Consider the following 57,671-nt stretch of genomic DNA (forward strand, 5'->3'; position numbering starts at 1 on the left):
GATCACTTGGTTCACCAGCCCGGTCGACGGCGAAAGCACGTCGATCAAGATGCCGCTGAGCAGAACCCACGACAGGAAATGCGGCAAGTAGACGAGCGTCTGGAACGCCCGCTTGATCCATTGCCGGGTCAGCTCGTTCAGCAATATCGCGATCGCGATCGGCACGAACAGCCCCGCCGCGATTTTCATGACGGCGATATAGATCGTGTTGAAGAATATCCGCCCGATATCGGGATAGTCGAACAAAAACCGGAAGTTTTTCCATCCGACGAACGGAGAGCCGAACAGCCCTTTGGTCGGAATATATTTCTGAAACGCCATCAGGATGCCCGCCATCGGGATATAGCTGAATACGATGACGAAGACGAGTCCCGGAACGAGCATCGCATGGAGCGGCCATTCCCGCTTCCAGATGCGCAAGATCGAATGCATCGTGCACCACCGCCTTTTGAGCCGTAAAAGAAGAGGGATCGTCCGAGATCGATCCCTCCCTCATGCCCAGATCTATTTGTTCTTCGCGTACCAGTCGTTCACTTCTTTGGTCATTTGATCGCCGCCCAGCTTCTTCCAATCGGCGACGAACTTGTCGAACTCGTCGACCGGCACCTGGTTCATGATGATTTTGAAAAACACCTCGTCCCGCTTCTTCTCGAGAATCGCGTTCTTCTCCACCATCGTCGGCGTCGGCGCCCCGAAAAATTTCGTTTGCTGGAACTGGTTGTTTTTCTTCATGTCGGGATAGTGCGACACCGCTCCCTTCGGACCGGAAATCAAATATTCCCACCACATGCCGGTGTCGCCGTTTACGTATTTCATCGCCCGGGCATACCGGGTTTTCTGATCCTTCGTTTTCGGCAGGCTGTCGTCCTTGTTCGCGATCGCCTTCGGAAGCACTTCGCCGTTCGTGCTCGTCTGGTTGTACACCGTCAGCGGGTTGAGCAGCCAGTAGTTGTTCCCTTTCTCCACGCGGTCCTTGCCGAATTCGTACACCTTGTTTTCTTCCGTCTGGTTGTTGTCGACGACGATCCAATGATTGAGCAGACGGATGACCGCTTCCGGATGCTTGGCTTTCTTGGACACGACGTAATATTGGTCCGCGCCCAGGCCGATTTGCATCTTCGCCGGCTTGTCGTCGATCGAGAGAATCGGGAAGACGCCCCATTCCTGCACGACCTTGCCGTCCTTCACCGCGCCTTTCGCCAGATGGGCCGGCGCCCACTCGGCTCCGTAGACGATGCCGATGCTGTCGTTATACAGCAGCTCCGACGCCTTTTGCGTATCTTTGACGCCGAATTCCGGGTCGATCAGCCCTTTTTTGAACATGTCCTGCAGCGCTCTCAGCGCGTTTTTCATCTCCGGCTGCACGTAGCCGAGGACGAGCTTGCCGGTGCCGTCGTCGATCCACGTATCCGTATAGGCGTGGAAGCCGTTGAAGAAGCCGATCAATCCGGTAACGCCGTCCTTGAAATCTTTGTTCAGCGCGATGCCGTACGGCTTGCCGGTGCCGCCGGGGTCGTTTTTCTTGAACGCCTCCGCGATCGCGATCAAATCCTGCATCGACTTCGGCTCGGCCAAGTTCAGCTTTTTGAGCCAATCGGTGCGCACGTAGACGAATTGCGCGTTGAACGGATTCGACGTCCGCGGAATGCCCATCAGCTTGCCGTCGATCGTCGCGGACTTCATCTGGAGGCCGCCGTCCATCTTCATGAACTTCTTCGTCTCTTCGGTCGCGAACTTGTTGTACACATCCGTCAAATCCATGATCATGTCCGCTTCGATCAGCTGCTGGAGCTGGGTCGCGTCGACCGGGAAAAAGTCGGGAATGTCGTTCGAGGCGATGGCCATCTTCAGCTTTTCCTTGAATTGGGCCGAATCGGCAGCCACCCACTTGTTCGTAATTTTGACGCCGGCGTCTTTCTCGTAAGCGTCGTACACCGCGTTTTTGTCGAAGCTTTCGCCCGGATCGAACTTCAAGTACGGATCGCTTTCCCGTACGGTCGACACCTCGAGAACGGCTTTCGAATCGGACGTCGTCGCGCCTGCGGACGGTGTCGTCGTAGACGTCTGCGGATTCGGCTCCGTTTTGCTGCACGCCGCGACGGCGACACTCGCGATCAGCGCGGCGGCGATGACGCCGTGCCGCTTCCATATCTTTTTCATAGGACCCCTCCCAAATGCTCTGGATGTTCATCGGAATACCGCGCGCGTTTCAGCTTCCTTTGATAATTCTAGTATAAAAACCGGATCGCCCGTCAGCCATATACTAGTCTTTACATGGATATACACCTATTGAGGCGAGCCGGCCGACCCGATGAACTAAACAATAGCCGAGCTCTATCAAGGAGACAAGCCATTTAGTCGAAATCGATTGATCAAGCGGCGCTGACGCCCGCCAAAACCAAGTCGGGTCGTGTATAAAATGCTGTTGACATGACACCGAATGGTGTCCTATAATCAATTAGACACCAAATGGTGTCCGAATGACGAGTTTCGTTTGAAACCCGATGAGGAGGAAATTGAGGATGATAATTGGTACGGAAACAAAGGTGAAAGCGGGAACCCAACCCCGCGGAAAGACGATCGCTTATTGGACGGTCACATTATTGCTCGCGGCGGCCATAACGTTAAGCGGTATCGGGCAATTGATGCAGCTTGGGGGAAACGTCGAGTTGGTGGCGAATCTCGGTTATCCCTTGTACGTCATGACCATTCTCGGGGTGTGGAAAGTGCTAGGGGCCGTAGCTCTCGTCGTGCCGCGTTTTCCCCGGCTTAAAGAATGGACTCACGCCGGTATCTTCTTTTTGATGACAGGTGCGGCTTTCTCTCATGCGTTTGCCGGCGATGATGGCGATTACGGGTTTTCCGTTATTTTACCGCTTGGGTATGCCGCACTGAATATCGCCTCGTGGGCGCTGCGTCCGAGCAGCCGCACACTTTAAGGAGGAGAATCGTTCAATCGCCGCCGCTTGCGGAATATACTGGATGCGGAAGGAAATACTGAAGGTCACGGGGGGATTCCAATGGAACAAGCCAAACCGACGATCAAAATTAACGACAACGGCTCGATCCGGGTTACCGGGGACGTCGAGCTTGTCGACGGCGAGGGCAACAAGTTCGAGACGGGCGCCTCCTTCTCGCTCTGCCGTTGCGGCGCGTCGGAGAAAAAACCGTTTTGCGACGGAACGCACAAAAAAATCGGCTTCCAGAGCGCGCCGCGCGCCCAGCAGCCTTGACGGACCAAAGCGGCGAATCGGGCCGAACGCGCAAAGCGCCACTTTTCGAAGAGTGGCGCTTTGCGCGTTTTTTGGGATCGGACGAAACTGCACTTCCCCGATACGTCGAGCGGCATGCCGGTGCCGAAGTCGAACCGGTGCGAATGCCAAGGCGTTTTTCCAGACGGAGCCGCACCGGCAGATGAACCATCGCGGCTTGGTCGCCTCGTTCTACGAGCGGCTGCTCGACAGCGGGCTGCATCGGGATTTGCTGCCGGAAGGAGCCGCTTTGGACGGATACAAGCTGCTGTTCACCCCTTTCGTCCCTTATGTAGATGCGGGCTTCCTCGAAAGGGCGCTGCGATTTGTCGGCGACGGAGGCGTCTGGGTCGTCGGTCCTCTCACCGGCGGACGTACGGAAGAGCACACCGTCCCGACGGACGCCGCGCTCGGCGAGCTGGAGCGGTACGCCGGCGTGGAGACGCTGTACACGTACCCGATGGCAGGAACCGGCACGATCGGCCGCGCGTTCGGCGTCGAAGCCCCGCTGTCGCTCTGGAGCGCCGTCTTCGAGCCGAAAGAGGCTGCGGCGATCGGCACGCTGTTGAACGGCATTACCCCGGGGGCCGCCATTGTCACGGAAAACCGCTGCGGCCGCGACAAAATCGTCATGCTCGGATCGTTGCCAGACGGCGCCGAAGGGGAACGGCCTGCTCGACCGGCTGATCGATCATTACGCCGGAGAAGCGGACGTCCGGCTGCGCACCGACGCGACGAAAGGAACGATCGTCGCCCCGAGGCGCGGCGACGGCGGCGACGTCTGGGTCGTCGTCAACATGGACGGAGCCGGCGGCAGCGTCACGGTCCCGCGGGACGGGTACGACGCGCTGACGAACGTGCGCATCCCCGCCGGCCGGCTCGACGTCGGACGCTACGAGTACCGGATCGTCCGGTTCTACGGGTAAGAAAAAGCGTCTCGCGATTTGCGAGACGCCTTTTTCTTCGTATTGCCGATTCCGGCCCGCATTCAGCAGCCGTTGCCGAACGGATTGTTCCGCGATCGCAGCACCTGAGCCAGAAACGCGAGCGCCAGCCCCTGTCCCCACCCTTGAATGCGCTTGTCGGGCACGCTCTTGTAGCCCGCCGCGTCGTTCATGACCGCTGTTCCGGCGGAGACGCCGGTGACGGTGCCGTCCGCGGCGATGCGCGCCAGAATGCCGTCGATCGATCGCTGCGCGTACTTGTTGTACAGCCTCCCTCTCGACAGGAGCGCCGCGGCGATGCCGGCCGAGCCGGACGTTTCGAGCGGCGACGAAGGGTCGTCCACGATCGTATGCCACAGGCCGGACTCGTGCTGCAGACGGACGAGCGCGCTCAGCTGATCGCGGAGCGACCCGTCGATCAGCATGAAGGACGGATGCGTCACCGGCACGAGCTCGAGCGCCCGCGCCATCGTCAGCGCCGCCCAGCTGTTGCCGCGCGCCCAATGAATGGCCGACATATGGTTGCGGGCGATGTTGTCCCAGCCGTGGTAATACAAATTCGTCACCGGGTCCTGCAGCAGGTTTTCGTGACCGTGGTACTGCCTCAAGCCGTCCTCGAAGTAATCGTCCCTCTCCAGCAGCTTGCCGATTCGCAGCAAGTAGTAGCCGGCCATGAACATCGTGTCGACCCACGCCTGCTCCGGAAAGCTGTAGCTCTCCGAGTTGACCGTATGCTGGAAGATGCCGTCCCCGAACCGTTCCGCCTCGTGCTTCAAGTAGTCGGCCATCTCCCGGGCCGTCGCGATGTACTTCTCGTCCTTCGTCGCCTCGTACAGCGTCAAGAGCGAGTGGCCGATCGATACGGCGTTCACGGACAGCTTCGGCAGCCCGTCCTCCATATTCTCGTCGACCCACGCCCGAACGCCGGTCAAGTACGCTTCATTGCCGGTAGCGGCGTACGCTTCGCATACGCCGTAAAAGGCGACGCCTCCCGGCCAATCCCAAGCGAAATCCATCCGGAACGTCCGGTTTACGACCCGTTCGATGGCGTCGCGGATTACGGTATCGTCGAATTGCAGCATCGGCATCGATGTTCGTTCCCCTTCCCGTCCCTATTATCCTTTCAATCCGCTCGTGCTGATCCCTTCCACGATATACCGTTGGAAGAACAGGAACACGACGACGATCGGCACGAGCGACAGCGTCGCCATCGCGAACATGCCGCCCCAGTTGTTCAGCGACTCGCCGTCCAAAAACAGCTTGAGCGCAAGCGACACCGGGTACAGCTCCGGCTTGTTCAAGTAGAGCAGCGGGTTGATGAAATCGTCCCATCTCCAGTAAAAGGAGAAGATCGTCGCCGTAATGAGAGCCGGCGTAATGAGCGGGACGATGATGCGGAAGAAGATGCCGTATTTGCTGCAGCCGTCGATTTTCGCCGCCTCATCCAGCTCGCCCGGTATCGTCCGGATAAACTGCATGATCAGGAAGACGAAAAACGGAACCGCGAAAAACTGCGGAACGATGACCGGCTTGAACGACGACAGCCATCCGAGCTTGGCGAACATGACGTATTGCGGGATGATCGTCACGTCGTGCGGCAGCATCATCGTCATCATGAGGCAGCCGAACCAGAGGCTCTTCCCCCAGAACGGAATGCGGGCGAACGCATACGCGACGAGCGCCGAGCTCGCGACCGCCCCGATCGTCGACACCGTGACGATGAACAGCGAGTTGCGGAAAAACGTCGCGAACGTGTTGCCGGCGAAGCCCGCCCAGCCGGTCGCATAGTTCTCCCAGGCGATCCGGCTCGGCAGCAGGCTGTAAGCGCTCGCGAAAATTTCCCCGTTCGGCTTCAGCGAGCTGGAGACGAGCCACAAGATCGGATACAGCATGACGAGAGCCAGTCCTCCGACAAGCAGATGGTAAGCGATCGTCTTCCAGCGGCTGCCTCCGGAACGGATGCGCTCCGTCTTTTCGGCGTGTCCGGCTGCGGCCGGGCCCGTTGCGATTTTGCTGACGGCCATGGCGTCATTCCCCTTTCGCTTCGTAATGAACCCAATATTTGGACGTCTGGAACAGGACCAGCGCGATCAGTCCGACCAGCAGCAGCATGACCCACGCCATCGCCGACGCATAGCCCATTTCGTAAAACTGGAACGCCCGCCGGTACAAGTAAAGCGAGTACAGCAGCGTATTGTCGAGCGGCCCTCCCTCGCCCCGCGAAATGATGTAGGCCGGCGTGAACGTCATGAACGCCGAAATCGTCTGCATGATCAGGTTGAACAGGATGATCGGGCTGAGCAGCGGCAGCGTGATGCGGAAAAACCGGCGAACGGCGCCGGCGCCGTCCACGTTGGCCGCCTCGTAATACGAGACCGGTATGTTTTTCAGCCCGGCGAGGAAAATAAGCATCGACGAGCCGAACTGCCAGACGGAGAGCGCGATCAGCGTCCAGAGCGCGGTGGAAGGATTGCCGATCCACGACGTGTCGCTATGGATGCCGGCCAGGCCGAGCGCCGAATTGAGCAGCCCCTTGTCGCCGAACACTTGCGTCCACATGATGGCGACCGCGACGCTGCCGCCGATGAGCGAAGGCAAGTAATAGGCCGACCGGTACAGCCCGATGCCCGCGATCGCCTTGTTGAGCAGCAGGGCGACGGCCAGCGCGAAGGCGAGCCGGAACGGGACGCTGGCGCATACGTACGTCAGCGTCACCTGGACCGACTTCCAATACTTGTCGTCGGCGAGAAACATTTTCTCGAAATTGTCGAGACCGATCCACCGCGGCGCTTCGAACAAATTGTAGTCGGTGAACGAGTAGTAAAACGATGACAAGATCGGGTACAGCGTGAAAATAAGAAACCCGAGCACGAACGGCGAAGCGAACGCGTACCCGACCAGATGGTTGTTGTCCAACAGCTTAAGCTTCATCATCGATCATCCCCTGTGTTTGGATGTCTTTATTATAAGAAACGAGGCGAGGCGGCCTGAAGGCAAAAAACCGTCCTTTTTGTTTAATTAGCCGACGTTCCGTTCAACCTGCTACGCCGGCCGGAACGTTTCCCCAGCCTCTTCCCATCCGCAAAAAAACAGGCCCGCCGATGGCGGGCCCGGAATGCGTATGGATATGGCGAAGGATCGGGAAAACGCTTGCGCAAAGAGCCGGTCGCACGGTCCCGAACGTTTCCCGGAACGCTACTTTTTGTTTTTCGCCAAAATCGCGTTCGCCTCTTTGCGGAACTTGGCCGCGCCTTCCTGAACGGTCAGCTTTTTGTACAAAATTTGCTCGACCGTATCTTTGAGCAGCTTGTCGACCTCGACGGCGCCCACCGGATTCGGCGGATCCATCTGGCTGCTGTTCTGCTCGGCCCAGGAGACGTAATCGAACACCTTGGCCTGCTCCGGCGTCAATTCCGGCTTCAGCGCCTCCTTCACCTTCGAGGAGACCGGCACGCCGCGCTCGCCTTTGATGATTTTGTTCGCTTCGATGTCGTTGATGAAGAAGTCGATGAACTTGGCCGCCTCCTCCTTCACCTTCGACGACTTGGCGATCGAGAAGTACATGCTCGGCTTCAAGAACAGCGCCTTGTTCTGGCTCCAGTTCGGGTACGGATGAATGTCGAGCGGACGTTTCGCCGCGTTCGCCATCAAAATGTATTGGTTCGACCAGCCGTTCGACGAGGCGGCGTTGCCCAGCACCATTTCGTCGTCCTCCGGCGTCCCTTTCTTCTGCGCCAGCTTGTCGAGCGGCAGCAGGTAGCCGGCGTCGTACCATTTCTGGTACATCGTGTAGTAGTCGATGAACGGCTTGTCGTCGGCGTACCCGAGCGAGGCGCCGTCGGCGGCGTACATGTGCAGCCCTTGACCGCGCAGGTAGAACGGGAAGACGACGTCGTGACGCAGGTCGGCCGCGATCATTTTGCCTTTCGCCTTCAGCTTGGCGGCGATTTCCTCGAAATCGGCGAACGTCCAATCTTGCTTGAGCGTCACGCCGGCGTCCTTCAGCATTTGCGGATCGATCGTCGAGCCGAGCACGTTCGAGCCGAGGTTCATCGCGACGAGCTTGCCGTCCACCTTGCCGCCGGACAAGCTGTTTTCGCTCACGTCCTTCACGTTGATCGTTCCGTTTTTCGTGTACGGCTCCAAATCCTCCAGCTGACCTCTGCCGCCGTATTGCGTCAAGTAGGAGATGTCCATCTGGAACACGTCGGGCAGTCCGTTCGCCGCCGCCTGCGGAGCGAGCTTCTTCCAGTAATCGTCGAACGAGGCGTACTCGGTTTCGATTTTGACGTGCGGGTTTTTCTTCGTGTACAGCTCGATCACCTTCAACGTATAGTCGTGGCGGGATTGGCCTCCCCACCAAGCGACGCGAAGCGTGACCGGATCTTTCTTCGCGTCCGCCGCAGGCGTCGTGCCCGTCCCGGTCGAGCTTGTTCCGGAACCGGTAGACGCGTTGTTCGACGCCCCTCCGCCGCCGCAGGCGGTCAGCAGCAGGGCCGTTGCCAAAAACGAGGTAACCGCTTTTCTCATCCCGTAGTCCTCCCCCATCGTTTGCATCATCGCGTTTGATAGTGCTTACATTCCCTATTATCCGGCTTGAGGGGGGAAACGTTAATCCAAAAACCCGATCTGTTTGTTCAAAAAGCAGAGTTGTCGAAAGACTTCATATATTCCGACGGCGTGCAGCCGGCGACCTTCTTGAACACTTGGCTGAAATATTGCGGGTTGTCGCCGAAGCCGAGCCGTTCGGCCAGCTCGAATATTTTCAGGTCGCCGCCGGCGATCAGCTCCATCGCCTTCCGGATCCGCGCTTTCATGACGTAATTGGAAAATTTCTCGCCCGTTTCCTTCTTGAACAATTTGCCCAAATAATCGGCGTTCATGTAGAGCATGTCGTGGGCCACCCAGTTGAGCGACAGCTCCGGATTGCCGAGCTGCTCCTCGATGACGGCGATCGCCTTGCGCACGATAGCGCCGTGCTTGACCGTGTTTTGCCGATAATGCCGCTCGGTCATTTCGTCGACGACGCTTTCGAGAAACGACTGGATCGATTGCAGCGTCGTCATTTCGACGATCAGCGGTATTTTTTTGTAATAGTCCTCCATCGTTCCGGGCTCGCAAAGCCGGATCAGCGACACGAACTGCTGGATGACGTACGACTTCGTCACGTCGATATCGAGCTGCGCCTCTTTCAGCCCGGCGATGAATTCGGCCAGCGCCGCCGACGCTTCCTCGCGATGTCCGGACCGGACCGGCATGTTCAGCCGTTCCTCGTCGAAGGCGAAGTCGGTGATGCGCCCCGGCTGCCCGGCGGCCGTGTCCTTGCGCGTAATCAGGCTGCCCTCGCCCAGATAGAACCGGTAATTCAAGCATTGCAGCGTTTCCCGGTAAAGGCTTCGCGCGTTCACGATATGGTCGGGCTCGCTCAGCGCGATCGTCGCGTCTTTTTTGTAATAATGCTGGAACGTGTCGCGAATCCGGTATATCCGTTCGAACAGGTTTTCCGGCCCGTCTCCCGGATCCTCCATGACGATCAGGACGTGATCGCCGATCGTCGTGCTGAGAAGCGGCTTGTCCAAGAGCTCCTCGGCGATGTTTTTGACGGCGAACAAATGCTCGAACTCGAACTCCCCTTCGAGCTGAAACAAGAGCAGCCGCACCCGGTAGTCGGCGTCGAGCCGGAACAAGCTTCGGTAATAGTTCCAATCGCGGCTGCCGTATGTCTTGTTCGTGACGAACTCCTTCAGAAACTGCTCCTTCACGTGCGGCATGACGCGGTCCAGCTCCTGCTTCACCGTCCGGACGAACGTGTCCCGGCTTTCCTCCCGCCGCAGCTCCGCGACGACTTTTCGCAGCGCGTCGCCGATCTTGTCTTCGTTCGTCGGCTTCAGCAAGTAGTGCTGGACGCCGTACTGCATCGCCCGGGCGGCGTAATCGAAATCGCCGAAGCCGGACAGCAGCACGAAGCGGATGCGCGAATCGTAGACGCGCGCGGCCTCGACCAGCTCGAGACCGTCCATCCCGGGCATCCGGATGTCGCTGATGACGATGTCGGGCTTCGTCTCCCGGATCCGTTCGAACGCCTCGACGCCGTTGCGCGCCGTGCCGACCAGCTCCGTCTCGAGCGACGTCCAGTCGACCATCCGGGAAATGCCGTCCAATATTATACGCTCGTCATCCACGAGCAGCACCTTGTACATATGTTATCCCCCCGTTTCGCGCGGAAGCGCGATCGTGATGCGGGTCCCTCGACCCGGTCCGCCGCCGATCCGGATGCCGTATTCGTCGCCGAATGCGATCTTGATCCGCTCGTCGATATTGAGCAGGCCGATTCCTTTGCCCTTCGTCCGCAATTCGCCGCTGCGCAGCCGCTCCAGCGTATCCGGCGGCATCCCCGGACCGTCGTCCTCGACCGTCAGGAAGAAGCCGTCTCCCTCCTCGAATCCCCGGACCGCAATCCGGCAAGGCTCGATCGTCGGCTCCAGCGCGTAATGTATCGCGTTTTCGAGCAGCGGCTGCAGCGTCAGCTTCGGAAGCGGCCGATCGAGCAGCGGGGCGGGCACGTCCAATTCGAACCGGAGCCGCTCCTCGAACCGGTACTGCTGAATCGTCACGTAGCTGCGGACGATGTCGAGCTCTTCGCCGACGGTGATCATCGGCTTTTTCATGTCGACGGAATTGCGGAGCAGGTAGCCGAGCGCCTCCGTCATCTCGGATATTTCGGGCTGCCGGTTGATTTTGGCCATCCAGTTGATCGATTCGAGCGTATTGTACAAAAAATGCGGATTGATCTGCGCCTGCAGCGCCTTGAATTCCGTCTCCTTGATCAGCAGCCGGTTCGCATAATTTTCTTTGATGAGCAGATTGATCCGCTCGATCATGAAACGGAACGTCCGGTGCAGCAGCCCGATCTCGTCCATGCCGAGCCGCACGTCCGACGGAGCGAGCACGTTCGCTTCCTCGAAGTTGCCTTTTTGCGCCAGCTTCATCCGGACGATCAAATCGTCGATCGGTCGGGTGATGCTTCGCGAGAAGCGAATGCCGAGCACGATGACGAGTGCGAAAATGCCGACGAAGACGATGACGACGAGCCGCTTGATGAACAGAATCGATTCGAATATTCGGTCGAACGGCGTAACGCTCCAGTACGTCCACCCGGTGTCGCGAGAGCGGATATGCGAGACGAAATACGGCTCCCCGCCGATGTCGCGGATCGAATATCCTTTGTCCGGCCCGACCGAACTGGTCAAGCTCGCCGCATCGACCGCCGGACGCTGCGGAAAGATGACGTCCTCGCCGGACGTAAGCACGATATCGCCTTCCTCCGAGGCAAGGTCTTTGACGATGCGGTCGATGTTGATGCGAACGACGAGTGTACCGAGGTGGGCCAAGTCGAAGTTCGTATTCGAATACGAGCGGATTTCCCGAACGGCGATCATCGCGGAATCGTCCGCATCCGGATATATCCACCGGTTGTCGCCCATCGCGGACGCTGCGGTGTCGAGGATGCGGCGCATTTTGCCGGGATCGATCCGGACGATGTTCCCGCCGTCATGCTCGGTCCCTCTCGCATCGATCAGCTGGATCGAGTGCAAATAAGGCTCCGAGCCCGAATAGCTGAACAGCCGGTCGACCAGATGCTGGCGCACGATCAGCCGATCGTAATCGGAAGCGCTTTCTTTAAGCGACGTCAGCCACCCTTGGATCGTGACGTCGGTAGCGATGCTGTATGACAGCTGCTCCAGCCGGTCGAGCTCCTTTTCGATGGCGGCGGACGACATGTTGAGCGCGCGGGCCGATTTGTCGTAAATTTGCCCGTCGTAGATCGAGAACGCATACTGCTGCACGATAATCGTAAACGCCATCGAGAGCGCGATAATGAACGCGATCAGCAGCGACAGCTTGTTGCGGATCCGCATATGCCGATACGCGTCGAGAACGGAACGCCAACGCATCGATTCCCGTCACCCCCCTGTCTGGTCTTCCGGCGTTAGCGGTCGGCGGAAGTCTCCCTGCTAGTGTACCATACGCCCGACGGGAATTCGATTGGATCGTCCGAGCCGTCTTTTCCCAACGTTTCGATTCAACGAAAAAAAGACCTCCGCCCTAACCGGCAGAAGCCTTCGGTCGACCGTTCCCCGCCGACGTTCAATCTTCGCTTTTCCGCAGCGGAAAAAGGCTGCGTACGCGCTCGTCCCTCAGCCACAGGCCGCCCCAGGCCAAGACGGCCAGGTAGACCGGAAAAAGCGTGTGCGTGAACAGCGGTGCGTCCATTCGTACGTGCGTGGCCACGACGCCTCCGAAAAACCCGGTCATCAGCACGACGCCCAGAAGCGACGTGCGGGGAATCGCGTACAGAATCGTGGACAGCAGCCCCAGCACGCCGATCAATACGATATGGTGCTCGGCATAGCCGAGCGAAACCGTCCCTTCGACGACGACGTCGGGCTTCATGAACTTGCCGACGCTGTCGAACAGCATGAACAGGATGGTCAAGCCGCTCATGATCCACGCCGTCCACAGCCGGCCTCTCGAATACGTTCTGCGCATCGAATCACCTTTCTTTCGTATCGTTAATTCGATTGTAGCACGAAAGAGCGGCCGATATTTCTTATGGATTGCTCGATTCGCGCTCCTCCGTTCGTTGAGGCGTCCCGTTTGCAGCAGTTTGAGTAGACATAATAATTATTATGTTAATTTTTTTGCTTCGATGACTTGCCCGCGCCAATCAAGCGCCTTACGAACGATCGAATACCGAGCGGTAAAGGAACATCCCGAACCAAAGCAAAACGGCGATCCAAACGAAAATAATGAGGCTTCCGGCAATCCAATTTTTCGGTTTGCCCGGTTGTAACCGTTCCTCCGCTTTTCTCGTGCAATCCCGGATCACGGCTTCGGGCAGCATGTTCAGCGCAAGCGCAACGCCAAGCGGAATCAGGATCACGTCATCCAAATAGCCCAATACGGGGATGAAATCCGGAATCAAATCGATCGGGCTGAACGCGTAAGCGACGACGCACACGGCGACCGCTTTCGCATACCAAGGCGTTCGATCGTCTTTGTAGGCAAAGTACAGGACGAACACTTGCCGCTTCAGCTTGTTAGCCCATTTCCTTATGCTTTCAATCAGGGCCGGCTCCCCCCTACTTACCGATTATCGTATCGCGATCCTTCCATATCGGGAACGATTGTCTCTCTTGACCGCTCCACTTTTACTATAAAGGATCTGCGACCGTTTGTAACGATCGCGGCTCAAATCGCGGGCCCCACGCCTCACTCGGCCTCTTTAGCCGTCGGCCGGCTCCCGGCAGCTTCGGTCGAAATTCGTCCATCAACGCCTTCTATCGCGTCCATAACAATCCTTTATCGAACTTGCCGGCCGCCAGATGGTATCATGGAGGTAACTATCCGACGATCGGGGACATGCTAACATGGCGTCATTTTCTTGGAAACGCAATTTGGTCGTATTGTGGATCGGCACGTTTTTGGTCAGCATGGCGTACTCGGTCTCCATCCCGTTCATGTCGATCTTTTTGGAAACCGACATCGGGATCAAAAGCCATCTGGAGGCTTGGACGGGCGTCGTATTCGCCGTTACGTTTTTGTCCGGGGCGCTGATCGCGCCGTTCTGGGGCTCGCTGGCCGACAAATACGGGCGCAAGCCGATGATGCTGCGGGCCGGCATTTGTTTGGCGTTTTGCTATTTTCTTTATTTCATCGTCGACAGCCCGTACGAGCTGATCGGCGCCCGCATACTGGAAGGGCTGCTGGCCGGCTACATCCCGTCCGCCGTCGCCTTGGTCGCCACGAACACCCCGGAGAAGCATATGGGGTACGCGCTGGGCGTCATCTCGACGTCGAGTGCGGCCGCATCGATCATCGGTCCGCTGGTGGGCGGCGTCGTCAGCCATATGATCGGGCCGCGGGACACCTTCGCGCTGGCGAGCGGCATGGTGTTCGTCGCCTTCCTCATTTGTTTGTTCTGGGTCAAGGAGCCGTCGTTCAACCGGTCGACGGCGAAACGATCGTCCATCTCGCAAGATTTGAAGGTCGCCGCCTCCAACCGCAGCTTGATGATCGCCTTCGCGGTCGTCTTCGTCGTGACGACGTCCGTCATGGTGCTGGAGCCGCTTCTTACGATTTACGTGCAAAAGCTGGGTTCGGACCCGTCGTCCGCATCGCTGTACGCCGGCATCATTTTCTCGTCGGTCGGCGTGGCGACGCTGATCGCCGCTCCTTGGTGGGGCAAGCACGGCACGAGGATCGGCTATGAGAAGGTGCTGTTCATCGGCCTGTTGGGCGGAGGAATCGGAAATGTGCTGCAGGTGTTCTTCCACAGCTTGGTCGGCTTCGGGGCGCTGCGCTTCGGCTACGGGCTGTTCTTCGCCGCGGTGTATCCGGCGCTCAACGCCTTTATCGCGGAACGGACCGACCCGGCTTTCCGCAGCCGCGCGTTCAGCTTGAATCAGTCGTCCAACCAAATGGGGCTCCTGTTCGGCCCTCTGATCGGCGGCTTCGCCGCGACACAAATCCCGATCCCGATCGTATTCGCGCTGACGGGCTTCGTGCTGCTGCTCGTCGCCCTTCTGCTTAAAGTCCCGAAATTTTCGATCTCCCGCGACACTGCCTCCGAGAAGCAGGCCGCGGGGTAATCGGCTTTACAGCATCTTGCGCAGGCTGATCGAATTCGGATACGTGAACTCGAAGCCGTACGTTTTGTACATCTCGATGGACGGAACGTCCGCCATCAAGATCGCCTCGGACCCTTTCGGCGCGCTGCCGGTCAAGTAATCCGCCAGCTCGGCCATCATCTTTCGTTCGAGCCCCGTGTCCCGGTATTCGGGGGCGACCGTCAAATCGACGATTTGAAAATAATAAGCGCCGTCTCCGATCACCCGGGCCATTCCGATCAGCTTCGAGCCGTCGTCTCTTACGGTAAGCGAAGCGATCGAGCGGCCCAAGGCGCGTTCGGCCCTCGCTTCGTCCTTCGAATCGTGACCGGCCGCTTGGCGCAATTCGATGTATTCCTTCGGGCTCGGCCTTTCGAAATGAATGTTCATGCTCCCCAGCTCCTTTTCTTTGATTTCCACCTACATCCTTCACTATACAACATGAATGCAAGTGATAAGGTCGAGGTCCTCCTGTGCGAATATTAGGGCGCAAGAATAGAAAAAGCTTAAAAAGCAGCTTGAAAGTTTTTTTGCAAAGTCGAAAGGGGCGAAGCCGAAGCTTCGCCCCTTTTCGCTACGCCGATCCGGGCCTGTTCTCCCGGTGAAGGCGCTTTTCGTTAAACCAAAGTTAAACTGGACCTCCTCGCACGGCGAACTATAATAGGAACCGACAGTCCAACCGCCAAGGAGGAAACGCTCATGTCCAATCAAGCCATTCGTACGATTACCGTCCCGTCTCAGCAGCTTCCGGTCCGCCATACGCCCGGCGTCGTCGTCGTCGGGGGCGGCGCCTCCGGCGTCGCGGCCGCGATCGCCGCCGCCCGCAACGGAGCCGAAACGCTCCTGATCGAACAGCGAGGCTACCTCGGGGGCATGGGAACGGCGGCGCTCGTCCCCGCCTTTTGCCCGTATACGGACGGCGAGAAGCCGGTCATCCGCGGCATCGGGCTCGAGCTGCTGGAGAAGATGAAGCTGGCCGCCGGCGACCGCTTTCTGAACCGGTACAAAGACCGGCTCGACTGGGTACCGATCGACGTCGAGACGCTGAAGCGCGTCTACGACGAAGCCGTCCTGGACAGCGGAGCGAAGCTGCTGTTCCATACCGTCGCGGATCAAGTGCTGCTCGACGGCGACCGCATCGACGGACTCGTCATCAGCAACAAATCCGGCCGTTCCGTCGTGCAAGCGAAGCTGTATATCGATGCGACGGGAGATGCGGACTTGGCCGCTCTCGCCGGCGTCCCTTTCCAGCTCGGCGGCGAGCAAGGAGAGCTACAGCCCGGAACGATGTGCTTCGTCGTCACGGGGGCCGACAAGGACCGCTTCGACCGGTTTATCCGGGAAACCGGCCAGCACCCGCAGCTGGAGGAGCTGGTTACCGCCGCCCAGCGGGACGGCGAGCTGCCCGAGGGGAGGAAGCGCATTTCCGGTATCGCGTGGATTACCGATTCCGTCGCGGGCTTCAACTTCGGCCATATTTTCGACATCGACGGGACGAAGGCCGAGGATTTGACTCGCGCCGCGGTCGAAGGCCGCAGGCTGATCGACACGCAAATCCGGTTTTTGCGGCGTCGCGTGCCGGGCTTCGAAAACATTCATCTCGTCCATTCCGGCGACCAGATCGGCATCCGCGAGACGCGCCGCATTCAGGGCGATTATACGCTTGTCGTCGAAGATTTTTTGTCGATGCGCACGTTCGAGGACGATATCGCGCGGAACTCGTACTTCATCGACATCCATTTGGCCAATGCGGGCAGCACGATGACGATCAAGCATTTGCCGAAGGGCCAGTCCCACGGCGTCCCTTACCGCTGCATGCTGCCGAAAGGCAAATCGAACCTGATCGTAGCCGGGCGTTCGGTCTCCTCCGACCGGCCGGTTCAAGGATCGCTGCGGGTGATGCCGAACTGCTTCGCCATGGGCCAAGCGGCCGGGGTGGCCGCTTCGATGGCCGGGGCCGCCGGCGTCGGCTTCCGCGAAGTGCCGGTGCGGGAGCTGCAGCGCAAGCTGATCGAGCAAGGGGCGTGGCTGGGTGAGCGGCCGGGGCAGGCCGGTATCGTCAGGCCCGTAGCGGCGGGAGCGGTGGCGTACGAAGAGGAGGCATGATCGCCGATGCGGCGGACGACCGCTTAAAGCGGTGCCGTTCCCGACAGCGCGGATTCCGCAATGATCGCGGCGAATGACAGCGTCAACGCGTACAAGGAAAAACGGAACGTGCCTTTCGCCCATCGGGCTTCGTCCTTCGCGGTTAAGCCTCGCACGCACATCACGAACCAGACGAGGAGAAGACCGGTGGCGAAAGCCGTAAAGAACGGTCCCCCGTAACCGAAACGATACAGGAGGCCGGGAATCGGCAGCAGTGCCGCGGCATACGGCAGCATTTGGAGCTTCGTGCGGCGAACGCCCTTCACGACGGGAAGCAGCGGATAGCCGGCCGCCCGGTACTCCTCCCGCTTCAAAATGCCGAGCGCCCAAAAATGCGGCGGCTGCCAAGCGAACATCAACAAGAACAGCAGCCAAGCGCCGGCGTCCAATTCGCCCGATACGCTGCAATAGCCGATCATCGGAGGCATCGCCCCGGCGACGCCTCCGACCGACGTGCTCCACGTCGATCTCGGCTTCAGCCAAAGCGTATAGACGACATCGTAGACGAACAGACCGACGATGCCGAGCAGCATGCACAGCGGATTGACGAGGACGTACAGCAGAAGGAGGCCGCTTCCGGCCGCCGCCGCCGCGGCGCCTGCAACGATTCGGGGCGATAGCCGCCCGGACGGCAGCGCGCGGCTGCGGGTTCGGGCCATGCGCGTATCCCGGTGCCGGTCGAGCACGTTGTTCGTCATCGACGCGGCCGCGACGATCAGCGCCGTCCCGACGAGCATATAGACGAAAGCGGGAAATCCGAACGGTCGGCCGGTCGCGAGAAAGCCGCCCGCGACGGCGGCGAACAGGTTGGACATCAGAATGCCCGGCTTGACGACGGTTTTCCAATCGCTCCATCTCGAAGGGACGGAGGCCGACCGGGAAGCCGTGTTTTCGTCATCGTTCGCGGATTCGTACTTGTTCACGTTCTTATTCGCGTTCTTGTTCACGTTCCATGCATTCTTCTCGTTCCGCACGCGCGTTCGCCCCCTCCTCCTGCCGAGTTACCCGGAATCGTTCCCTTTCCGGGCCAGCAGCGTCATTTGCTCTTCGATGATCCGCAGCAAAAATTCGCAATCTTCGATTTCCGTCCGGTTATGGTCCTTTTTGTGCCAGTTCAAGCAAAACCGGACATGCTCCCTCCACTGCTCCAGCTCGTCGTACGTGCAGGCCCGTACCCGTTCATGTTCATGCTCGCGATGCATGTGGATTACCTCCCCGCCCAGATCGACCCGAGCCGAAGCCAGGTGGCGCCTTCTTCGACGGCGACCTCGAAGTCGCCCGACATGCCCATGGACAAATGCTCGACCGGATACGGAAACGGATTTTGCGCGTTCAATCGGTCTCTAAGCTTCCTCAACCCTTCGAAAACCGGTCTGGCCGCTTCGGGGCGGTCCGCGAGCGGGGCCATCGTCATCAAACCGACGACCCGGATATGGGGCAGACGGGCGACTTGATCGGCGAAATCGAACAGCTCCTCGGGCTTCAACCCGTATTTGCTTGTCTCTCCTGAGACGTTAACCTGGACAAAGCATCGCACGGCTCGGTCCAAGACAGCCGCCCGCCTTTCGATTTCGTGCGCGAGCGGCAGCCGGTCGAGCGAATGAACGTAGTCGAAGCGCGAAATGACGTCTTTGACTTTGTTCGTCTGCAGATGACCGATATAGTGCCACGTTCCCCGCGAATGAAGCGCCTCCCACTTGTCCCGGGCGTCCGGCCAACGGCTTTCGCCGATATGGGAAGCGCCGCCGAGCTCCATCAGCCGTTCGGCTTCATGCAGCGTAAGGTGTTTGGTGACGGCGACGACGCTCACTTCATCCCGGCTGCGGCCGCTGCGCCGGCACGCCTCCCGGATTCGCCGTTCGACGGCTTCCATCCGCTCCTTCGCCTCCATCGTATCCGCCTCCTTCCGACCGGCTGTTACCAGCCGCGGTCCTGCATCCGTTCCGCCGCCTGCAGCCGGGATATTTCGATTCCTTTCATCGGCGCGCCCAAGTTTTTGGACACGTTCGCGATCAGCTCGTAGTCCGTAAAGTGCGTCGCCGCCTGCACGATGGCGCGGGCGAATTTCTCCGGCTGGTCCGATTTGAATATGCCCGAACCGACGAACACGCCGTCGGCGCCGAGCGTCATCATCAGCGCCGCATCGGCGGGAGTGGCGACGCCGCCCGCGGCGAAATTGACGACGGGCAGCTTCCCGGTCTCGTGGACGTGAAGCAGCAGCTCGTAAGGGGCGCCGAGCTGTTTCGCTTCCGCCATCAGCTCGTCCTTGCTCATCGCCTGCACCTTGCGGATTTGCCCCGTCATCATGCGCATATGCCGCACCGCTTCCACGATGTTGCCCGTCCCCGGCTCTCCCTTCGTGCGGATCATGGACGCTCCTTCGCCGATCCGGCGAAGCGCCTCGCCCAAATCGCGCGCTCCGCAGACGAACGGCACCGTAAAATCGCGCTTGTCGATATGATAGCATTCGTCGGCCGGCGTGAGCACTTCGCTTTCGTCGATATAGTCCGCGCCGAGCGCCTCCAGCACTTTCGCTTCGACGAAATGCCCGATGCGCGCCTTCGCCATGACCGGGATCGAGACGGCCTGCATCACCTGTTCGACGACGACCGGGTCGGCCATCCGGGCGACGCCGCCCGCCGCGCGGATGTCCGCCGGCACCCGCTCCAGCGCCATAACCGCGGACGCTCCGGCCGCCTCGGCGATTTTCGCCTGCTCGGCGTTCATAACGTCCATGATGACGCCGCCTTTTTGCATGTCGGCCATGCCTCGTTTCACTCGAATCGTTCCTGTTTCCATGATCGATCGTCCTCCCATTCGCTATCGATGTAAGATGAACCCGGCGATTCAGTCGCCGACCACCCGGTACGGCTCGCCGCCTGCCCGGTCGCGGTTGGCGCGTTCGGACTCGCGCGTTCGCATTCGGGATCGGCAGCCCGCTTCCCAACCGTCCAGCAGCTTCCATAGGACGGCTTTCGACGCGGACAGCCATTCGGACCGGTCCGTCATATCCTCGGCGCGTTGCACGAATTCCCCGCCACCCAGCTCGAAGCGGCCGTGCTCGATCATGCGGCGGATGCCGGATTCGCTGCATTCCAGGTGAAACTGCAAGCCGATCGCGCCGTCCCCGTATTCGAACGCCTGATTCGCGCACCCCAAGCTGAACGCGATTCGTGTAGCGCCGTCCGGCAAAGAAAACGTATCGCCGTGCCAATGGAACGGCAGAAATTGCTCCGGAAGCTGGCCGAACGTCTCGGACCGCTTCGCCTCCTCGGTCAGCCGGACCGGGAACCAGCCGATCTCCTTGACCGGATTGCGCGTCACGCTCCCGCCGGCCGCTTCGGCCAAAAGCTGGGCGCCCAAGCAAATGCCGAGCACCGGCTTGCCCAGCTGAACCGTTTCCCGGATCAGCCGCTTTTCCGGGACGAGCCACGGATAGTCGGCTTCGTCGTGTACCCCCATCGGGCCGCCCAGCACGACCAGCATGTCGAACGCCGAAGGGTCCGGCAGCCGGGACGATTCATACAGCGCCGTCCCCGACAGCCGGTGTCCTTTTTCCTTCGCCCATACCGCGATAAGGTCGGGGGCTTCGAACGGGACGTGCTGCAAGTAGTGAATACGCATGAAGTTCGCCTCCCCGGTACGAAATGGCAAGCACCTTGAGTATAAAATCGACCGAACGATATAACAATCCAATTCTTTTACTCCATACGATAGTCTATACCTATCGTTCTCCGGCCCCACTCACCACTCGCTTACCCGTACCTTTGCAGAAAACTCCGCATAAACGCCGTCAGCGCGAGGCAATCTTCCAACCCGACCGCGTTGTAGATCGAAGCGCGCAAATGACCCGCGTCCCGGTGTCCTTTCAGCCCGACGAAGCCGTGCCGTTCCGATTCCTTCACGAAAAGCTCGTCCCGTTCCGCGTCCGGCGTCCGAAACGTCACGTTCATCATCGACCGGCTGTCCCGGCCGGCCAACCCTTCGTAGAAGCCGCCGCTCTCGTCGACGGTGCGGTAGAGCAGCTCCGCCTTCCTCCTATTGTTTCGCTCGATGCCGACGACACCGCCGTTGCGGCGAATCCATTTCAGCACAAGGTTGACGATGTAGATAGAAAACACCGGCGGCGTATGGAACAGCGAGCCGTGCTCGGCGTGAACCCGATAATTCAAAATGTCGGGGACGGTTCTCGGGATGCCGCGAAGCAAGTCGTTGCGTACGATCACGATCGTAACGCCGGAAGGCCCCGCGTTTTTTTGCGCTCCGGCGTACACGAGATCGAAGCGGGACATGTCGACCGTCCGCGACAGCAGGTCGCTGGACATGTCGGCTACGAGCGGAACGCCGCCCGGATCGGGAAACTCGCGAAACTGGGTGCCCGCGATCGTCTCGTTGGTCGTCATATGCACGTAAGCCGCATCCGGGCGGACGGACAGCCCGCGCACGTCCGGAACGTTCCTGAACTTGTCCGCTTCCGAGCTTGCGGCGACGACGACGTCGCCCACCTTGTCCGCTTCCATCCGGGCTTTGACCGACCATGTGCCGCTGAGCACGTACGCGGCCGTCCGCCCTTCGACGAGCAAATTCAACGGGACCATGGCGAATTGCGTGCTCGCCCCTCCTTGCAGGAACAACACCTCGCAATCGGAGGGGATGTCGAGCAGCTCCCGCAGCAATTGCCGGGTTTCGCCGTGGATCGTTTCGTACACCTTGCTTCTGTGAGAAATTTCAAGGACGGACAGGCCGGTGCCGTTCAGATCGAGAAGCTCCTCCCGCACCTGCTCCAGCACTTCGGCCGGAAGCCGGGCCGGCCCCGCGTTGAAATTGTAGGACTGCGCCATCCGGATTCCCCCTTTTCTTTTGATACATTTTCCGTTATGATAATCCAAATATCATTGTTACTACCTATCGTTCTGCATCGAATTGGAGGCATCCCCATGGAACTGAAACAGCTGGAATATTTTATGGCCGTCTGCCGGGAGCTTCACTTCACCCGCGCCGCCGAGAAGCTCGGCATCGCCCAGCCGTCGCTCAGCCAGCAAATCCGTCTGCTCGAGCACGAAATCGGCACGCCGCTGTTCGACCGCGTCGGCAAAAAAACGATCATGACCGAAGCGGGCCGGACGCTGCTGCACCACAGCTACAACGTGTTTCACGAGCTGTCCCAGGCGCGGGCCGCCATCAGCGAGCTGCAAGGCTTGAAGCGCGGGACGCTCAAGATCGGCGCGCTGCTGACGGTCGTCAACTACTTGCTGCCGCCGACCGTCATCGGGTTCCATCGCAGCTACCCGAACGTCGAGCTGTCCGTTCTCGGCCTGCGCACCGGGGATATATACGACGGGCTGCTGCAAAACGAGCTCGATCTCGGCATCGCGCTTCTGCCGATGGAGCACGACGACTTGGAATCGATTCCGCTGTACAAAGAAAATCTCGCTCTCGCCGCCCCCGCCGATCATCCGGTCGCCGAGCTGCCGTTCGTCTCGCTCGACGTCCTGAAGGAGACGCCGTCCGTCCTGCTGCCCGGCACGTATTCGATGCGCCGGCTGATCGACGAGCATTGCCGCGCGTTCGATTTCGCGCCGCGACCGGTCATGGAGATGACGACGATGGAGTCGATCGTCAACATGGTCGTCAAGGGCGTCGGCGTCACCGTCCTGCCGAAGGCGTATCTCGATTACATCGCCAATCCGAATATCCGCACCGTTCCGATTCAAAACCCGACGATCACGACGCAGATCGGGCTCGTGTACCGCAAAAACAAATATTTGTGTGCGGCGAGCCGGGTTTTCATGGAACAGCTGATCGCGACGATCAAATCGGGCAGCTACAAATAGAACCGGCCGTGCGCGTCCCGAGCCGCCGCGCCGCATGTCCGGCGGCGACCGCCGTCATCCGTCCGAGAGCGCCCCGGCGACAAGGCCGACCGCCCGGTCGATCTCCTCCTCGGTCACGTACAGGCTCGGCATAAAGCGGATGACGTCCTGGCCGGCCGGTACGACGAGCAGCCCGCGATCGTGCAGCTTCCCGATGACGGGGGCCGCCGGACCGGCGCATTCGATGCCGATCAGCAGCCCCAATCCGCGCACGTCGCGTACGGCGGGGCAAGCCGCCAGCCGTTTCCTCAGCTCGCGCAGCGCATACGCCCCCATCCGCTCCGCCCGCTCGGGCAGCCGTTCCCCGAGCAGCGTCTCCACGGTCGCCAGTCCGGCGGCCGCGGCCAGCGGAGCACCGCCGAACGTCGAAGCGTGACTGCCCGCGGAGAACGCGTCGCGAAGCTTGCTCTTCCCCATCATGGCGCCGATCGGGAAGCCGCCGGCCAATCCTTTGGCCAGCGTGACGATATCCGGCTCGATGCCGTAATGCTCGTAGGCGAACAGCTTGCCCGTCCGTCCCATCCCCGTCTGCACCTCGTCGACGATGAGCAGTACGCCCCGACGCTCGCACAGCTCCGCCAGACGGACCGCGAACTCGCGATCCGCAGGGCGTACGCCGCTCTCTCCCTGCACCAGCTCCAGCATGACGGCCGCCGTGCGATCGGTCATTTTCTCCTCCACATCGTCCAAATCGTTGTACTTCGCATACGCGAACCCTTCCGGCAGCGGGTAAAAGCCGTCCTTCACCTTGTCCTGCCCCGTCGCGGTCAACGTCGCGATCGTCCGGCCGTGGAACGACTTCTCGAACGTCACGATCTCGAACCTGCCGTTGCCGAGCACCCGCTGATGGTACCGGCGGGCGCACTTGATCGCCGCCTCGTTCGCCTCCGCCCCGCTGTTGCAAAAGAACACGAGATCCGTGCAGCTGTGGTCGGTCAATAGCTTGGCCAGCTTCTCCTGATCCGGTATCCGAAACAAATTCGAGACGTGCCACAGCCGCCCGAGCTGCTCGGCGACACGCGCCGCCACGTTTCCGGGCGCATGGCCGAGATTGCATACCGCGAGACCCGACATGAAGTCGAGATACTCCTTGCCGTCCTCGTCCCATAACCGGCTCCCTTCGCCCCGCACCAGCGCGATCGGATATTTCGCGTAGGTCGGGAACAGCGAAGAGCCGTATTCCTCCTCAAGCTTCATCGTCGTCACTCCCCGAATACTCGTTTGGTATGAAGAAGCGCCTCGACCAATCGGTCGACGTCTTCCTCCGTGTTGTACAGGCCGAAGCTGGCGCGGGCCGTGGCGCTCGTGCCGAAATGGTCCATGAGCGGGCTGCAGCAATGATGGCCGGCCCGGATCGCCACGCCGTATACGTCCAGCACGGACGAAACGTCGTGCGGATGGATTCGCGCCAAATTGAACGTCACGAGCCCCCACCGGTCTACCTCCGGACCGTATATCGTCAGCCCATCGATCTCTTTCAATCGCTCCGTCGCGTAACGGGTCAGCTTCCGATCGTGCTCGGCGACGGCGTCCCGTCCGATCCGCTCGAGAAAATCGATCGCCGCCCCGAGTCCGACCGCTCCCGCCACGTTTGGCGTTCCGGCCTCGAACGTCCACGGCGCCTCCCGCCACGTCGAGTCGCGCAGGCCGACCCGGTCGATCATTTGTCCGCCGTATTCGACGGGCTCGATCCGCTCGAGCTGCTCCCGCCTTCCGTACAGCACGCCGATTCCGGTCGGCCCGTACATTTTGTGACCCGAAAACGCGTAAAAATCGCAATCCAGCTCCCGGACGTCGACCGGCATATGAGATACGGCCTGCGCGCCGTCGACGAATACGACCGCGCCGACCCTCCGGGCGATCGCCGCAAGCTCCCTTACCGGGTTGGCGACGCCGAGCACGTTCGAGACGTGGGATACCGCGACCAGCTTCGTCCGGCTCGTAATCGTCTCCTCCGCGTCCTCGAGCGTAAACGTTCCGTCCGGCTGCAGCGGAATGTACGACAGCGTCGCGCCGGTCGCCTTCGCGGCCTGCTGCCACGGCAGCAAATTGCCGTGGTGCTCCATCGCCGAGACGACGATGTCGTCCCCGGCACCGAGCTTCGCCCGCGCGTAGCCGGTCGCGACGAGATTGATCGCCGACGTCACGCCGCGGGTGAAGACGATGTCGCGCTCCGAGCCGGCGCCGACGAACCGGGCGACTTGGGCTCTGACGGTTTCGTACGCGTCCGTCGCCCGTTGGCCGAGCGTATGTCCCGAGCGGTGGACGTTCGCGTTATCCCATTCGTAATACCGTCTGACCGCCTCGACGACCGGCGTCGGCTTCTGGGCCGTCGCGGCGTGGTCCAAATAGACGAGCGGACGGCCGTTCACCCGCTGGTCGAGAATCGGAAACAAACGGCGTATGTCGGAAATCCGGTCGCTCATCCCCGTGTCCCCCCTTGGATCGTCTGCAAAGCGTCCGCCTGCGCCCGAATCGTCGCCTCGATCTCGTCTTCGGCATGGGCGGCGGAGACGAACATCGCCTCGAACGGCGTCGGCGGCGTCAAAACGCCGAGCTCCAGCAGCTTCGCATAATACGGCCGGAACGCCTGCATATCGGACGATTGAACCGTTTCGAAATCGACGACCTCGCGTTCCGTGAAATACGCGCACAGCATCGAGCCTACGCGGTTTACCCGCAGCGGGACGCCCGCTCTCTCCGCGTTGCGCGCAAACCCTTCCTCGAGCCGGGCCGCCCGGCGCTCCAGCATGTCGTACACGCCGGGCTCCGCCAGCAGCTGCAGCGTCATGAAGCCGGCCGCCATGGCAAGCGGGTTGCCGGACAGCGTTCCGGCCTGATAGATCGGGCCGGACGGGGCGACCAGCTCCATGATGTCGCGCCTGCCGCCGTAAGCGCCGACCGGCAGACCGCCGCCGATGATTTTGCCGAAGCAGGTCAAGTCCGGCGTTACTCCGTACAAGCCTTGAGCGCCGCGGAAGCCGACCCGGAAGCCGGTCATCACCTCGTCGAAGACGAGTAGGCTGCCGTACCGGCTCGTCAAGCTTCTGAGCCCTTCGAGAAAGCCCGGCTGCGGCGGGACGACGCCCATATTGCCGGCGACCGGCTCGACAATGACGGCGGCGATCCTCTCGCCGAACCGCTCGAACGCGTGACGCGCCTCGTCCAGCCGGTTGTACGGTACCGTCACGGTTTGGGCCGCCACGCTCTCCGGCACGCCGATACTGTCCGGCAAGCCCAAGGTGGCGATGCCGGAGCCGGAACGGCTGAGCAAATCGTCGGCGTGACCGTGGTAGCCGCCTTCGAACTTGAGGACGAGAGGCCGGCCCGTATACCCTCTCGCGAGACGGAGGGCGCTCATGACCGCCTCGGTGCCGGAGTTGACCATCCGCACCATCTCGACGGACGGCACCCTTTCGCAGATGAGGCGGGCCAGCCCGGTCTCCGTCAGCGTCGTCAAGCCGAAGCTCGTGCCCGTGCCCGCCGCCTTTCGCACCGCTTCGACGACCGAGGGGTGGGCGTGTCCCAAGATGAGCGGCCCCCACGAGCCGATGTAGTCGATGTACTCGTTGCCGTCGATGTCCCACAGCCGCGCTCCTTTCGCGCATGCGGCCATAACCGGCGTCAATCCGACGGAGCCGAACGCGCGGACCGGGCTGTTGACGCCGCCGGGAATGAACCGCTTCGCTTCGTCGAACGCCATTCGCGTAACCTTTTCTCTTCTGCCCGCGTTCCTGATCATGGCCGTCTCCTCCTTCGCTTGTTCGATCCTTCATGAGATGGCTTTCGCTTCGACGACGACTTTGACGTGGCGCAGCGACAAATCCTCGGGCCCCTTCACGGGAAGACCGACCGCCAGATGATCGAGAATATACCGGATATGCTGCGGCCCGATCACTTCCCCGGGAAGCAGAACCGGGATGCCCGGCGGGTACACGTAGACGGATTCCGCCATGATGCGTCCGGCGGACCGGTCGAACGGGACGAGCTCGGTGTCGCTGTAAAAGGCGTCCCGGGGCGACAGCGTCAGCTGCGGAATGTCCGGCAGCGCCGCCTCCGTCGGTTCGGCGGCCCCTTGTCCGCGATGCGCTTCCGCAAGTTCCGCCAGCGCCTCCAGCAGGCAATCCACCGTTTCTTGCGAGTCGCCGGGCGTGACAAGGCACAAAATGTTGTACAAGTCGCTCAGCTCCACCTCGATATTGCGCCGGATTCTCAGCCATACCTCCGCGTCGTAGCCGGTAATGCCGAGTCCGCGCACGTGCACCGTCACCTTCGTCGGGTCGAAATCGTAGGCGGCCTCGGTCCACAGCAGCTCCCGGCCGAACGAGGAAAGACCCGGCAGCTCGTTGATGCGCCGCCTGGCGTATTCGGCGAGCCGGATCGCCTTTTCCGCCATCTCGCTCCCTCGGAGCGCCAGCTGCTTGCGGGCCGTGTCCAAGGACGCGAGCAAAATGTAGGAGGTCGACGTCGTCGTCAGCATGCTGAACATCGTCTGCACCGCTTTCGGCTCGACGAGGCCTTTCCGGACAAGAAGAATCGAGCTTTGCGTCAATGAGCCGCCGAGCTTGTGCATGCTTGTCGCCGCCATATCCGCCCCCGCCTGCATCGACGACATCGGCAGCTTGTCGTGGAAGTGAAGCAGCGCCCCGTGGGCTTCGTCGACGAGGACGGGGATGCCGTAGCCGTGCGCCAAATCGACGATCGCCTTCAAATTCGTGCAGACGCCGAAATACGTCGGGTTGATGACCAGCACCGCTTTCGCGTCCGGATGACGCTCGAGCGCCTTCTTCACGGCCCGTACGGATACCCCGTGATCGATGCCGAGCGTCCGGTCTCGCTCCGGCGTAACGAAGACGGGCTTCGCGCCGGAAAAAATAAGCGCCGACAATATCGATTTATGCAAATTGCGCGGCACGACGATCTTGTCCCCGGGCCGGCAGACGGACATGATCATCGTCATGATCGCCCCGCTCGTCCCCTGTACCGAGAATACGGCGCCGTCCGCGCCGAAGGCGTGCGCCGCCAGACGCTGGGCTTCCCCGATGACGCCGGTAGGCTGGTGCAAGTCGTCGAGCGGCGCGATGTTGATCAGATCGATGGACAAGGCGTTGCCGCCGAGGAACGATTTGAACGTTTCCTCCATCCCTTCCCCTTTTTTGTGGCCGGGGATATGGAACGGAATCGGACTTTTGTCCGCATGCTCGAGCAATGCCGAGAACAATGGCGTACGATGATGATCCATAGAGGTCGGTCCATTCCCTTCGAACGAAGTTTCCGTATTCCGGTTCAGTATAGAACGGGACCGACGATCGTTCAATACGATTGTTTGACTCGTTTCGATAGGAACAACCTATTGATACTGGAGAGAAAAAGCGCAGGGATGGAAGCCGCCTGCGAACCCGTCGACGCCGCCATGGCGCCCGGCTATCGCTCAAGCTTGCTTGGAGGGGGTATGGTCGGGGCATTCTTTCAAGGAAGCTTCATGGGTCAAATACGTATGGACGAGCTCGCAGTAATGGGGAGCGGCCGCGTCCCCGGCGTTCGGACGGAAATGGACGCAGCCGTAGCAGGGCTCCGCCGCGAACAGGTAGCCGCTTCGCTGCAAGGCGGCGACGATGGCGCCAAGCCCCAGCTCGAAATGCGCCAGCGCGTCGTCCGAGATCGGCCGCAGCGCGTCCTCCAGCGCACGCCCCCACCGTTCGACATTCGAAGCCGTCCGTCGGCCCTCCTCGGTCAAGCCGAGCAGCGTGACCCGGCGGTCGTCCGCCTTGGGCGTTTTGACGATGAGCCCCTTCCGGACGAGCCCGTTCGCCGTTTTTACGGCGGTGACGTGCGTCGTTCCGAGCGCGTGGGCCAAGTTGCCCACCGTCGCCGCATCCCCGCGCGTATGGAAGGCGAACAGAAGCGTCTGAATTTGGACGGGAGACAAGCCGAGCGCGTCGCTTTCCGCTTGCGTCATTTTTTTGATTGCTTGCGAAAGCCGGAACAGCGACATGCCGACACGGGCGGATCGATCGTCCTTCCGCGACCGGGCATCGAATATCATGCGGGACCGCACCTTCCATTCGTTTTTTTCCCATTGTACATGGAAACCGGGACGGAAAAAAGCGAACGACGCGGCCTACGCCAAAAAAGCTCCCGAAGGAGCTTGACCGGCGGCGATAGCGCCCGCGTCCGAGGAGGGAGCCGATCGGAAGCGACTCCCTCGCGCGAATCCGCTTCGATTATCCGTTCTTGACGTCATCCAGGCTCGCGCCGAAGTTGATATGGTAGACGCTTCCGTTGATTACGAGAGCGGGAACCGACTTGACGCCGGCTTTCTCGGCTTCCTCGATCCGGTTGCGGGCGGTGCCGAGATGGACGACCTCGGTTTGGACTTTGGAAGCGTCCAAGTAGGACAGCACCGTTTGTTCGGCGTCGACGCATACGGGGCATCCCGCGTGATAAAATACCGCTTTAGACATGAGAACCAGCTCCTTCGACTATTTATGTAGCATTGCTACAATTCGAGTATAGCCGCTGATTCCTTATCCGATCAATTGCGAATCCGTTATCGTAACGATAGGCGAAACCGATCGTTTCGCGTCGCGGATCGATCGCGAGACGGCTCCTGTACGTCTCGCGTCCTCGTCTGCGCCCCGCGCATTCCCTACCGTCACCCGCAAGCCCACGTGCCGCCTCGCCTCGGGTCCGCCGCGCCGCTTACTTTTCCCGTCTCGTACGACAGCGAAAGCCCGTGCACCCCGCCGTAAAACATCGGGTCCGGATTGTGCTCCACCCGGTAGCCCAGACGGACCAGCTCCTCCTCCGTTCGCTCGGGCAGCGGATGCTCGGCCGTGACGACTCCTTCGTCGATGAAAAAGCGCGAATTCGCCACGGCCTCCTCGATTCCGTAGTCCCGCTGCGTCATGTTGGACAAAATGGTCGCCAGCGTCAGCGGAATCCGCTTGCCTCCGGCGGAGCCGATGACGATCGCCCGCCCGGCGTTCCGCAAAATCGTCGGACAGACGTAGCTTTGCGGCCGTTTGCCCGGCTGCGGGCGGTTCGGCGATTGCGGGTCGGAGGTGAAGTTGCGCAGCTGGTTGTTCAGGAAAAAACCGCCCGCCGCGAGTCCCGGCCCGAAAAAGCCGCCGATCGTATTCGTCGCCGAGACGAGGTTGCCTTCCCCGTCGACGACGGCGAAATGGGTCGTGTTGGCCACGTCCGCCGGAGCGGCCTCGCCGGTAATCCGCGCATCCGGCCGGATCCGCTCCGCCAGCCGGTCCGCCAGCTCCCGGCTGACGAGAGCATCCGCGGACGGGGCGCCGAACGCGGGATCGCCCATCGTCGTCTTGCGCATCGAATAGCAAAAGCCGATCGCTTCTCCCCACAGATGGAGATACGCCGACGATCGTTCCGGGTACCGGCTCAAGCCGAGCGCCTCGCTCAGCCGGAGCGCTTGGAGCAGCGTCGCGCCGCCGAACGGGGGCGGCGAGGTGAGGACGTCGTAGCCGCCGAACTCGCTATGAATCGGCTCCCTCCATTTCACCTCGTAGCTCCGGAAATCGTCCGCGTCCATGCCTTCGATCATGCCGGCTATCGCCGACGCGAGCTCGCCTTCGTACAGCCAGGCGGAGCCACGGTCCTGCAAGGCGCGAAGCGTGGCGGCCAGCTCGGGCTGGACGAGAACGTCGCCGACGCGAAGCGCCTCACCGTCGCGATAAAAATTAGGAAACCGGTCGCGCTCCAGGTGCCGGGCTTGCATCAGCTGCCGGTGCAGCGCTTCGCCGACCTTGATTCCGGCTTCGGCCGCTTCCGCGGCCGGCTCGATCAACCGCCGCAGCTCCCGCGTGCCGAACGCCGCATGCAGCTTCTCCATCCCTTTCACGAAGCCGGGCACGCCCGTTTCGTGCGCCGAAACGACGCCGGAGCGCGGCGCAACCTCGCGGTAATCGACGACGACGGGGGCGCGGCCGTCCGCCGGCGCGACCAGCATGACGCCTCCCCCGCCGATCCCCGATGCGTACGGCTCCGCGACGCCCAGCATGTAGGAGACGGCGATCGCCGCGTCGACCGCGCTGCCGCCCGTCTCGAGCACGTCCATGCCGGCTCGCACCGCCAGCGGATGCGCCGCGCTTACGCCGTAGCCGATCCGTTTAGCCAATCGTCGCCACCCCTTTCGACGCTTCTTCCAGCGGATAATGGCAGGCGACCTGCCGGTCGGGCCCTCCCGCGACGGTCTTCAAAACCGGCGTCTCGCTCCGGCACCGATGCTGCGCATACGGACAGCGCGTATGGAACGGGCAGCCGGCGGGCGGGTCGAGCGGGTTCGGCGTCTCGCCGGTCAGCGCGTTGCGGCCTTCCCCTCTCCGTTCCGGGCTCGACACCGGAATCGAAGCGATCAGCCCTTCCGTGTACGGATGCAGCGGATGCCGCAGCAGCCGCTCCTTGTCCGCGATTTCGACGACCCGGCCCATGTACATGACGGCGATCCGGTCGCTCATATACGCGACGGCCGGCAAGCCGTGCGCGATGAAGACGTACGTCAGCCCGTACCGCTTTTGCAGGACGGACAGCAAATTCAAGATTTGCGCTTGAATGGAGACGTCGAGCGCCGACACCGGCTCGTCGCAGACGATGAGCTTCGGCTTCACCGCCAGCGCCCGCCCGATCCCGATCCGCTGCCGTTGGCCGCCGCTGAATTGGTGCGGGTACCGGTCCGCATACTCCGGCGGCAAGCCGACCGCTTCCAATATCGCGTGCACCTGATCGGCCAAGCTTTTGCCGTTTTCGTCCGGATGCGTTCGCAGCGGCTCGGCGATCAGATCGAATACTTTCATGCGGGGATTGAGCGACGAGAACGGGTCCTGAAAAATCATTTGGATATGTTTGCGCTTGCGGCGCAGCTGTTCCTTCGACAGCGTGCTGAGATCGACGCCGTCGAATTCGATCCGGCCTTCCGTCGGCTCCGTCAAATGCATGATCATATGGCCGAGCGTCGACTTCCCGCAGCCGGATTCGCCGACGATGCCGAGCGTCTCTCCCTCGTAGACGGTCAAATCGACCCCGTCCACGGCGCGGAGCACCTTCCTCCGGCTTTTCCGCCAGCCTCCGCCGATTGCGTAATGCTTGCTCAGCCGCTCGATTTTCAACATGACGTTTCGATTGTCGTACGATTGCAATTCGTCGCACCCTCCCCTCTCTACGAACCGGCCGCCGCGGCTTCCCGTTCGGCCAGCAGGCATCGGGCCAAATGACCGGGACCGATCTCATTCAATTCCGGCCGCTTCGTCCGGCAGTCGTCGGTCGCATAAGCGCAGCGCGGATGGAACCGGCATCCCGGCGGCAGGAAGAGCGGATTCGGCACCGAGCCATCGATCGATTCCAGAGTGTCCGGCTGGCCGAACAATTGCGGGGTGCTTTTGAGCAGCCCCTGCGTGTACGGATGCTTCGGGGAGCGGAACAGCGTGAAGACGTCGCATTGCTCGACGATTTGACCGGCGTACATGACGGCGACCCGGTCGGCGAGCTCCGCGACGACGCCGAGATCGTGGGTGATGAGCAGAATCGAGCCTCCCTCGGAGCGGATCAAGTCCTTCATCAGCCGGATGACCTGGGCTTGAATCGAGACGTCCAGCGCGGTCGTAGGCTCGTCCGCGATCAGTACGCTCGGCTTGCAGGCGATCGCCATCGCGATCATCGCCCGCTGCCGCATCCCGCCGCTGAGCTCGTGCGGATACGCCTCGTAGACGCTCTCCGGACGCGGAATCATCACCTTTTTCAGCAAGGACAGCGTCTCCCGCTTCGCCTCCTCCTTGCTCATCGCGGTATGCGTCAGCAGCATTTCTTCAATTTGGCGGCCGATGCGAAAGACCGGATTCAACGCGGTCAGCGGCTCCTGGAAAATCATCGCGATATCGCGGCCCCGGATTCGGCGCATCCGCTCGGCGTCAAGCTGCAGCAAGTTTTCGCCCCGAAACCGGATCTCCCCCTGCACGATGCGGCCCGGAGGCTCGATCAAGCCCATGATCGACAGCGTCGTGACGCTTTTCCCCGAACCGGACTCGCCGACGATGCCGAGCGTCTCCCCCTCCCGCAAGTCGAACGATACGCCGTCCACGGAAGGAACGACGCCGTTATCGGTAAAAAAACTCGTGCTCAGCCCGCTCACTTCCAACACCGGTCGTGCCATACAACGTCACCTCCAGCAGCATCTCTACAACTCTTTCGTGCGCGGATCGAGCAGATCCCGCAGCCAGTCCCCGACGAAGATGACGCCGAGCGTCGTTATCGTGATCGCCAAGCCGGGGAACGTCGCCATCCACCAGCTGTCGGACAAATATTCCCGGCCGGCGCTCAGCATTCCGCCCCAGGAAACGGTCGGCGGCTGAATGCCCAAGCCGAGAAAGCTTAACGAGCTTTCCGCGATGATCGTGGTCGCCATGCTGAGCGTGGAGACGACGATGAACGAGGACGTCACGTTCGGCAGCAAATGCCGCACCATGATCGTCGCGTCCCGGACGCCGATCGATTTCGCCGCCCGGACGAACTCGCGCTCTTTCAGGCTGAGCACCTCGGCCCGGATAATCCGGGCGTATACGACCCAGTTCGTGACGCCGAGTACGACGATCAGCGTCGTCATGCCCGGTCCGGTCACTTTCAAAATGACAAGCGTGAACAAAATGTTCGGAATGGCGAGAAACGAATCGACCAGCCGCATGAAGGCGTTGTCGATCCATCCCCCGTAAAAGCTGGAGACGAGTCCGATCGCAAGTCCGATCGTTCCCGCCAGTACGACCGACAGCAGTCCGACCACGAGCGATACTTGCGACCCGTATAGGATGCGGCTCAGCATATCCCGCCCCAAATTGTCCGTACCGAGCAGGTACTTCGATGTTCCTCCCTCGGCCCAGGCGGGCGGAACGAGCATATCCGCCACGTTTTGCTGCACCGGATCGTGCGGGGCGAGCAGCGGCGCGAAAATCGCCGTAACGGATACGACGAGCAAAATGACGACGCCGGTCGTCCCGGTTTTGCTTTTCAGGAGCAGCCGCAGCCATTTGGGCAGCTTTCCCGCTCCGCCGCTTCCGGCGCGGTCCAGCACGCGGCCGTTCATCGCTGTAGATGGCGTGTTCGATGTCATGCGCCCGCCTCCTTATTTGTATTTGATGCGCGGGTCGAGCAGGCCGCTCAACAAATCCGCGAGCAAATTCATCAGGATGACCATGATCGCGATGACGAAGATCGCCGCCTGGACGACCGCCATGTCCCGGGCGTTGATCGACTGGACGAGCAGCTGGCCGAGTCCCGGCCACGCGAAAATCATTTCCGTGACGAGCGCCCCGCCCACGACCGAGCCGGTCTGGATCATGACGATCGTGACGACCGGGATCATCGCGTTGCGGAGGGCGTGCTTGTAGACGACGATCCGCCGCTTCAGCCCTTTGCTCTTCGCGGTTCGGATATAGTCCTGATTCAGCGCCTCGAGCAGGCTCGATCGGGTCAGCCGCGCGATGTAGGCGGCGATCGACGTGCCGAGCGTAATGGCCGGCAGCACGAGATGGGCGAGCGTGCCGCTGCCGGATACCGGAAACCAGAGCAGATGGACGCTGAAGACGAGGCTCAGCATGATGCCGATCCAGAAGTTCGGCATCGCCTTGCCGAGCACCGTGCCGGTCGTCACGAACAGCTCCAGTGCGGAGTTTTTGCGGGTCGCGGACACAATCCCGAGCGGCACCGCGACGACGATCGCCACCAGCATCGAGGCGGCCGCGAGCGTCAGCGTCGCCGGAAGCCTCTCCAGCACGAGCGGCAGCGCCTGCTCCTTGTACCGGAACGATTCGCCGAAATCGCCCTGCAGCACGTTCAGCAGAAATGTGCCGAACTGGACGTAGAACGGCTTATCGAGCCGGAGCGCCTCGCGCAGCGCGTTCACCTCCTCCTCCGTCGCATCCTCGGGAAGCATGAGGAACACCGGATCCCCGGACACGTACAGCAGGACGAAGACGATGGAAATAATGAGGAACAGAACCGGAATCATTTGCAGCAGCCGCCGGACGGCATATTGTCTCAACCGCTCTCACCCCCGTTGGTCGAAGGAGGGGCCGAAGCCCCCGTCGTTATTTCTTCGTTATCTCATACGCCTTGATCAGTTCGTCCAGTCTCGGTGAAAACTGGACGCTTTTGCTGACGCCGTACGTGTTTTTCTCCAAGTAAACATAAATTTGCATAAATTCCTGCGCGATGATCTCCTGCGCCCGCTCGTGCTGCTTCTTCCGCTCTTCCTCGTTCATATTGACCGAAGCTTTCTTGAGCAACTCCTCCAGCTCGGCGTTGGGCAGCCCGACCGCGCTCATCGACCTGCTGGACGTCAGCATCTCGCTGACGAGAATATGCGCGTCGTAGAACGAGTTGGCGAGCCATACCATGTGCAGGTCGCCGACCTTTTTGGCGTTGCGCAGCTCCAGGTAGCTGTTCCACTCCATCAGCTCCAGCTTCACCTTGATGCCGACGTTCGCGAGCATTCCCACGATCATCTCCGCCACTTCTTTATCCTTCGCGTAGCGGCCGTTCGACGACTGCATCGTCAGCTCCAGCCCGTTCTCGTACCCGGCCTCCTTCAGCAGCTGCTTCGCGCGTTCCGCGTCGTACAGGCTCGTACGGAACAGCTTGGCGTTCGAGCCGAAGTTGCCCTCGGTCACCCGCGTGCGCGTCTCGGTCGCTTCGCCGCCAAGCAGCTTCTCGATGATCAGCTTCTTGTCGATCGCCAGCTCGATCGCTTCGCGCACCCGTTTGTCCTTCGTCGGCCGGTTGCCGCTCGCATTCGGCACGAGAATGGCGACGCGCTGCGAGTTCGAGGAGACGATCGTCGTCTTGTCGTTGTTTTTCACCCGGTTCCACTCGTTGCTCGTCACGTTCGGGATGAGATCGACGCCGCCGGTCAGCAGCTCTCCCGTACGGGTCGAGCTTTCCGGTATGATCCGGTAGGTGACCTTGCTCCAGTCCTTCGCCGGCCCTTCGAAATAGCCGTCGAACGGCTCGAAGGCGATATGGCTTCCTTTTTTCCATTCAAGAAACCGATAAGGCCCCGTACCGGCCGGATGCTCAAGAAAATACGGCATTCCTTTATCCGCGATATATTTACTCGGGTAGATACCGGCTCCGGTTCGGGCCAAAATGCTGAGCAGGAGCGGGTCCGGCGCATTCGTCACGATTTGCAGCGAATGGGGCGACAACACCTTCACTTCTTTGATCGTCTTGAAGGTCGCGTTCTCGGTCAACGATTTGTCCTTGGCCGCGCGCTCCAGCGTGAACTTGACGTCCTCCGCCGTCAGCTCGTCGCCGGTATGAAACTTGACGCCCTTCTTCAGGACGAATTCCCACGTCGTATCGTCGACCTTCTTGTAGGACTCCGCCAAATCGGGAACGATCTCGCCTTTGGCGTTGCGCTTGAACAGCCCGTTGAACATGTTGTTCACCGCGAACAGCGTCACATGGTCCCCGTGTCCGTAAATGTCCATCGAATTGATCTCGGTCGGCAAAGCGACCGTAAGCGGCCGTTTCCCGTCTCCGTTCGTGCTCCCCTTCGAATCCGGGCCGCATCCCGCCGTGAAGACGGCCAATGCCGTTACGAGCACCCCTGCGATCCGCCTAAAACGCATGTACCGGACCCCTCCTTTTTCCCGCATGTTTTACGTGACGCAAGCTTGAACGAACGCCTCGAACAATTGCCGCGACGGCCGGTCGCCCGCACCGGTCATATTCTCGGGATGCCATTGGACGCCGAGGGCGAACCGGTGCCGTCCGCTCTCGATCGCCTCCGCGATGCCGTCGCCGGATGCGGCCGTAATGACGAACCCGTCCCCCGGCTTGCGCACCGCTTGATGATGGAAGCTGTTCACCTTCAGCCGTCGCTCCCCGACGATGCGGTAAAGCAGCGACCGCTCCTCGATGTCGACGAAATGGGTCGCATGCCCGCGAGGCGACTTCTGGTAATGCTGCAGCAGCGTCCGGCCGGCTTGGGCGTGTATGTCCTGGAACATGTCGCCGTTCGCCGCCACGTTCAACAGTTGGCAGCCCCGGCATATGCCGAATATCGGCTTGTCGAGCGCCAGGAAGCGGCGGACGATCGCCAGCTCGAACCGGTCGCGCTCCGGGCATACTTCCCCGAGAGCCGGATGCGGCTCCTCGCCGTACAGTGTCGGGTCGACATCCCCGCCGCCGGTGACGAGCAATCCGTCGAGCGTCGCGGCCAGCCGTTCGAGAGCGCTTTCATCGGTGACGCTGGGCAAGACGACCGGAACGCCGCCCGCTTGAATGACGGAACGGGCGTTGTCCATGCCTGTCGTGACCGTTTTGCCTTCCTTGATCGATGAGGTGACGCCGATGATCGGTTTCAATTTTCCATTCCCCTTTTCCGTGACGTTTCCGCCCGCATTCGCGCCTCGCCGCCGTCCGGACTGACGGGCGGCGGCAAGATGCCGCGCGCGTCTTCAGCTTACGTTTCGCGTCAAGCAGATGTCCGCCATCGTCAGCAGTCCGCTGCCGCCGAACGTATAGAGCGTCTTCGCGGTGTTCACGACCACGTTGACCGTAGCCGTATCCCCGAAAATGCCGCTCGGGATGACGAATTCCACGTCGCCGAGATCTTTCGTCTCGAGCACGATGCGGTCCTCCTGCTTGACGCCGACCGACATTACGAGATCGAGCTCGATCGGGATCGCCTCCCGCGTCGTCCCTCTCGCCACCTGATGCAGACCGCTGACCTCGTCCTTTTTCAGCAACCCGACGGCCAGCTCCGCTTCCTCGCGTGCGATGATCGGCTCGATGCTGTTCTGCACGTCCGTCAGCGACAGGTTGAGACCGTACGCGATGAGCCGCAAGGACTCCTCCAGCCCGACATGTCCGATCCGGTCGTTACTCGCCAGCTCGCGGAACGTCTCGGGCGTCATGCCGATGCCGACCTTCTTCTGCAGCGGGACCCGCCGCTTCGAAACGTCCACCTTGCGGGAGACGCGGATGCCGGTAATGTTCTGCGTGACGGACGTGGCGAACAGCGTTAGCGCGTCCATGACGAAGCCCGGATTGACCCCCGTCCCGATGACGAACTGCTGCTTCTCCCGGGCGTATTGATCGATTTGCTTCGATAGCTCCGGGTACCGGTCCCAGGGATAAGACAGCTGCTCGCAGGTGGAGATGACCGAATAGCCGTGATCAAGCAGCCGGCGAATTTGCGGCCATACGCTTTCCAGGTTCGACCCCGTCGCGTGAAGCGCCAGCTTCCGGCCCGTCCAGGCCGCGTCCCGCACGTCGTCGAGGCTGCCGGATACGGCGACCCCGATCGGACCCGTACCGGCGAGCTCCCCCGCATCCTTGCCGATTTTGTCCGGATCGATGTCCACCGCGCCGATGAGCCGGAAGCTCGGGCTTTGCATGCAGCTCTGCATGATTTTGACGCCGATGGGTCCGAGCCCGTACGACAAAACGTTGATTCTCCCTGCTACCATATTCGAGTTCCCCTCTCTGTTCCGATTCCTCCTCACTGTACCATCGTTGATTTTTTAATAGAAATAGGTAGTTTTTATAAATTTATAATCAGAGGTTATAGATTCGCTCGTCTGTAAGCGGATTCAATTGCACGTACTGCTTGAACTCCTCCAGCACCCGCAGCGCGTCGTCGGCGATCAGCGGCACGTGCATCGCGTTCCATACGACGGATATCGAGCTGTACAGCGACATGTTCTTGATGCTCACGCCCTTCACCTTGTAGGTCCCCAGCAGCTGAAGCATGTCCTGCGGCATGAGCGTAATGCCGATATCGCTCGCGATCAGGTTGGCCATCGTCAAAATTTCCGGTCCCGCGCCGATCGTCTTCGGGATGAAGCCGGCCGTCAGACAGGCGTGCTCGAGCAAATAATAGAGCGACGGGGAATGCTTCGGGTCGTAGTGCAGGTAGGTCTCGTGCTTCATGTCCTGAAGCTCGACATAGGGCTGTCCGGCCGCCGGATGGTCGGCGGACAGCGCGACCTGCAGCGGATACCGGTAAAACTCCATCCACTGGAGCGGCTTCTGGATCGATTGCTTGATGTCGATCGGGGTGCGCACGAAGGCGAGATGGTATTCGCTTTTCTCCACGAGCTCGATGCCGTTCGCGGACGTCGTCTCTTTGATGTAAAACTCGATGTTCGAATGCTTCTCCCTCAGCTTCTTGATCAAATACGGAACCATGTTGCTGGCGGCGGAAGGGACGGTCGCGATCCGGATAATCGACTGCGGGACGGCTCCCTTCGCTTTCAGCTCGCCGATCGTGCCCTCGATGTTCTCGAAGGACGGGAGCAGGTGCCTGTACAAATATTCCCCTTCTTCCGTCAGCGTCACGTTGCGGGTGGACCGGTACACGAGCTGGATGCCGAGCTCTCGTTCCAGCGCGCTGATTTGCTGGCTCAGACCGGGCTGCGAGATGTGCAGCTTTTGGGCCGCCTGACTGAAGTTCAAACAATGGGCCAATTCCAGAAAATAACGCAAGGACAAATAGTTCGTGATCATGCATGCATCTCCCATACCGGTCGGCTATTCCGAAATTATACCATTACATCGAAAGAGAGAGAACCCATCATTTGGAGCCGATTCGGAGAAAAACGCCGGCAAAAGCGAAGAAGTCCGCCAGCGCAACTGGCGGACTCCCCGCGAAACTCCGGATCCAACGAGCCGTTTACGGAACGTACTCGCTGTCCACCATGGCGCTTCCTCCGCCCCGTCGCACCTGCTCGGAGACGGCGCGCACTTGGCCGTTCGGCAAAAACTCGATCGCGTTGACCGCGCCGATGCCGTAGCTCAAGCCGGTCACGTCGAAGCGCTGCCCTCTTGCCCGCAGCTGGTCATATTCCGGCGTCGTCAAAAACTCGGGCTCGATCAGCGTATGGCCGACCGCGCTCGAATTGCCCTGCGACAGCCTCGGCGCCGTGACGGCTTGCGGCAGCGTCATGCCGAAGTCCAAGTAATTGACGAGCGTCTGCAGCACGGTCGTGATGATCGTGCTTCCTCCCGGCGAGCCGAGCGCCAAAACCGGCTCCCCGTCCTTCATGACGATCGTCGGCGACATGCTGCTGAGCGGCCGCATGCCGGGACGCGGCCCGTCCGGGTGGCCGGGCGGGTTGCTCGAAGGCACGCGCGGCGCCAATTCGTCGTTGAGCAGGATGCCGTACCCGGGCACGACCATGCCGTTGCCGCCGATCGAATTGAGCGTGTGCGTGTACGCGACGATGTTCCCGTCCTCGTCGGCGACCGTCAAATGAATGGTCGATTGGCGCGTCTTCAGCACGTCCAAATCGTACACCTGCATGTCGTCCACGTCGAACGTACCGCCCGTTCCGGTCGGGCTTCCCGTCGATTCGACGGCGACCAGCTTGAACGTGCCGGGTGCGGTCACGTCCGCATTCGACCGTTCGTGCAGCCAATCGATCGGCTCCGGCGTCCCGTCCTCCCAGACGCGTACCTTGATCCCTTCCCCTTCGACGCGGAAGCGGAGCCACTGCCAGTTCGTCGTGCGGGGATGGTCGATTTCCGCGAGCGCGAACGCCCCGTTGCTGTTGCGCGTTCTTAAAATGCGCAGCTTGTCGGAGCCCGACTTGACCTCGAGCCCGTACCCGTTGTGAGGCGCGGCGAGCGAGTTCCAGCCGTCGGAGCGGAGCCAGAACCGCAAGTTGCGGTCGCCGCCGAGCTCGTTGATCCGGAACTTCACCAGAAGCTCGCTGTCGTAAAGCGAAGGCATGTTCGCTTGGGCGCGCGCGTAGGAGAACTGGTTGCGTTCCAGGGCGATATGGCCGCTCTCGTCGTTCACCGCGATGCTGGAGCCGACGCCCGGGTTGCTCGCACCGCGGCCGAATTGGGTCGTGAAGCCGCCCGTCGAATCCCAGCTGGCGCCGTCGGCGACACCCGTGAAGTCGGCCCGGAACGCGGCGGGATTCAGCTCGGCGACGACGATATCGTCGACTTGGAAGCTGCCGCCTGTTCCGGCGGAGCCGGTCAGCTCGATTCCGGCGAGCATCAGCTTGCCTTTGCCGACGACCGAATCGTCTTCGATTTCAAAGCTCCAGTCCTGTCTCGGCTCATGCTCGCCGTCCTTCCATAGCCGCACCTTCAGTTGATCTCCCTCGACACGGAACCGGAGCCACTGCCAGTCGGTCGTTCGCGCATGGTTAAACGTCCCGAGGCCGAATACGCCGTTGCTCTGCCGCGTACGGATGAACCGGACCGTATCGTCGGCCGTATTCAGCTCGAAGCCGTAGCCGTTGTGCGGCGACGTCGAGCCGTTCCAGCCGTCGGCCCGAAGCCAGAACCGCAAGTTGCGGTCGCCGGTCAGCGCATCCATCTTGAACCGGACGAGCAGCTCGCTGTCGCTCACGGGCGCCATGGTCGACTCGGCGCGCGCGTACGCGTTCAGCCCCGAATCGATATGCAGCTTCCCGGCTTCGTTCTGTACTTGAATCGTGCTCGAGGCGTTGCGCGTCTGCGTCGCGAACTTCGCCGGATCCCATCCGGAGCCGTTGGCGCCGCCCGCGAAATCGTAAGCAAGCGCGACTTTGCCGGCCGCGTGAAGCGGCTTGGCCTTGAGGCTCGGATTCGCGTCGTACGGCCACGGATCGCCGGCCGGCACGACGCCTTCCGAGGCGCGGTCGTCGATATATTGCCGGATATGCTCCGCGTACTCTTCGTTCAACAAGCCGGCGACGGGCATCGCGCCCGAATACGTCGACGGGTCGCCCAAATAGGTGCGGTCCGCAAAGGCGCGCCGGGAAGCTTCCAAGTAATAGTGCAGCGCCTCTTCGCGGGGCAGGTTCGCCATATCGTAGCCTTCCAAAATGTTCAGCGCCTCGCCGACCGTCGTGCCGCCCGACGACGACGGAGCGGGTCCGTAAATGTCGTATCCTCTGTATTGAACCTTCACCGGATCCGTCGTTCGCACCGTGTAATTTTGCAAGTCGGCGAGACTCATGCTGCCCGGCAGGACGAGATTCGGCGGGTTCGCCACCGTCGGAGGGCTGTAGACCGCATCGACGATCGCCTGGCCGATCGGTCCGTTGTAGAACGCGCTGCTGCCCTGCTGCGCGATGAGCCGGTACGTGTCGGCCAAATCTTCGTTTTTCATCAGCGTCCCCGCGGGAGGAACGCTGCCGTCCGGGTTCAGGAACAGATCGATCGTGCTCTGGTAGTTGCGAAAGCGCGGGGCGTTCTCGGTCAATTCGCGGATGAAGTTATGATCGGCATAAAAACCGTTTTCGGCCGCATCGATGGCCGGCTGGAGAATGGTGGCGAGCGATAGTCCCGTACCGTACTGCTGTAGCGCCGTCTCCCAAGCTTTCACGACGCCCGGCACCCCTACCGAGATCCCGCTGATTTCGCGGATGTCGTCGTCATATTCCTTCCCGTTCGCGTCCAGAAACGAATGGGGACCGAACGTTCCGGCCGCGGCGCTGCGGTGGTCGAGCACGACGAACCGGTTCTGGTCCTTCAAGTAAATGTGCATGTACCCGCCCCCGCCGATGCCGCCGGAGAACGGGCGGACCACCCCTTGCACGGCCGACGCCGCGATTGCCGCTTCGACGGCGTTGCCGCCGGCCCGCATGATGTCCATCGCCGCTTTCGTCGCAAGCGGATGCTCGGTCGCCGCGGCGCCCCCCGTGCCGGTTACGTTCCACTCCTGCTCATACCAGGGCAGACGGTCCGCTTGGACCGCGACCGGCGCCTGGACGAGCAGCGCCGCCGCCAGCAGCGCGCCGGCCGCCGCGCGCGCCTTCCTCTTCTTCAACATCAACAACCTCCTCCTCTCGAATAGGTGTTCCTGCTGAACTAGACTCGTGATCGTACGTTCATTATAGCTTCTTCCAGAAAATCCGATAAATAGATGCTAGTTATCTCTTCATAACGAGGACTTATAGATGGAGCCGCCGGCAAACTCTTATAATCGCCGCTAATAAACGTATAACATATTCGTATTTTCCCGATCGGCCGCGTGAATGGTACAGTCTTCGTATCTCACGAAGGAGGAAGGTGCCGCAGTTGATCGACTTGAAACGGGAATCGCTCGAATTGCACAAGAGGCATAGAGGGAAGCTGGAGGTCGTTCCGAAAGTTCCGCTCGGCAACAGTCAAGATTTGAGTCTCGCTTACTCGCCGGGGGTCGCGGTGCCTTGTCTGCATATCGCCGACGACGGAACGAAAGCGTACGACTACACGGTGAAAGGCAACCTCGTCGCCATCGCGACCAACGGCACCGCCGTGCTCGGCCTGGGCGACATCGGGCCGCTCGCTTCGTTGCCCGTCATGGAAGGGAAAGCGGCGCTGTTCAAGTCGTTCGGCGGCGTCGACGCCGTGCCGATCTGCCTCGATTCGAAAAGCACGGACGACATCGTCTTTGCGCTGACGCTGCTCTCCCCCACGTTCGGCGGCATCAACCTCGAAGACATCGCCGCCCCCCAATGCTTCGAAATCGAGGAACGGCTGAAGCGGTCGTGCGACATTCCCGTCTTCCACGACGACCAGCACGGGACGGCGATCGTGACGGCGGCGGGATTGATCAACGCGCTGCGTATCGTCGGCAAAACGCTGGACCGGGTACGGATCGTCGTGAACGGAGCGGGAGCGGCCGGAATCGCCACGGTCGACTTGCTCCACGCGATGGGGGCGGCCGACATCGTCCTGTGCGACACGAACGGGATCGTCTACGAAGGCCGGCCGAACGGGATGAATCCGGTCAAAGCGAGAGTCGCGACGATCACGAACCCGCGCGGCCTGCGCGGGGCGCTGCGGGACGCCGTCCGGGAGGCGGACGTCTTCATCGGGGTATCGGCGGCGGGTGCGCTGCATCCGGACATGCTTCGTTCCATGGCTCCCGGCGCGATCGTCTTCGCCTTGGCCAACCCCGACCCGGAAATTATGCCGGAGGAGGCGAAGCGAGCCGGTGCGGTCGTCGTCGCGACCGGGCGGTCCGACTATCCGAACCAGATCAACAACGTGCTCGCCTTCCCGGGCGTTTTTCGCGGAGCGTTGGACGTTCGCGCCGCCGAGATCAACGAAGCGATGAAAATGGCGGCCGTCTATGCGATCGCCGGCTTGATCGCCGAGCCGGAGCTGCGCGCGGACTACGTCGTCCCGGCGCCGTTCGACCCCCGGGTGGCGGAGAGCGTCGCCGTCGCCGTCGCATCCGCCGCGCTGGAAACGGGCTGCGCGAGAGCCGCGCTGCCGGAGGAGGAAATCGTGCGGCGCATCCGGCGCTGAACGAAATCGAAACAAGCTCTTGACCGTCCGCCTTTCGGCGAGCGTCAAGAGCTTGTTCGGTTTCGCGATTCAAACGGTTATGGAACGGTGTTATCGTATTCGGAGGGTGACCGTTCGGACTAAACGTTTCGTTAGGCGGTCGAAGAATTTGAAACGGGCTATCGAACGAGGAGCGGCTTCACGTCATCGATTACTTTCTCCAGCTGTTTCGAGCAGCGGGCGTACATGCTTTTCGCTTCCCGTTCGTTGGTCGAGAGGCCGAACATTTCGAGATCCGCCTCGCATTTTTTCAAAGTCGCGAGCAGCGCCGCTTTCGTTTGCGGCTGCGGCACCTTCAATTGGTCGTCGTACAGGTCGACGAACAGCTGTCCGGCGCTGTCGACTTGACCGAGGAAGACGTTTTCGACGGCGACGCCCGTCTTTTCCAGCTCGGTTTGCAGCCAGTCCCGGTTCAGGCCGAGCGTGGCCAGCGGCTCGTCCATGATTTCCCCGTCCATAATGACCGCCTGCGGCTCCTGCTCGGGCGCGACGCGGATGCCGAGATGCTTCGGCGTCAGCGGCTGGTTTTCCTTCGTCAGCAGCACATTGACGTCGCCGCTCGGCTCCATGATGGCGAATTCCACGTCGGCCGTCCGGAACACGTTTTTGCGGCGCAGCTGCTGCAGCAGCTCGTCCGTCGTGAGACGTTCCTTTTTCAGATTGTCCTCCAAAATTTTGCCGTCCTTGATCAGCACGGTCGCCCTGCTGTCGATAATGTCCCGCGCCCGCTTGCTTTTGATTTGCAGCCATTCGATCCCGAGAGAGACGCCGACCCATACCGCTATGGCCACGAGCCCCAAGTACCACGTCGACTCCAAATCCAGCGAGACGTAAGCGGCCAAACTCCCGATCGTAATCCCGGTGATATACTCGAACAGCGACAGCTGGGACACTTGCCTTTTCCCCAGCAGCTTCGTCATGACGAACAGCACCGCCACGGCCAGCAGCGTTCGCAGCGCAATTTCCGCCCAATCCGGCATTTTGCGTAATCCCCCCTCCGTTCCGCTACGGGAACGGCATTTTCGATAGTGAATTCGACATTGATTATCCCCCATAAAATGATCCGATATCCATATATTTGTAAATAAATCGCAGTGCGGATTTGCATAACGAAAAGGCGAAGCCTGCATGAATGCGGGCTTCGCCTGGAAGGCTGGCGACCGTGTGACGGTTGGCCGTCAAGAATGACGGGGCGTGTCGTCGCTTTCGCGCGGATTGTTTTGCGCCGGCTGCACTTCGTGGTTGTTAACGACTTGATCCGCGTAATTGGGATTCGTGTTGTACTTGTTTCCTTCGTTGTCCTTCATCCCTTTGGGCATCCGTCTCACCTCCGTCCGTCTCGTCTCGGCCGGTTGGTTCGTCCGGGATCGCGCGCGATTTCCACGGACTTCCACCCCAACCTCTCCCATAGGATGCGACCGGATTCGACGAAACATGCACGGATCGGGGAGACGTCTGCGGGACGCGCTCAAAAGCAAGTGAACGAATCGATCTGTCTCAGGTCGATGCCGAAGTACATCCAGAAAAATCCGTTCCAGCGGAAGCCCGAGACGGAGCGCTGCCCCACGAAGATCGGGAAAAACCAAAACTGCTGCCCGTTATGCAGCCAAACGTACGTGTTGCGGTACAAGCATCCGGAAATCGCCCCGGGATCGACCGCATACACCGAGGCGGCCGGCTTATGCGGCGTGTACGCGGGCGGCGGCGACGTCGGCTGGCCCTGTTGGCCCTGCTGCCCCGGAGGTCCGAACGGCGGCTGTTGGCCGAACGGTCCTTGAGGACCGAACGGCCCCTGCTGGCCGAACGGCGCTTGGGGGCCGAACGGTCCTTGCGTTCCTTGCTGGCCGAACGGCCCTTGAGGACCGAACCAGCCCCCTTGCGATCCCGACGGACCATAGTATCCTTGCTGTCCCGCTTGCGACCCTCCTTGTTGGCCGAACGGCGGCATAAACGGCGTTAACATGCTCACTTTCCTTCACTCCTTCTGGTTCGCTTGCCGTATCCTATGCGAATGCCCACAAGGAGGATTGGGCATAAGCCCGTTTGCCGCGACTTTCGCCTGGGGGATTTATCCGCGCGCCGCCTCCGTCTCTTCGTCGTCCGGCTCGACGTGCTCGACCAACCGGTCGAGCCGGGCCGTCTGGCAGCCGTAATCGTACATCGCCGCCGCGACGATCAAAAGACGTTGCGACCCGTCCCGCCCTTCGCCGTAAAAATCCGTCGCCCGTTTCATGAACAGATCGTTCGCCTCCTCGGCCGGCGTCGAATCCCAGCTTCCGGGCTTCAGCTTGTCGTCGTATTTCAACAGCACGTGCTCGTGGAACTTGATCAGCTTCTCCAAATGGCGGTCGTAGCTTTTGTTCATCTCCGGCGTCCGTTCCGCCTGGAAAAAATGCTCGTGCACCGCCTCGAGCGCTTCGAACCCTTTTTGCAGCGCGTACAGCATTTGCTTGTCCACGACGAGCCGCCGCGATTGCCGGAATTTGGCGCGCTTCAGCTTTTTCTGCTCTTCTTCGAGCAGCTTGTATTTCGCCGCAAGCGATGCCAAGCCGTCCTGCAGCTCCTGCTTCCGTTCACGGAACACCTTCTCCTTCATTTCGTCGGAAATGGCCGTGCGGAGCAGCAAGGACAGCTGCGCGAACACCGCGCGCACCTGCTCGTGAAATTGCTCCTTCGGCTTCGGGGGAAGAAAGGCGACGTTGATGACGAATGCCGATACGATGCCGATCAAGCTGAGCAGAAACCGGTTCAAGGCGAATTCCCACTGTCCGGACGCTTCCATGACGGCTACGACGGTGACGAGCGTCAGTCCGACCGTCTCCTCCATGCCGAATTTGATGCACAGCATGATGACGACGACGCAGACGACTCCGATGGCGATCGGCTCGTTGGACAAAAACGTGCCGGCCAGCATCGCGATCGCCGCGCCGACCGTGTTCGTCTGCACCTGCTCGAGAAAGTAGCGCCACGAGCGGTAAATCGAAGGCTGCATGGCGAATATCGCCGCGACGGCGGCGATGACGGGAGGAGTGAAGTGGAGCCATACGCTTGCGTACAAAGCCAGCGTGACGGCGATCCCCGTCTTGAGCATGCGGGCGCCGAAAGTCATCGCGTTCACTCCTTCTTCGGTCGTGTCGGTTAACTAGCTGAATTATACATGGCGGGCCGCCGTCTCGACAAGGCGACCGCCGGCAGCCCTCGGGTCGGCCCTTTCATCCCGCCTCCGCCTCCGTCGACTCCGGCGGCCGAGGCCGGAACCGGAGCCCCGCGAGGACGAACAGCGCGTATACGCCGCCGAGCGCCACGAACAGGCTGGACAGCGAAACGTGCTGCAGCAGCCATCCCCCGGCGTTCGGCCCGATCAGACTGGCGATCGAGAAATGAATCGACGCGAGGACGTTGGCGGTCGGCAATATCGCCTTCGGCAGCAGATCGGCCGCATAGGCGAGTCCGAGCGAATAGAACGAGCCGATCGCGCCTCCCGCGACGACGAACAGCGCTCCGACGATCCAGACGTTCGCTCCCGCGAACGGGACGGCGAGGAAGGCGCATGCGCCGATCAGTCCGCAGCCCAGCAGCACCGGCTTCCGGCCGATCCGGTCGCTCCATATGCCGAGCGGCAGCTGCAGGATGAGGCTGCCCGCTCCGATCATCGGCAGCAGGACGGCGATATCGCCGGAGGTCAAGCCCGTACGCAGACCGTAAACGGGAAAGTTCCCGTTCATGGACGCTTCCATATATCCGTACAAAAACGACGGCAGCAGCGGAAACCAAACGAGCCGGTAGACGCGGACGAACCGGTTCGACCCGCCGCGCTCCGTTGGCCGCTCTTCCGCCCCGGCCGGCTTTTCGTTCCGCAATCGCAGGGCGAGCAGCAGGACGGTGACGAACAGCACGTTGACGACGGCGATCGGCGCCGCCTCCCCGAACCGGAGCAGCCCGATCGCGAGCGGGCCGAGCGCGAACCCGACGCCGTACGCCATACCGTATAGTGAAATGTTGCGGCCGCGCCGTTCCGCCGGCGACATCGACACGATCCACAGCTGGCTTGCATAATGGAGCGCGCTGTCGCCGATGCCGACCAGCAGCCGCAGCACGAACCAGACGATCATGCTGTCCGTGAGCGAGAACAGCATCGTCGCCCCCGTCACGAGCGAGATTCCCGCCACAATGACGGGCTTGAAGCCGTATTTTCGAACCGGACGCTCGACGACGAACATCGTCCCGAAGACGCCGATATAGAGGGCGGCGGCGTTGAGCGCGTTCAGCTCCGCCGGCACGCCCCGCTGTTCGAGCCAGATCGTGAGCAAGGGCAGCAGCAAGCCTTGGCTCGAGCCGGCCACCACGACGACGAGAATGAGCGTGACGAACGACGCGTTTCCAAACGTTGTTGCGGGCTTCATGTCGGTCTTCCTTTCCGGTAAGCTCCGTTCCCCGGGCAGCCCGATTATTGTAGCAGACGACCGCCTCGCCTGTAAACGGCGATCGACGGCGCCGTCGGACGACGTACCCGGACAGCACAAAAACGCCTTGCAGCCTCTCTGCAAGGTTCGGTTATACCTTCAAGCCGCCTGGGCGGTCCATAGGGACGTCGGGCTCACGACGTCGCAGTCCGGTCGGAGCGGTCGCTCACCAACGGGAATGCGATCGTAAACGTCGTCCCTTTCCATTTTTCGCTTTGGATGTCGATCGTTCCCTGCATTTTGCGGATAATGCCGAACGAGACCATCGTGCCGAGCCCGGTCCCTTTATCCTTCGTCGAATAATACGGCGTACCGAGCCGGTTCAGCTGATCGGCGCTCATGCCGATGCCGTTGTCCTTGATGACGAGCAGGACGAAGCCGTCCTGCTTGCTTAGCTCGATTTCCAGGACGCCGTTTTCCGTCATCGCCTCGATGGCGTTTTTGCCGATATTGATGATCGCCTGCCTCAGCTTGAACTTGTCCCCGCTGATGAGGATCGGCTGATCCGGCGTCGTGCGGCGGATTTCGATGTTCAAATAGTTCGCGTACGAGCTCAGGATGCCGCAGACGTATGCGACTTCCCGCTCCATGTCGATCGTCTCGATATGCTCCGGATCGGGCTTCGCGAGCGACAAGTAGTCCGATATGATTTTTTGCGCGCGGTCGAGTTCTTCCAGACAAATTTGACGGTAAAACGACTTCCGCTCCGGGGTCAGGTCGTTCGCACCCAACAGCTGGATGAATCCTCGTACCGAAGTTAACGGATTGCGGATTTCATGCGCGACCGAGGCGGCGATATCGCTGACGATTTTCATCTTCTCGCTTTTGATCACTTCCTGCTGGATGTAGAAGTTCGTCCGAAAATATTCCATGAAATAGACGTACAGCCCGCAAAACAGGCTTTGGACGACGATCAGCGGCATCGCCGAAATGAAACCGCTGCCAACAAGGTCGGTCAGTTGATTCGTCAGCGCGTAAAAACCAACGAGGATAAGCAATCGTACGACGAAGCTGAGTACCGCCGCGGCGGCGACTTTCCGGTAAAGCGCAAACGGGTTGCAATTCCTCGCGAAGTAGATGACAACGATGGCGGCGGGAAGAACGGACAGCGCGTACAGCAACGGGTGCGCCGTTCCGAGCGCGATCCGGTAGGCGACCAAGACGATGAACAGAAGCGCCGATACGACCGGACCGCCGATCAAAGAGCCGACGACGAGCGGCACGATCCGGAAATCGAACGCCATGCCGTTGACGACGACCGGGAACGACATCGTGCAGACCAAGGCGACGGAAAACAAGACGAACAGGACGGCGCGAAACGGCACCCTCTTGCTTTCCAGCTTCAATACGTGAGGATAAAATACGATCGGGAGGAAAATGAAGAAAAGGTTCAGCAAAAAATCTTTGACATAAGCGAGCAACGGTTCTCCCCCTAGAGAGCGTCATCGAGCTCATTATAACAAGATTCCCCATCCGCGAGTAGCGCCCGTCCCCCCTTCGCGAAACATTTTTTCACCCGATGCCAGCGGATGATCAAACACCATCAAATGTTGTGGTCGTCGTGAACTTTGGCCGGCGCGAATCTTATATCCGGAAGAGCCTGCAAGCCGTCTATTCGCGAATGACGCGCACAGCAAGAAGGGACCGTCCTACCGGACAGCCCCTTTCCGTTTAGAGGGAACGCATTTGTAGGCTCCCTACCCGTTCAAGCTCGCTTCCACCCGCACGACGGACAGCGGCGGTACGATCAGGCAATCGCGCTCCGGAGCAGTCGGCTCCGCCTTCCACCGTTTCCCGCGTTCGGCGCAGTGTTTGGCAAGCCGGACGTTCTACGGCGTTACCTTCAACGCATCGAAGGAGACGTAGTAGTTGGTCGAAGCGGCGTTCTTCGTCCAGTCCGCCTCGATTCGCAGCGTATGGGGCCCTCGCGTCAGCGTGCCCGTCGTATACATCTGCTGCTGGTAGATGGCGACGGGGTTGTAATAATCGACCGTCGTCTTGTAAACCCCGTCCACGTAAATGCGCGCTTTGCCGTAGACGAGGTTCTTCGCCGCGATCACCTTGGCCTCCGTTCCGTAGAACGGCATATCTACGTAGGCGCCCTGCGTCATACCGAGACGCTGAGAGCCTCCGATATGCTGCGAATTGGCGTACAGCGTCCAGGTGCCGGAATACTGGACGGCCGGATTGCCGCTGTCGATCGTTCCGGCCTCCGCTTGGTACGCCCGCACTTGGTCGACGTACACCGTTTCGCCGTCGCCCAGCTTATCCACGTATACTTTCAAAATGACCTTGGCGACAGTCTTGGCGCCCCACTTGGCGGGAATATCCCAGATCGTATCGTACGGCACCCAGGTCCCCGCGGAGGGAGGCACATCGACGACGGCGGAATCTCTGGCCATCAGCGTCGTCCCGTTCGCATCGAGCAGCGTCAGGTTCATGCGGATCCGGGCATCCGACGTCGAGGGGAACCCCGCAGGCGCGTAGTAGTAAACGCGCGATGCCAGCACGCCCGGTTTGACCAGGAACGATTGCGATACGGGCCCTCCCTGATCCGCACCGGTCACGGCCACGCTGACGCTCCCGTCCTTGGCCGTCGCGGAGCCTGCAACGAATTGTACCGTTCCTCGCGTGCCCTTGCGCTCCAACGTCCAGCCGGCGCCGTTGTTGTCTTCGAACGACGGATTCGCCGTCAGATTGGATACGTCGTCGTTCAGCGCACTCAGCATGACCCTCGCCCAATCGCGAATCGGTGTCCGCACGGGCGCCGTCGCATAGCTGTTCAGTTGCGTATGAACCGGCCCGGTCGCCGCCTCGGCGCGCAAGAAATCCATCAGCTCCCAGTATTCGGCGAAATGCCAGTACGGCCAGTACAGATTGAAGCTTTGCGGCGTCAGACTCTGATTCAAAATCGCCTTGTTCAGCTTGAACTCCTCGATCAGCGAGAAACGCTTCTCGTAGTACGTTCCCGCTTGTGCGATCCGATTGAGCATCTGCAGCGCCTGCGTCGCGGTCGTAACCTGCGACGGCCAAGTCGGGGTGTAGCTGAGCGCCGACGCTTCGTAATAATCGAACGTGCGCAGCAAGAGCTCGGCGCGCGTAATCTGCGCAGGCGTCTGCGCGTCGTCCACGACGTTCTCCAGCAGCTGCCTCATGCTCGCGATCTCGGCCGCGCTGACGAGCGACAAGTAGCCGGGGCTCGGGAACCAGAAATACGTCTTGTTCTTGTACGGCTGGAACCAGCCGGTCGGCGGCACCTCCGTCGTCCACAAAGTCTCCCAGAAGTCGTAATACGCTTTAAGGTCCGCCGCGGCGACGGGACCGACCGCTCGCTCGTACCATTCTTCGAGCAAATCGTCGACGTCCAGACTCGGATTCCACATCAGCTTGGCGTACACCCAATTCTTCGGGCCTTCGCCCCAATTCGGGAAGGACTCCGCAATCAGCCCGACCACGCTGTTCTGACTGGCGAACTGCATGTAGTCCGACATGACGTGCGGATAGACGCGGGGCAGTGTGTACGGCGAGCCGTAGATGTAATCGTACCAGCCCAGACTCGACGCCTTGGTCGCCCACTCCTGGGTCCGGTCCATATCCGCGGTCTTGACGTCCGCCGCCGCCCAGCCGTACCGGTCCTTCGTCAAGTACGGGATGACGTGGCTGTTCAAGGCGAACGACGGCGGATCCATCACTTCCCGGTAGGCGAGCACGCCGAAATATTTGTCCGGATGCACCTGCAGCACGCCGGCGACCACCTGGTTGACCCATCCGTAGTACAGATCCGAGAAGTCGAAGTAGTCTCCCGAATTTTTCGCAGTCGTCGTCTCGCAGAAGCCGCCCTCGTCGTTGACGCCGAGCGAGTACGACGTCGCATCGGGATGGGCGTTGAAATACTGCACGATCCGGGTGATCGCCGCCGTCACGGTATTCGGATTGGAGAAGCAGGGCTGCCACTTGGTTGTAGTGGTCGGCAACGTATTGTTGGGATAATACTCGGGATGCGATGCAAACACGGCAGGGTCGAACAGCTCGTATAGGTTATGGCCGAATTCGATCCGCCGGTGCATCCGGTTGTCGCGGGCCCACTGGATGTTCTCCGGTCCGATCGAGTGGCCCGGCGTGCCCATCGGGGCCAGCTTCCGCGAGACGAAGGCCGGCTCCTCGCGGAGCAGGACGCCCGTCGGAACCGGAACATTCGTCGCCTGCGGCACGTCCTCGCCGTCCGGGCCCGGCATCAGCCAGCGCACCCCGACGTACCGCTCGAGAAACTCGTCGACGCCGAACTCGGTTCCCCAGGGCGTTGGACCGACGATCGTGATCGTGTCGCCTGCCGAATGGATGACGAAGCCGTCTTCGTCCAGACCGGCAAGCGCGGTCGTTACCGCCGAAGGAAGCCCGGTTGTCGGGCCGACCCGAATTTTCACATACCCGCTCGGCGCGCTGCTTGCGCTTTGCACGACTTGCAGCGTAACGCCGGCGGACTTATACACGTAATCGACCAGCTTGTCGGCCGCGTCGATCGTCTGGCTGTTGGCGGTCGACTCGACGACCACGACGGCATGCGCTTGGCCGTTCTGCACGACCAGCAAGTCCGTCGGGTCGGCCGAGGCGGCCCCGGCGTTCCATCCGAGCAGCACGGCGCATAATAACAACAGCATGCCCCCAGTTCGTACTCCGATCGTTCGCATTCGCCGTTCACCCTTTCAATCGGATTGTCGTCGACGACAACCCGATTATAGCTCGTTTCCGTGGAGAACTTCGCTCAGGATGTTGACGAATGTTTCACTTTTTTGCCGATAGCCGAAAAAATGTTTGCGCCTACATCTCCATATTACCGGGCGAACAGCGGTGCGCCTTCGCTCTCTCCCAGTAATCGTCGAGCAGCTCCAGCCCGAATTCCCGGATGACGTCCTGAACGTTGAATTCGTCCGTCTCGCTCGAGATCAGCACGGAGCCGAGCAGGCCGGGATCGTGAATGCGCACCTTCGGTCCGTACTTGTTCTTGATGCTCCGGAAGTGCTCCTCGTTGTAATCGATATGGATGACCTCGCAGTCGAGGTTGATCGTCCGGGTTACGTAATGATAATAGTTCGTGCTCTGGGCGATAATCTCCCCCACCGGCGAAATAATCGCGCTCGGCGCGTGCGTGTTGATCGCCCCGGCGAAATGCGCGCGGCAGCTGTACGCCCAATATTGCTGCATCAGGCCGCCGTGGTACGCCGACGAGAACAGGATGAGATCCGGCTTCTGGCGGGCGTACCGCTCCCTCAGCCCGTCGAAGTTCAGGTCGAAGCAGATGGCGCAGGCGACCCGGCCGAAATCGGTCTCGAACACGGGCGCGTCCTTGCCGTACAGCATGCCGCCTTGCGTGCACTCCCCCTCGACCAGGTGGTTTTTGTTGTACACGCCCGCGACGTTGCCGCTGCGGTCGAGCAGCTGCGTGGAGTTGCGGAACGTTCCGTCCGGCAAGGCGCGAATCGCCGCATAAGCGATATAGCAGCGATGGTCCCGGGCGACCCCGGCGAAGAAATCGCGAATCCGGTCGCCGCGATACCGATAATATTCTTTCAACCGTTCGTACGTATAGCCGGCTCGCTCGGGACGGTCGCAGCATTCCGGCAGCACGATGAGATCCGGCCGATCGGGGAGCACCTGCTCCAGCCGATGCTCCCAATGCCCGATCATGCGGGTAACGACTTCCTCCAGGTCGGTCTCCGGACCCGCTCTCAGGAACGGCGCCGACAAGCAGCTTATTTTGACATAACGAGCCATCTTGTATTCCTCCTGTTGGTTGAAGCTTTCGTCTATCGATTCCGACATCAACGGAAACCGCCGGATCGGCAGCGGCGATCCGGCAGTTCCAGGTCGTACACCTGCCCGTTAGGGCGTTACCCGCAGCGCATCGAACGAGACGAAATAGTTCGTGGATGCGCCGTTCTTGGTCCAAGCGGCTTCGATACGAAGCACATGGGGGCCGGGCGTCAGCGGACCGGTGGCATAAATTTCCTTCTGGTATTGGACGGTGGGGTTGTAGTAATCGACCGTAGCTTTGTACACCCCGTCCACATAAATCTTTGCCTTTCCATATACGTTGTTGCGGGGAGCGAAAAGCGTGGCTTCCGTCCCGTTGAACGGGATGTCCGCGTAGGCACCCTGCGTCATGCCCAGTCGCTGCGAGCCGCCGATGTGCAGCGTATTCACATATTTCGTCCAGGTTCCGGAATAGTGTACGGTCGGGTCGGTATCGTCGACGACCGTCGGATCGCCTCCGCCCACGACCGGCGCTTCCGGTTGGTACGCCCGAACTTGGTCGAAGTAGACCGTTTCGCCGTCGCCCAGCTTATCGACGTATACTTTCAATATGGCTTTGTCGACGAACGCGGCACCCCATTTGGTCGAGATATCCCAGATCGTATCGTAAGGCACCCACGTACCGGCGGCGGAAGACGCATCGACCACGGCGGAATCTCTGGATACGAGCGTTGCGCCGTTCGCGTCGAGCAGCGTCAGGTTCATGCGGATCCGGGCCTCGGACGTCGAGGGGAAGCCGGCCGGAGTATGGAAATAAACGCGGGTGGCCAGCAGCCCCGGCTTGACGGCGAACGGCTGCGATACCGCTCCGCCCTGGTCCGCCCCGTATACCGACACGCTGACGCTGCCGTCCTTGGCTGTAGAGGGATTGGTTGCGAACTGCACCGTTCCTCTCGTGCCTTTGCGCTCCAGCGTCCAGCCGACGACCGAACCGCCGACATTCGCTTCAAAGGAAGGATTTGCCGTTTGGTTGGACGCGTCGTCGTTCAGCGCCTTCAGCATCACTTTGGCCCAATCGCGCAGCGTCGTACGTGCGGGCGCCGTCGCATAGCTGTTCAGCTGCGTGTGCACCGGACCGTTCGGCGCCTCGCTGCGCAAGTAGTCCATCAGCTCCCAATATTCGGCGAAGTGCCAGTACGGCCAGTACAAATTGAAGCTTTGCGGCGTCAGACTTTGATTCAGGATCGCCTTGCTCAGCTTGAACTCCTCGATCAGTTGGAACCGCTTCTCGTAGTACGTTCCCGCTTGGGCGATCCGATCGAGCATCTGCAGCGCTTGCGTCGCGTTCATGACCGGCGACGGCCAGGACGAAGGCGTGTAGCTGAGCGCGGACGCTTCGTAATACTCGAACGTGCGCAGCAGCAGCTCGGCGCGCTTGATCTGCGCGGGCGTCTGCGCCTTGTCCACGACGCTCTCGAGCAGCTCGCGCATGTCCGCAATCTCGGCGGTACCGATCAGCGTCAAATAGGCGGCGCTCGGGAACCAGAAATACGAGGTGTTCTTGTACGTCTGGAACCAGCTCGTCGGCGGCACTTCCGTCGTCCAGAACTGCTCCCAGAAGTCGTAATACGCTTTCAAGTCGGGTGCGGCCGCGGGTCCCACCGCACGCTCGTACCATTCGTCAAGCAGAAGGTCGACGTCCTGATTCGGATTCCACATCAGCTTGGCGTATACCCAGTTTTTCGGTCCTTCGCCCCAGTTCGGATACGACTCCGATACAAGGCCGATTACGCTGTTCTGGCTGGCGAACTGCATATAGTCCGACATGACGTGCGAGTAGACGCGAGGCAGCGTGTAGGGCGAGCCGTAACTGTAATCGTACCAGCCCAGGTTCGCCGCCTTGGACGCCCACACCTGGGTCCTCTGCATGTCCGCGCTCTTGACGTCCGCCGCCGCCCAGCCGTAGCGGTCCTTCGTCATATACGGAATGACGCGGTCGTTCAGCGAGAACGACGGCGGGTCCATCACTTCCCGGTAGGCGAGCAGGCCGAAATATTTGTCCGGGTGCACTTGGAGCACGCCGGCGACCACCTGATTGACCCAGGCGTAATAAATGTCCGACATGTCGTCGTAGCCGCCCGAATTTTTGCGGTGCGGATTGGCCGGATGATCGGGCGCCTGCTCGCAGAAGCCGCCCTCGTCGTTGACGCCGAGCGAGTAGTACGTTTCCCCGGGATGCTCGTTGAAGTACTTCACGATATTGTAGATCGCTTCCGTCACGGTATCCGGATTTGAAAAGCACGGCTGCCATTTGGATGCCTTGGCGCTCTCGCTCGGGATATACGGGACGCCGTTTCGGATCGGGAAAAACTCGGGATGCGTCGTTCCGTACACGGACGGCGGGAACAGGTTGTACAGGTTATGGCCGTAATCGATTCGATCGCGAATCCGGTTGTCGCCGGCCCACCGGATGTTCTCCGGCCCGATCGAGTGGCCCGGATTGCTCATCGGGGACAGCTTCCGGGAGACGAACGCCGGCTCCTCCCGAATCAACACGTTCTGCAGCACGGACAGATTCGCCGTCTGCGGCACGTCCTCCCCGTCGGGGCCCGGCATCAGCCAGCGGACGCCGACGTAGCGCTCAAGGAATTCGTCCACGCCGAACTCCGTTCCCCAGGAGGTCGGGCCGACGATCGTAAGGCACCGCCCGTGCGACTGGATGACGAAGCCGTCTTCGTCCAGATCGACAAGCGCTCCGGCCGCTTCCGGATGGAGTCCCGTCGTCGGGCCGACGTAAATCTTGACATGTCCGTCCGGCGCCCCGCCCTGATCGTTCAGCTGCTCCTCCGTGAGGATCGGCAGGACGGCGCCCGTAGCCTTATATACGTAATCGACCAATTTGTCGGCCGCGGCAACCGTCCGGTCGTCCGCCGTCTCTTCGACAAGCACGACCGCATGCGTTTCGCCGTTCTGCACGATCGGCAAATCCGACGGGTCGGTGGACGCGGTTCCGACGTTCCACCCGCATAAGGCCGCACACAGCAGCAAGAACGCACCCGCGCTTCGTATTCCGATCTTTGGCATGTTCTCGTCTCCCTTCTTGCCGGATCATTTCCCGGCAAGCGATTGTATGCCCTTGTTCGTAAGCTCGTTCGCCTCGCGCAAAGCGGTATTCAGATCTTTCTCGCCCGCTACGACGCTCGTGAACGCGTTCTGTAGCGGAGTGACGGCCTGGTTGACATAAGGATCCACCACCAACGCTTCCGCATAGCTGGACGGG

At 61.0% G+C, this 57,671-nt stretch carries 50 protein-coding genes and 1 pseudogene (2 of these 51 cut by a window edge); 8 read left to right on the forward strand and 43 right to left on the reverse strand.

The genetic code is table 11. The features are described from left to right. On the reverse strand, positions 1-432 hold the beginning of the coding sequence (locus DLM86_RS07620) for an ABC transporter permease (protein ID WP_110839393.1). It extends 474 nt beyond the left edge of the window; 432 of the gene's 906 nt are visible here — the first part of the coding sequence; it begins with the start codon at positions 430-432; its stop codon lies beyond the left edge, outside the window. A 72-nt stretch (positions 433-504) separates the two neighbouring features. Further along, a complete protein-coding gene (locus DLM86_RS07625; RefSeq protein ID WP_110839394.1) occupies positions 505-2,160 on the reverse strand; it encodes an extracellular solute-binding protein in 1,656 nt (551 codons plus the stop codon). 362 nt (positions 2,161-2,522) lie between these two features. Between DLM86_RS07625 and DLM86_RS07630 the strand changes: the two genes are divergently transcribed. From DLM86_RS07630 to DLM86_RS32675, 4 genes and pseudogenes are all read left to right on the forward strand, one after another. Then, complete coding sequence (locus tag DLM86_RS07630) at positions 2,523-2,939, forward strand: DoxX family protein (protein ID WP_110839395.1); 417 nt, start codon at positions 2,523-2,525, stop codon at positions 2,937-2,939. Between the two features lie 81 nt (positions 2,940-3,020). Beyond that, positions 3,021-3,233 (forward strand): CDGSH iron-sulfur domain-containing protein, encoded by a 213-nt coding sequence (locus DLM86_RS07635; protein WP_110839396.1) that lies wholly within the window; start codon positions 3,021-3,023, stop codon positions 3,231-3,233. Between the two features lie 181 nt (positions 3,234-3,414). Next, a pseudogene (locus DLM86_RS32670) lies at positions 3,415-3,840 on the forward strand (beta-galactosidase trimerization domain-containing protein); the annotation flags it as partial. Positions 3,841-3,844: 4 nt separating this feature from the next. Beyond that, the gene (locus DLM86_RS32675) at positions 3,845-4,177 is read left to right on the forward strand and encodes a Beta-galactosidase C-terminal domain (protein ID WP_245954399.1); all 333 of its coding nucleotides are present in this window, start codon (positions 3,845-3,847) and stop codon (positions 4,175-4,177) included. Positions 4,178-4,239: 62 nt separating this feature from the next. On the opposite strand, the gene DLM86_RS07645 is transcribed toward DLM86_RS32675, so the two are convergent. The 8 genes from DLM86_RS07645 to DLM86_RS07680 form a co-directional block, all read right to left on the reverse strand. Continuing rightward, a complete protein-coding gene (locus DLM86_RS07645; protein ID WP_110839397.1) occupies positions 4,240-5,283 on the reverse strand; it encodes a glycoside hydrolase family 88/105 protein in 1,044 nt (347 codons plus the stop codon). A gap of 27 nt (positions 5,284-5,310) precedes the next feature. Beyond that, a complete protein-coding gene (locus tag DLM86_RS07650; protein WP_110839398.1) occupies positions 5,311-6,219 on the reverse strand; it encodes a carbohydrate ABC transporter permease in 909 nt (302 codons plus the stop codon). A gap of 4 nt (positions 6,220-6,223) precedes the next feature. Next, a complete protein-coding gene (locus tag DLM86_RS07655) occupies positions 6,224-7,129 on the reverse strand; it encodes a carbohydrate ABC transporter permease (protein WP_110839399.1) in 906 nt (301 codons plus the stop codon). Between the two features lie 261 nt (positions 7,130-7,390). Then, positions 7,391-8,725 carry an ABC transporter substrate-binding protein gene (locus DLM86_RS07660; protein ID WP_110839759.1) on the reverse strand — a complete coding sequence of 445 codons (1,335 nt, stop codon included), beginning with the start codon at positions 8,723-8,725 and terminating at the stop codon, positions 7,391-7,393. A 107-nt stretch (positions 8,726-8,832) separates the two neighbouring features. After that, positions 8,833-10,395 (reverse strand): response regulator transcription factor, encoded by a 1,563-nt coding sequence (locus DLM86_RS07665; protein ID WP_110839400.1) that lies wholly within the window; start codon positions 10,393-10,395, stop codon positions 8,833-8,835. A gap of 3 nt (positions 10,396-10,398) precedes the next feature. Next, a complete protein-coding gene (locus DLM86_RS07670; protein ID WP_110839401.1) occupies positions 10,399-12,150 on the reverse strand; it encodes a sensor histidine kinase in 1,752 nt (583 codons plus the stop codon). 193 nt (positions 12,151-12,343) lie between these two features. Beyond that, positions 12,344-12,745, reverse strand: a complete 402-nt coding sequence (locus DLM86_RS07675; RefSeq protein ID WP_110839402.1) for a DoxX family protein — start codon at positions 12,743-12,745, stop codon at positions 12,344-12,346. Positions 12,746-12,932: 187 nt separating this feature from the next. Next, positions 12,933-13,325 (reverse strand): YkvA family protein, encoded by a 393-nt coding sequence (locus DLM86_RS07680; protein WP_110839403.1) that lies wholly within the window; start codon positions 13,323-13,325, stop codon positions 12,933-12,935. 301 nt (positions 13,326-13,626) lie between these two features. On the opposite strand from DLM86_RS07680, the gene DLM86_RS07685 reads away from it, so the two are divergent. Next, a complete protein-coding gene (locus DLM86_RS07685) occupies positions 13,627-14,847 on the forward strand; it encodes an MFS transporter (protein ID WP_110839404.1) in 1,221 nt (406 codons plus the stop codon). 6 nt (positions 14,848-14,853) lie between these two features. On the opposite strand, the gene DLM86_RS07690 is transcribed toward DLM86_RS07685, so the two are convergent. Then, positions 14,854-15,255 (reverse strand): GNAT family N-acetyltransferase, encoded by a 402-nt coding sequence (locus DLM86_RS07690; protein WP_110839405.1) that lies wholly within the window; start codon positions 15,253-15,255, stop codon positions 14,854-14,856. Between the two features lie 309 nt (positions 15,256-15,564). Here DLM86_RS07690 and DLM86_RS07695 point away from each other — a divergent pair, with 309 nt between their 5' ends. Beyond that, entirely contained in the window at positions 15,565-16,971 is a 1,407-nt protein-coding gene (locus tag DLM86_RS07695; protein ID WP_110839406.1) for an FAD-dependent oxidoreductase, read from the forward strand. A 23-nt stretch (positions 16,972-16,994) separates the two neighbouring features. On the opposite strand, the gene cyoE is transcribed toward DLM86_RS07695, so the two are convergent. The 6 genes from cyoE to serC form a co-directional block, all read right to left on the reverse strand. Further along, on the reverse strand, positions 16,995-17,984 hold the full coding sequence (gene cyoE, locus DLM86_RS07700) for a heme o synthase (protein ID WP_245954401.1): 990 nt from the start codon (positions 17,982-17,984) through the stop codon (positions 16,995-16,997). A gap of 27 nt (positions 17,985-18,011) precedes the next feature. Then, positions 18,012-18,212, reverse strand: a complete 201-nt coding sequence (locus DLM86_RS07705; protein WP_110839407.1) for a hypothetical protein — start codon at positions 18,210-18,212, stop codon at positions 18,012-18,014. A gap of 5 nt (positions 18,213-18,217) precedes the next feature. Next, on the reverse strand, positions 18,218-18,901 hold the full coding sequence (locus DLM86_RS07710; RefSeq protein ID WP_110839408.1) for a YggS family pyridoxal phosphate-dependent enzyme: 684 nt from the start codon (positions 18,899-18,901) through the stop codon (positions 18,218-18,220). Between the two features lie 26 nt (positions 18,902-18,927). Then, entirely contained in the window at positions 18,928-19,812 is an 885-nt protein-coding gene (pdxS, locus tag DLM86_RS07715) for a pyridoxal 5'-phosphate synthase lyase subunit PdxS (protein ID WP_211326499.1), read from the reverse strand. A gap of 45 nt (positions 19,813-19,857) precedes the next feature. Next, positions 19,858-20,634 (reverse strand): type 1 glutamine amidotransferase, encoded by a 777-nt coding sequence (locus DLM86_RS07720; protein ID WP_110839410.1) that lies wholly within the window; start codon positions 20,632-20,634, stop codon positions 19,858-19,860. A gap of 131 nt (positions 20,635-20,765) precedes the next feature. Beyond that, positions 20,766-21,851 (reverse strand): 3-phosphoserine/phosphohydroxythreonine transaminase, encoded by a 1,086-nt coding sequence (serC, locus tag DLM86_RS07725; protein WP_110839411.1) that lies wholly within the window; start codon positions 21,849-21,851, stop codon positions 20,766-20,768. Positions 21,852-21,947: 96 nt separating this feature from the next. Here serC and DLM86_RS07730 point away from each other — a divergent pair, with 96 nt between their 5' ends. After that, complete coding sequence (locus DLM86_RS07730; RefSeq protein WP_110839412.1) at positions 21,948-22,844, forward strand: LysR family transcriptional regulator; 897 nt, start codon at positions 21,948-21,950, stop codon at positions 22,842-22,844. A gap of 54 nt (positions 22,845-22,898) precedes the next feature. Here the strand turns inward: DLM86_RS07730 and DLM86_RS07735 are convergent, their stop codons facing one another. The 16 genes from DLM86_RS07735 to DLM86_RS07810 form a co-directional block, all read right to left on the reverse strand. Next, positions 22,899-24,080 (reverse strand): aspartate aminotransferase family protein, encoded by a 1,182-nt coding sequence (locus DLM86_RS07735; RefSeq protein ID WP_110839761.1) that lies wholly within the window; start codon positions 24,078-24,080, stop codon positions 22,899-22,901. A 5-nt stretch (positions 24,081-24,085) separates the two neighbouring features. Continuing rightward, complete coding sequence (locus DLM86_RS07740; RefSeq protein WP_110839413.1) at positions 24,086-25,309, reverse strand: cysteine desulfurase; 1,224 nt, start codon at positions 25,307-25,309, stop codon at positions 24,086-24,088. Further along, on the reverse strand, positions 25,306-26,625 hold the full coding sequence (gene hemL / locus DLM86_RS07745) for a glutamate-1-semialdehyde 2,1-aminomutase (RefSeq protein WP_110839414.1): 1,320 nt from the start codon (positions 26,623-26,625) through the stop codon (positions 25,306-25,308). The genes DLM86_RS07740 and hemL overlap by 4 nt, the downstream gene beginning before the upstream one ends. 30 nt (positions 26,626-26,655) lie before the next feature. Continuing rightward, on the reverse strand, positions 26,656-28,125 hold the full coding sequence (locus DLM86_RS07750; RefSeq protein WP_110839415.1) for an aminotransferase class I/II-fold pyridoxal phosphate-dependent enzyme: 1,470 nt from the start codon (positions 28,123-28,125) through the stop codon (positions 26,656-26,658). 189 nt (positions 28,126-28,314) lie between these two features. Beyond that, positions 28,315-28,929, reverse strand: a complete 615-nt coding sequence (locus tag DLM86_RS07755; RefSeq protein WP_110839416.1) for a MarR family winged helix-turn-helix transcriptional regulator — start codon at positions 28,927-28,929, stop codon at positions 28,315-28,317. Between the two features lie 178 nt (positions 28,930-29,107). Further along, positions 29,108-29,347 carry a thioredoxin family protein gene (locus DLM86_RS07760; RefSeq protein WP_110839417.1) on the reverse strand — a complete coding sequence of 80 codons (240 nt, stop codon included), beginning with the start codon at positions 29,345-29,347 and terminating at the stop codon, positions 29,108-29,110. Positions 29,348-29,538: 191 nt separating this feature from the next. Then, the gene (locus DLM86_RS07765) at positions 29,539-31,026 is read right to left on the reverse strand and encodes a gamma-glutamyltransferase family protein (RefSeq protein WP_110839418.1); all 1,488 of its coding nucleotides are present in this window, start codon (positions 31,024-31,026) and stop codon (positions 29,539-29,541) included. Next, positions 31,019-32,017 carry an ABC transporter ATP-binding protein gene (locus tag DLM86_RS07770; protein WP_245954473.1) on the reverse strand — a complete coding sequence of 333 codons (999 nt, stop codon included), beginning with the start codon at positions 32,015-32,017 and terminating at the stop codon, positions 31,019-31,021. The genes DLM86_RS07765 and DLM86_RS07770 overlap by 8 nt, the downstream gene beginning before the upstream one ends. Before the next feature lie 47 nt (positions 32,018-32,064). Next, positions 32,065-33,054, reverse strand: a complete 990-nt coding sequence (locus DLM86_RS07775) for an ABC transporter ATP-binding protein (RefSeq protein ID WP_110839420.1) — start codon at positions 33,052-33,054, stop codon at positions 32,065-32,067. Between the two features lie 24 nt (positions 33,055-33,078). Then, the gene (locus DLM86_RS07780) at positions 33,079-33,978 is read right to left on the reverse strand and encodes an ABC transporter permease (protein ID WP_245954475.1); all 900 of its coding nucleotides are present in this window, start codon (positions 33,976-33,978) and stop codon (positions 33,079-33,081) included. Between the two features lie 39 nt (positions 33,979-34,017). Beyond that, complete coding sequence (locus DLM86_RS07785) at positions 34,018-34,935, reverse strand: ABC transporter permease (RefSeq protein ID WP_110839422.1); 918 nt, start codon at positions 34,933-34,935, stop codon at positions 34,018-34,020. 46 nt (positions 34,936-34,981) lie between these two features. Next, positions 34,982-36,523 (reverse strand): ABC transporter substrate-binding protein, encoded by a 1,542-nt coding sequence (locus tag DLM86_RS07790; RefSeq protein ID WP_245954408.1) that lies wholly within the window; start codon positions 36,521-36,523, stop codon positions 34,982-34,984. Positions 36,524-36,553: 30 nt separating this feature from the next. Beyond that, positions 36,554-37,261, reverse strand: coding sequence for a gamma-glutamyl-gamma-aminobutyrate hydrolase family protein (locus tag DLM86_RS07795; protein ID WP_110839423.1), 708 nt, complete (start codon positions 37,259-37,261; stop codon positions 36,554-36,556). Between the two features lie 93 nt (positions 37,262-37,354). After that, positions 37,355-38,368 carry an NAD(P)H-dependent amine dehydrogenase family protein gene (locus DLM86_RS07800; RefSeq protein ID WP_110839424.1) on the reverse strand — a complete coding sequence of 338 codons (1,014 nt, stop codon included), beginning with the start codon at positions 38,366-38,368 and terminating at the stop codon, positions 37,355-37,357. Between the two features lie 88 nt (positions 38,369-38,456). After that, positions 38,457-39,407, reverse strand: coding sequence for a LysR family transcriptional regulator (locus tag DLM86_RS07805; protein WP_110839425.1), 951 nt, complete (start codon positions 39,405-39,407; stop codon positions 38,457-38,459). Positions 39,408-39,573: 166 nt separating this feature from the next. Beyond that, positions 39,574-42,672 carry a gamma-glutamyltransferase gene (locus tag DLM86_RS07810; RefSeq protein ID WP_110839426.1) on the reverse strand — a complete coding sequence of 1,033 codons (3,099 nt, stop codon included), beginning with the start codon at positions 42,670-42,672 and terminating at the stop codon, positions 39,574-39,576. Between the two features lie 248 nt (positions 42,673-42,920). On the opposite strand from DLM86_RS07810, the gene DLM86_RS07815 reads away from it, so the two are divergent. Next, positions 42,921-44,138 (forward strand): NAD(P)-dependent malic enzyme, encoded by a 1,218-nt coding sequence (locus DLM86_RS07815; protein WP_110839427.1) that lies wholly within the window; start codon positions 42,921-42,923, stop codon positions 44,136-44,138. A gap of 158 nt (positions 44,139-44,296) precedes the next feature. On the opposite strand, the gene DLM86_RS07820 is transcribed toward DLM86_RS07815, so the two are convergent. The 10 genes from DLM86_RS07820 to DLM86_RS07860 form a co-directional block, all read right to left on the reverse strand. Continuing rightward, on the reverse strand, positions 44,297-45,157 hold the full coding sequence (locus tag DLM86_RS07820) for a DUF421 domain-containing protein (protein ID WP_110839428.1): 861 nt from the start codon (positions 45,155-45,157) through the stop codon (positions 44,297-44,299). A 198-nt stretch (positions 45,158-45,355) separates the two neighbouring features. Further along, entirely contained in the window at positions 45,356-45,571 is a 216-nt protein-coding gene (locus DLM86_RS31720) for a hypothetical protein (RefSeq protein ID WP_146250177.1), read from the reverse strand. A gap of 74 nt (positions 45,572-45,645) precedes the next feature. Continuing rightward, positions 45,646-46,140, reverse strand: a complete 495-nt coding sequence (locus tag DLM86_RS07825) for a transporter (RefSeq protein WP_245954477.1) — start codon at positions 46,138-46,140, stop codon at positions 45,646-45,648. Positions 46,141-46,245: 105 nt separating this feature from the next. Continuing rightward, positions 46,246-47,286 carry an FUSC family protein gene (locus DLM86_RS07830; protein WP_110839429.1) on the reverse strand — a complete coding sequence of 347 codons (1,041 nt, stop codon included), beginning with the start codon at positions 47,284-47,286 and terminating at the stop codon, positions 46,246-46,248. A 103-nt stretch (positions 47,287-47,389) separates the two neighbouring features. Beyond that, entirely contained in the window at positions 47,390-48,580 is a 1,191-nt protein-coding gene (locus tag DLM86_RS07835; protein ID WP_110839430.1) for an MFS transporter, read from the reverse strand. Between the two features lie 194 nt (positions 48,581-48,774). Further along, entirely contained in the window at positions 48,775-50,061 is a 1,287-nt protein-coding gene (locus DLM86_RS07840) for a sensor histidine kinase (RefSeq protein ID WP_110839431.1), read from the reverse strand. Between the two features lie 408 nt (positions 50,062-50,469). Beyond that, a complete protein-coding gene (locus tag DLM86_RS07845; protein WP_158289380.1) occupies positions 50,470-53,298 on the reverse strand; it encodes a DUF4838 domain-containing protein in 2,829 nt (942 codons plus the stop codon). A 160-nt stretch (positions 53,299-53,458) separates the two neighbouring features. Beyond that, complete coding sequence (locus DLM86_RS07850; protein ID WP_158289381.1) at positions 53,459-54,412, reverse strand: carbon-nitrogen hydrolase family protein; 954 nt, start codon at positions 54,410-54,412, stop codon at positions 53,459-53,461. 108 nt (positions 54,413-54,520) lie between these two features. Next, on the reverse strand, positions 54,521-57,475 hold the full coding sequence (locus tag DLM86_RS07855) for a DUF4838 domain-containing protein (RefSeq protein ID WP_110839434.1): 2,955 nt from the start codon (positions 57,473-57,475) through the stop codon (positions 54,521-54,523). 24 nt (positions 57,476-57,499) lie between these two features. Beyond that, a protein-coding gene (locus DLM86_RS07860) for an ABC transporter substrate-binding protein (RefSeq protein ID WP_110839435.1) crosses the window boundary here: on the reverse strand, positions 57,500-57,671 show its end. Its footprint extends 1,172 nt past the window's final position; only the last 172 of its 1,344 coding nucleotides appear in the window; its start codon lies off the right edge, out of view; the stop codon is at positions 57,500-57,502.

It is taken from the genome of Paenibacillus flagellatus (assembly GCF_003217775.1).
Lineage (GTDB): Bacteria > Bacillota > Bacilli > Paenibacillales > NBRC-103111 > Paenibacillus_AB > Paenibacillus_AB flagellatus.

Excerpts from the sequence above, each read along its gene's own strand:
- DLM86_RS07670 (WP_110839401.1), bottom strand. The coding sequence starts at position 12,150 with ATGCGTTGGCGTTCCGTTCTCGACGCGTATCGGCATATGCGGATCCGC.
- serC (WP_110839411.1), bottom strand. The coding sequence starts at position 21,851 with ATGGCGCAGTCCTACAATTTCAACGCGGGGCCGGCCCGGCTTCCGGCC.
- DLM86_RS07695 (WP_110839406.1), top strand. The coding sequence starts at position 15,565 with ATGTCCAATCAAGCCATTCGTACGATTACCGTCCCGTCTCAGCAGCTT.
- DLM86_RS07845 (WP_158289380.1), bottom strand. The coding sequence starts at position 53,298 with ATGCTGTTGTTATTATGCGCCGTGCTGCTCGGATGGAACGCCGGGGCC.
- DLM86_RS07830 (WP_110839429.1), bottom strand. The coding sequence starts at position 47,286 with ATGACTTTCGGCGCCCGCATGCTCAAGACGGGGATCGCCGTCACGCTG.
- hemL (WP_110839414.1), bottom strand. The coding sequence starts at position 26,625 with ATGATCAGGAACGCGGGCAGAAGAGAAAAGGTTACGCGAATGGCGTTC.
- DLM86_RS07805 (WP_110839425.1), bottom strand. The coding sequence starts at position 39,407 with ATGATCACGAACTATTTGTCCTTGCGTTATTTTCTGGAATTGGCCCAT.
- DLM86_RS07755 (WP_110839416.1), bottom strand. The coding sequence starts at position 28,929 with ATGATATTCGATGCCCGGTCGCGGAAGGACGATCGATCCGCCCGTGTC.
- DLM86_RS07790 (WP_245954408.1), bottom strand. The coding sequence starts at position 36,523 with ATGCGTTTTAGGCGGATCGCAGGGGTGCTCGTAACGGCATTGGCCGTC.
- DLM86_RS07645 (WP_110839397.1), bottom strand. The coding sequence starts at position 5,283 with ATGCCGATGCTGCAATTCGACGATACCGTAATCCGCGACGCCATCGAA.
- DLM86_RS07740 (WP_110839413.1), bottom strand. The coding sequence starts at position 25,309 with ATGAGCGACCGGATTTCCGACATACGCCGTTTGTTTCCGATTCTCGAC.
- DLM86_RS07780 (WP_245954475.1), bottom strand. The coding sequence starts at position 33,978 with ATGAACGGCCGCGTGCTGGACCGCGCCGGAAGCGGCGGAGCGGGAAAG.
- DLM86_RS07850 (WP_158289381.1), bottom strand. The coding sequence starts at position 54,412 with ATGGCTCGTTATGTCAAAATAAGCTGCTTGTCGGCGCCGTTCCTGAGA.
- DLM86_RS07770 (WP_245954473.1), bottom strand. The coding sequence starts at position 32,017 with ATGTTGAAAATCGAGCGGCTGAGCAAGCATTACGCAATCGGCGGAGGC.
- DLM86_RS07685 (WP_110839404.1), top strand. The coding sequence starts at position 13,627 with ATGGCGTCATTTTCTTGGAAACGCAATTTGGTCGTATTGTGGATCGGC.
- DLM86_RS07835 (WP_110839430.1), bottom strand. The coding sequence starts at position 48,580 with ATGAAGCCCGCAACAACGTTTGGAAACGCGTCGTTCGTCACGCTCATT.
- DLM86_RS07750 (WP_110839415.1), bottom strand. The coding sequence starts at position 28,125 with ATGGATCATCATCGTACGCCATTGTTCTCGGCATTGCTCGAGCATGCG.
- DLM86_RS07735 (WP_110839761.1), bottom strand. The coding sequence starts at position 24,080 with ATGAAGCTTGAGGAGGAATACGGCTCTTCGCTGTTCCCGACCTACGCG.
- DLM86_RS07630 (WP_110839395.1), top strand. The coding sequence starts at position 2,523 with ATGATAATTGGTACGGAAACAAAGGTGAAAGCGGGAACCCAACCCCGC.
- DLM86_RS07710 (WP_110839408.1), bottom strand. The coding sequence starts at position 18,901 with ATGGAGGCGAAGGAGCGGATGGAAGCCGTCGAACGGCGAATCCGGGAG.
- DLM86_RS07820 (WP_110839428.1), bottom strand. The coding sequence starts at position 45,157 with ATGCCGGATTGGGCGGAAATTGCGCTGCGAACGCTGCTGGCCGTGGCG.
- DLM86_RS07705 (WP_110839407.1), bottom strand. The coding sequence starts at position 18,212 with ATGCATCGCGAGCATGAACATGAACGGGTACGGGCCTGCACGTACGAC.
- DLM86_RS07810 (WP_110839426.1), bottom strand. The coding sequence starts at position 42,672 with ATGTTGAAGAAGAGGAAGGCGCGCGCGGCGGCCGGCGCGCTGCTGGCG.
- DLM86_RS07635 (WP_110839396.1), top strand. The coding sequence starts at position 3,021 with ATGGAACAAGCCAAACCGACGATCAAAATTAACGACAACGGCTCGATC.
- DLM86_RS07675 (WP_110839402.1), bottom strand. The coding sequence starts at position 12,745 with ATGCGCAGAACGTATTCGAGAGGCCGGCTGTGGACGGCGTGGATCATG.
- DLM86_RS07655 (WP_110839399.1), bottom strand. The coding sequence starts at position 7,129 with ATGATGAAGCTTAAGCTGTTGGACAACAACCATCTGGTCGGGTACGCG.
- DLM86_RS07775 (WP_110839420.1), bottom strand. The coding sequence starts at position 33,054 with ATGGCACGACCGGTGTTGGAAGTGAGCGGGCTGAGCACGAGTTTTTTT.
- DLM86_RS07665 (WP_110839400.1), bottom strand. The coding sequence starts at position 10,395 with ATGTACAAGGTGCTGCTCGTGGATGACGAGCGTATAATATTGGACGGC.
- DLM86_RS07855 (WP_110839434.1), bottom strand. The coding sequence starts at position 57,475 with ATGCCAAAGATCGGAATACGAAGCGCGGGTGCGTTCTTGCTGCTGTGT.
- DLM86_RS07760 (WP_110839417.1), bottom strand. The coding sequence starts at position 29,347 with ATGTCTAAAGCGGTATTTTATCACGCGGGATGCCCCGTATGCGTCGAC.
- DLM86_RS07720 (WP_110839410.1), bottom strand. The coding sequence starts at position 20,634 with ATGCGTATTCACTACTTGCAGCACGTCCCGTTCGAAGCCCCCGACCTT.
- DLM86_RS07625 (WP_110839394.1), bottom strand. The coding sequence starts at position 2,160 with ATGAAAAAGATATGGAAGCGGCACGGCGTCATCGCCGCCGCGCTGATC.
- DLM86_RS07825 (WP_245954477.1), bottom strand. The coding sequence starts at position 46,140 with ATGTTAACGCCGTTTATGCCGCCGTTCGGCCAACAAGGAGGGTCGCAA.
- DLM86_RS07800 (WP_110839424.1), bottom strand. The coding sequence starts at position 38,368 with ATGGTAGCAGGGAGAATCAACGTTTTGTCGTACGGGCTCGGACCCATC.
- DLM86_RS07690 (WP_110839405.1), bottom strand. The coding sequence starts at position 15,255 with ATGAACATTCATTTCGAAAGGCCGAGCCCGAAGGAATACATCGAATTG.
- DLM86_RS07660 (WP_110839759.1), bottom strand. The coding sequence starts at position 8,725 with ATGAGAAAAGCGGTTACCTCGTTTTTGGCAACGGCCCTGCTGCTGACC.
- DLM86_RS07650 (WP_110839398.1), bottom strand. The coding sequence starts at position 6,219 with ATGGCCGTCAGCAAAATCGCAACGGGCCCGGCCGCAGCCGGACACGCC.
- DLM86_RS07730 (WP_110839412.1), top strand. The coding sequence starts at position 21,948 with ATGGAACTGAAACAGCTGGAATATTTTATGGCCGTCTGCCGGGAGCTT.